This is a genomic window from Synechococcus sp. HK01-R, assembly GCF_014217855.1.
GTDB lineage: Bacteria > Cyanobacteriota > Cyanobacteriia > PCC-6307 > Cyanobiaceae > Synechococcus_C.
Genome location: NZ_CP059059.1, coordinates 1,936,161 through 1,991,537 on the forward strand (window position 1 = coordinate 1,936,161; position 55,377 = coordinate 1,991,537).

Genomic DNA, 55,377 nt, shown 5'->3' on the forward strand with positions numbered 1-55,377 from the left:
TCAGGCGCGAGGAGCACCGCTTGTTGCCCTGGGCCGTCGCTCTCGCTGCTCAGCAGTGGCGCGCTCAGGGATAGAAGGGAGCCAGAGGTAATCCTGTGGTTGGAGGGAAGCCAGCCATCAAGTTCAAACACTGGACGCCTTGGCCAGCCTGCCCCTTGATCAGATTGTCGATGGCGCCCATCAGAACAATCCGACCCGTTCGGTGATCCACCTGGACTGAGAGCAGAGCCCGGTTGGTGTGCTTGACCCACTTGGTGGCTGGATAAGTGCCGACGGGGAGCACCCTGACCAACGGGTGATGTCGATAAAAGGCCTCCAACACCGTGGTGCAGTCATCTGCGGTGAGACCTGGGTCGCGAAGACGCCCGTACACAGTGGCCAGCAGTCCACGAACCATTGGCACAAGGTGTGGCGTGAACTGAAGCTGAATTTCGCTACCGGCCGCTTGCGTCGCCAACTGTTCAATCTCTGAGGTGTGTCGATGACCGATCACCCCATAGGGACAAATGGATTCGGACGCTTCGGCTAGGAGGAGATGTTCCTTGGCCGCTCGTCCTCCACCGGATGTTCCTGTTTTGGCGTCGATGATCAAGCCTTCGGTTTCGATCAGTCCCTGCTTCAGAAACGGCAGTAACGGAAGCAGGCTTGCCGTGGGAAAACAGCCAGGAGCAGCCACAAGGCGGGCGTCAGCGATGGCAGGCCCATTCCATTCAGGGAGGCCATACACCGCTTCTTCGCAGAGCTGATGGTCCTGACGCTGGCGTTGGGATGCTTCGTGGACATAGACCTGCGACCACTGGTCCAGAGAGCGGTATCGGTAATCGGCAGAGAGATCAACGACCCTGACACCACGCTTCAAAAGGGCTGGCACCAGATCACTTGCCAACCCGTTGGGGAGACTCAGCAAGGCGAAGTCAGCACGGTCGGCGATGCGATCAGGATCGGGCGCCTCAATTTCAGGGTCATCCTGAAGGGGGAGAAAGGGGCAGACCTCACTCCAACGCTTTCCAGCGCTCCGTTCACCCCCCAGCAAGGAGACCTTCAGACCTGGGTGGCCTTCAAGCAATCGAAGAGTTTGTAGGCCGCCATACCCGGAGGCACCGATCACAGCGACCGTGGCTGACGTCATGCCAGGCCGTCCCGGAGGAATGTTGTCCATCAACCGCTCTCTCTTCGGCAGTCAGTCTTCGCCAGATCGTACCGGTGTCGATAATGAGTGGAGATTTATGTCACAGGCCCGCTGAGCACCTCACACGCAACTGAAGACCTGTCATCCATCCGATTTGACAGCATTCCCGATGCACTGGCGGCGATTCGCAACGGAGAGTGTGTTGTCGTCGTCGACGACGAACGCCGGGAGAACGAAGGTGACTTGATCTGTGCGGCCCAGTTCGCCTCCCCCGATCAGATCAACTTCATGGCGACCCACGCCCGGGGTCTGATTTGTCTCTCCATGGAAGGCGAGCGCCTTGACGCTCTCGACCTGCCCCTGATGGTTGATCGCAATACCGATGCCAACCAGACCGCCTTCACAGTGAGTATTGATGCTGGTCCTGAGCATGGAGTCTCAACCGGCATCTCCGCAGAAGACCGCTCACGCACCATCCAGGTGGCCTTACGAGCGGATGCCCGCCCTGCCGATCTGCGCCGACCAGGGCACATCTTTCCCCTGCGTGCCCGTCAAGGAGGCGTGCTCAAACGAGCGGGCCATACCGAAGCAGCTGTGGATCTGGCCAAGCTCTCAGGCCTGAATCCGGCCGGTGTGATCTGCGAGATCCAGAACCCCGATGGCTCGATGGCGCGGCTTCCGGAATTGCGTGCCTACGCCACCCAGTGGAATCTGCGATTGATCAGTATCGCCGACCTCATCCGCTATCGACTGGACAACGAGCGTTTCGTGGTTCGCCAGGCCCATGCCGTCATGCCCAGCTTGTTTGGGTCCTTTCAGGCGATTGGGTATCAAAACCAACTCGATGGCAGTGAGCATGTGGCGGTCATCAAGGGTGATCCCGAGCACCTCAAGGAACCAGTCCTCGTCAGGATGCATTCCGAGTGCCTGACCGGTGACGCCTTTGGCTCGCTCCGTTGTGATTGCCGCCCCCAACTAGAAGCTGCCTTGCGAAGCATCGAAGCCGAGGGCGAGGGCGTCGTGGTCTATCTGCGACAGGAAGGCCGAGGCATTGGCCTGATCAACAAACTCAAGGCCTACAGCCTGCAGGATGGTGGCCTCGACACGGTTGAAGCCAATGAGAAACTCGGCTTTCCTGCCGACTTACGCAACTACGGAGTTGGTGCGCAAATTCTCAGCGATCTAGGGATCCACAGACTTCGTCTGCTCACCAACAACCCCCGCAAAATTGCTGGACTCGGTGGTTATGGACTTGAGGTTGTTGACCGAGTGCCTCTGGTGATCAGCCCCGGTGATCACAATGCTGAGTACCTGGCGGTCAAGCGAGACAAGCTTGGCCACTGGATCAGTGATATCGCCACGGTGGTCAGCTGGGATGGGGATTCCGATGGGGCTTCGCTGATTGATGTGAAAGCCGATGCGGATGCCCTGGCCCAGCGCCTTGGCTTTGCGCTTCTGCCTGTGAGCGCTCCGAGGCTCCTCGCGCTCTGGGAGCGTCCGCAGTTGGCCTGGCGACTCGCCGAGCTCTCCGAGGGTGATCCCCCAGATCAATCGCAGCGTGCAGCCCGTCTCAAGGAGTTGCTTTCGGGCCTGGCCCTCTGGACACACACCCGACGCATCGGGCTCTACAGCACTGGACGGGCCGAGCAACTGGATCACCCGCCCCAACGGCTCGATCGCAGAGAAGGCTCTTTAGTGGAGCTTCGCCAAGGAAAGGTGTTGGAGCAGCTCGAGCAGGGTGAACCCTTGCTGCTCCAGTGGACCTAACTCAGGCGATCTGTAATCAGGCCTCCTGAACCGTCACTTTTTCAATGCGGGATCCGTTGCGGAGGGCCAGAACGACCTCCAGATCACCTGTTTGACCGAAAACAGTGTGAACACCATCCAGATGGGGCTGAGCTTCATGGACGATGAAGAACTGGCTTCCCCCGGTGTTGCGGCCGGCATGAGCCATCGACAGGGCACCAGCTACATGCTTGCGGCTGTTGATTTCACAGTTGATCGTGTAGCCGGGCCCCCCGGTACCGGGCATGCCCTTGGCTCCTTCCCGTGAATTAGGGCATCCGCCCTGGGCCATGAATCCATCGATCACGCGATGGAAGGCCAAACCGTCATAAAAGCCATCGTTGGCCAGCTTGACGAAATTGGCCACCGTGTTTGGGGCGTCCGCATCGAACAACTCCAGCCTGATCTGGCCGGCGTCCGTCTCCATCAGAACAGTCGTCAAGGGGCTGATCGCAAAGTTGAATCGTACGCAGGCGATGATGGGGACCGGCTTGGTCATCAATCAGACATGAGCGCTTCAGCACTCCCAGCTCCCTTTGAGAACGCCCGGGTGGGGGTGATCGGAGGCAGTGGTCTCTATGCCATCGATGGCCTCTCTGAGGTCAAGGAAGTTCAGATCGATACACCGTTTGGTACCCCCTCCGATCAGTTTCGCCTGGGTCGGCTTCATGGCGTGGATGTGGTGTTTCTTGCGCGGCATGGTCGCCAGCACCACCTGTTGCCCAGTGAAGTGCCCTATCGCGCCAATGTTTGGGCGCTGCGCTCCTTGGGGGTGCGTTGGCTCGTTTCCGTCTCAGCTGTTGGTTCCCTAAGGGAGCACCTCCGCCCTCGCGACATGGTGGTGCCCTCTCAATTCATCGATCGCACGATGCAACGTCCCCAATCCTTCTTTGGCGATGGCTGCGTGGCCCATGTGAGTCTTGCTGAACCCTTCTGCCAGCGACTGAGTGAATGTCTGGCCAGGGCAGCGGAGGCGCAGATGCCTGCGGGGCACCATTTGCATCGTGGTGGCACCTATCTCTGCATGGAGGGGCCTGCATTTTCAACCCGAGCTGAAAGTGAGCTTTACAGGAGCTGGGGATGTGATGTCATCGGGATGACCAACCACACGGAAGCTCGCCTTGCTCGCGAGGCCGAGATCGCCTATGCGTCACTGAGCATGGTCACCGATTTTGATTGCTGGCACAACGATCACGATGCCGTTTCTGTGGAAATGGTGGTTGGCAACCTTCGTGCCAACGCCATGGCGACAGGACCCATCCTTCAACAGCTGATGGAGTCGCTGCGCGAGTCCTTCCCCGAATCAGTTGCCCATACGGCACTCAAGGATGCGTTGATGACTGCACCGCAGGCTGTCCCTCAAGAAACGCGTCGGAAACTGGATCTGTTGACGGCTCCTTACTGGGGCTCCCTCGGTGAAAATTAACCCAGGGAGCCACGTATTAAAGGCTGACCCCGCATCGATCGAGCGCTGCACGAAGTTGATGGTGATGAGCCTCCAAGCAGTTGCCTGCCTCCTCTGTCGATAGACCGGAGGCCGCCATCAGCAGCGCCAGCTTCACGGAGCCACCACTCTGCTGCAGAAGCTCTTCTGCTTCAGTTCTGGTAACGCCAGCAAGATCTCGGAGCATCCTGAGGGCACGGTCCACCAACTTGCTGTTGGTGGCGGCTACATCCACCATCCTGTTCCCGTAGACCTTTCCCAACTTCACCATCACACCGGTCGACAGGATGTTGAGGGCCATCTTCGTGGCCGTACCCGCTTTCAATCGGGTGGAGCCCGTCAACAATTCCGGCCCAGTCAGCAGACGGATGTCGATGGCACAGGGCATCGGGGCTTGATCGCTGGGGACGCACGCGATGGCGATGGTGAGCGCTCCAAGCAATTGTGCCCAGTCGAGTGCACCCAGCACATAGGGGGTGGTTCCGCCTGCGGCAATGCCGACGAGACAGTCAGCGGCCTTAAAATTCCTTGATTGAAGGTCGTCAATCCCTGCCTGCCGGAGATCCTCCAGCCCTTCAGAGCTGCGCAACAGTGCAGGTGATCCACCAGCCAGAACTCCTTGAACCAGTTCCGGGGGGCTGCAGAAGGTAGGGGGACACTCCGCGGCATCCAAGACCCCAAGCCTGCCCGAGGTTCCCGCTCCGATATAGAAGAGCCGCCCCCCCTCTTGCAGCCGCAAGGCGATTTGATCAACAGCGTCTGTGAGTGACTGGCTTGCCGCAGCAACGGCTTCCTGAGGGCGTCGATCCTCATTCACAAACAGCTCAACAAGCTCAGCAGTGCTGAGTCGATCGAGATCAGTGCTTCTTGGATTCGCCTGTTCCGTCATGAGATGACCGCGATCCTCTGAAGGGGTGATCGAGTCTCGACGGGACGTGGATTCAGTCATGACGGCTCATAACAAGTTCTCGAGGCGACGACGAAACTCCTCGAGTTCGTCGGTCTGTTCGACCGGTGGGCTGCTTTGGCCTCCTGGTTCATCCTCCCAACCGCTGACATCCCTGTTTGCCGAGGGTGGGGCAAGCAAAAGCCGTTCTTCGTCTGTCGTGGGCACAAACCCACGTTCAACGAGACGGGCCTCATAACCAGCCTGACGGCAGAAGATCTCGATTTCTTCGCGATCGATCGCCTCAATGTTCGGCACAGGAAAGTCTTGGGCCTCAAGAAGCCCGGCGTAGCGCTCGGCATCATCGCGATTCTCAAACATGAGCACCACGGTTGACCCGGCGAGCTCAAGCGAATGAATCCCCTCACTGTCTCCCCCGGCGTCGTAGAGGAGCACGTGCACAAGCATGGTCTGAAGTCGAGCTTCGGCAGTCTCTCACTGCCATGGGGCCAACAGTCAGTCCTCGGGGTCTAGAGCCAGTTCCTGCAGCCGCCGATAAAGCGCTCTCTCCGCCTCGCTGAGGCTGGAGGGAATCACGACAACGATCTCCACAAGTTGATCGCCGCGCCGTTCATTCAGACTGAGTCCACGCCCCCGCAATCGCAGCAATCGCCCACTGGACGAGCCTGGGGGAACTTGCAGGGTCACCGGACCACTGAGGGTGGGAATGTCAACGGCGCAGCCAAGGGCTGCATCGGCGGGCAGCAGTTCCAGTCGGTAGAGAACCCGCAGACCATCCACCCGCAAACCTTCCTCTGTCTGCACACGAAGTTGCAGGAAATGATCGGCACCGCCGCCAGCCACCCCTGCCAGCCGCAGTCGCCAGCCATCACCCGCTAAGGGTGGGGTCTGCACCTCGACAACGGTTCCATCTGAGAGTTCGAGCTCAACAGCTGTTCCTTGCAAGGCCTGATCGGGCGTGAGATCGACCGTGGTTTCGAGATCTTCAGTCGCCTGAACAGGAGGCGGTGGTGGGGGCTCAGCAGTTGCTGGCCATGACCCTCGAGCGTGTTCACTGGCGTCATCCTGCGCATCCCTTGGCCTTCGCTCCCTGGCCGGTTCTGGGACTCCAAGCACCACAGCCAGGTAGTCCTGAAAATCTGGGAACCCTTCTGCGAAAGGGTCATCTGAGAGCGTTGAAGGTTGCTGACCTGATTCCCAGGACCTGCGTTTCGAGGGGTCACTGAGAACCGCGTAGGCCTCGTTGACCAGCTTGAAACGTTCCTCGGCTTTGGGGTCATTGCCGTTGAGATCGGGATGCCAACGCCGTGCTTCACGGCGGAAGGCACGCTTGAGCGAATCGCCATCGCTGCCAGGGGGCAGTCCCAGCAACGACCAGTAATCGGTATCAGCGGTACGGGTCATCGTCCCAGGGATCCAAACCTTGACGACCTGATCCATAGCGATCGCCGGGACGCCTGCGTGGAGAAGCCCACGGGTCATCATCCCAATCGTCATCAGCGAATAATTCGTCCTTCAGGGAACCAAGGGTGTTGCGAATTCCTTGAAGCGGACTGGCGTCCTGGCGCCGTTCAGCTGCAAGCCGTCGGTTCAGTCCGAACAGCGCCTCCTGAAGTGCGCTCACACTGAGTTCAAGCTCCTGCAGATCCTCCTGCTCGAGGGTGTCCTGGACATCGCGCATGGCCATCTCAACAGCACGCTGTTGGCGTTCTGCTCCGTAGGGGCCAAGCTCCAGTGCTGCATCGCGCAGACGTCGTTCAGCCTGCGCCACCAGGGTCATGGCCCGGTTACGGCGTTCGATCGCCGCGCGGCGTCGACGGTCCTCATCAGCGCGCTCTTCGGCTTCGGCGAGCAGAGCCTTCAGCTCATCCTCATTCAAGGCAGAACCACCCTGAATCGTGACCGATTGCTTACGCCCCGTTGTGCGATCGGTGGCACTCACCTGGAGAATGCCATTGGCATCGATGTCAAAAGCAACCTGAATCTGAGGGACGCCACGTGGTGCCGGTGGGATTCCAGACAGTCGGAACCTCCCTAGTGATTTGTTATCGGCAGCCATCTGCCGCTCCCCTTGCCAGACGTGGATTTCAACCGAGGATTGATTGGCTTCTGATGTGCTGAAGACATCGGACTGGCGAACCGGGATTGGGGTATTCCGTGGGATCAACACCTTAATCAAGCCACCCACCGTCTCAAGTCCAAGAGACAGAGGTGTGACGTCATTCAGCAGAAGGTCACGTAACTCACCGGTGAGGATTCCGGCCTGAACAGCCGCACCGATGGCCACAACCTCGTCGGGATTAACCGATTGGCAAGGGTCATGAGGAATCAGGGTTCTGACCAGCTGCTGCACCATCGGCATGCGGGTACTCCCTCCCACAAGAACGACGTCATCAATATCCTCCGCAGACCATCCTGAATCCCTCAGAGCACCTTGGACAGGTGTCAACAGGCGATCCAAAAGATCCGGGCAAAGGCCTTCAAAGGTTGCGCGCTCGAGATTGGTTTCGATGTGAAGAGGACCATCTGCACCCGTGGCGATAAAGGGAAGAGAGATCGGGGTTGTGGTGACTCCGGAAAGCTCCTGTTTGGCTTTTTCCGCAGCTTCAGTCAATCGCTGAAGGGCTTGACGGTCCCTGCGCAGATCGATGCCATGAGCGCTCTGGAACTCCTCTGCAAGCCAGTCGACGATGCGTTGATCAAAGTCGTTTCCTCCCAGCTGCGTGTCGCCGTTGGTGGCCTTCACATCAAAGACACCATTCGCCACACGCAGCAGTGAGACATCAAATGTGCCTCCACCGAGGTCAAAGACCAGGACCCTCCTGACAGCGCTGCGATCGAACCCATAAGCCAAGGCCGCTGCAGTCGGCTCATTGAGAATGCGCTCGACCTGCAAGCCTGCAAGGCGTCCTGCATCGCGGGTGGCTTGCCTCTGGGCATCGTTGAAATAGGCCGGAACAGTGATCACCGCTGCTTCGATCGCCTCACCCAGGTAGGTCGAGGCGTCATCCACGAGCTTGCGGAGGATGTTGGCCACCAACTCCTCAGGGGCGTACTCGCGTTCCGTCAGCGGACAGGCAATGCGCACGTTCCCCTGCTCATTCGCCCGAACCGTGTAAGGGACCGTCAGGCTGGAATCATCGAGCTCATCCCAGGCGCGACCGACAAATCGCTTCAGGTTTGAAAACGTGTTGCGGGGATTCAGGACCAACTGACGGCGGGCCGACTGGCCAACAAGCAGCTCTGCATCCTTCGTAAATCCCACGACCGAAGGGGTGGTCCTGGTGCCCTCGGCGTTGGCAATCACCTGAGGGCGGCCGGCCTCGAGCACGGCCACGACGGAATTGGTGGTCCCTAGGTCAATCCCGACGATCCGGCCCATATCCACCTGTTGGTCGAGCCCACGCTACCGACTGCAACCCCCCTGCCCAAGCAGGGATGGACGGGATGTTGCCCGCCCTTTAAAGCGACCTTAGTGATCAAGCCCCCTCTGCACCGTTACGTTTCAGTTGTTTGTTGCAGCAGGGAATGACCTCTGACCCAAGGGAGCAATACCTCCTGAGGCGTCGTCCAGCTTCTGAGAAGCTTGTTGACGTCAGTTTCAAGAACCTGGCCATCGCCCTTGCCTCGATGGTGGCCATCGTTCTGTTCGCCATCCTCATCGTGGTCTTCTGGGGGTCCCTCGAGTCGATGGGCCGCTACGGCTGGAAGTTCCTGGTCACATCGGACTGGAACCCAGTGGATGATCAGTACGGTGCCTTCACCGCCATCTACGGAACGATCGTTACATCGCTGCTGTCCCTGGCGATTGCTGTTCCCCTTGGTGTCGGTACGGCCATCTTCATCACCGAAAACATCATTCCGCTGAGGATCCGCGAGGTCATCGGCGTCATGGTGGAGTTGCTGGCAGCCATCCCTTCCGTGGTGCTGGGTCTCTGGGCGATCTTCGTGTTGGAGCCTTTTCTTCGCCCATTCCTCACCTGGTTGAACACCGCGTTTGGCTGGATTCCGATTTTCAGCTCACCTCCGATGGGCCCCGGTATGGCCCCAGCCATTCTCATTCTTGTGGTGATGATTCTTCCAATCATCACGGCCATTGCCAGAGATTCTCTCAATCAGGTGCCGACAAAGCTTCGACAGGCGGCCTACGGAGTTGGCACAACACGATGGGGAGCCATATTCAACGTGATGCTGCCCGCAGCCGTGTCTGGAATTGTTGGCGGAGTGATGTTGGCCTTAGGTCGTGCCATGGGAGAAACCATGGCCGTCACCATGATCATCGGCAATTCCAATAACTTCAGTTGGTCGCTGCTTGCACCTGGAAACACCATTGCTGCCATGCTTGCCAACCAATTCGGCGAAGCCGATGGCAGTCAGGTGTCTTCCTTGATGTATGCCGCCTTCGTGTTGATCATTCTGACCCTTGCGGTCAACATCTTCGCCCAGTGGTTGGTGAAGCGTCTCAGCCTTAAGTACTGATTCCCACCATGACCCTATCCACTCCTACTCGTGCAGTCCCCGACCTGAGCTATCGGCCTGGACTGCGCCGCAATATCCAAAGTCGCTTCCTCACGCTTCTCGCGGGGCTTTTCGCTGGTATTGCCGTCCTGCCTCTTGTGCTGGTGCTCGGCTATGTGTTGATCAAAGGCGGCGGAAAATTGAGTTTCGCCCTATTTACAGAGCTCCCGCCTCCTCCTGGCCTTGAAGGCGGTGGTATCGCCAACGCAATCATCGGAACGATCATCGTGTCGATCATCGCTGGGCTGATCGCCATCCCTGTCGGCGTGGGCGGTGGCATCTTCCTTGCCGAATATTCCAAAGGTGGTTCCTTTGCTCAGTTCATTCGATTCGGTACCAACGTCTTATCCGGAGTTCCCTCAATCATTGCCGGTGTTTTCATTTATGGTGTGATCGTCTCTACCAGGATTCTGTTTGGCAATTCCTACAGTGCTCTCGCTGGTGGCCTTGCACTCTCAATCCTGATGCTGCCAACAGTCATTAAAACCACCGACGAAGGTCTGAAACTTGTTTCAGATGATCTTCGACGGGGAGCACTAGGAGTCGGCGCCTCCAAATTCGTCACGGTGGTGCGGATCACTCTTCCGACGGCGTTCACTCCAATCGCAACGGGAGTGGTTCTATCCATCGCCCGTGCAGCCGGTGAAACAGCACCTCTGATTTTCACGGCGCTGTTCTCGCCGTTTTGGCCTGAAGGGATTTTCAATCCGATTGCAAGCTTGTCAGTTCTGATCTACAACTTTGCGATCATGCCCTACGAAGCTCAAAACGAGTTGGCCTGGGCAGCATCATTCGTGCTCGTTGTGTTCATCCTTGCGATGAATCTGTTGGCACGCTGGCTTGGGCGCTTCGCTTCAAAGTGAGCGTTTAGAAAGCCTGTTCCTTTTCAATCCTGACACCTCCTTAACTCTTGAGTCATGACACTCTCCACTCCTACCAACAGTCAACAGGTGTCAGATGATACCTGTATTTCTCTTCAAAACGTAACGATCAGCTACGGGAGCTATGAAGCTGTCCGCAATGTCTATTGCGAGATACCCCGCGGCAAAGTAACTGCGTTTATTGGCCCTTCAGGCTGCGGCAAGTCAACCGTTCTGCGAGCCTTGAATCGCATGAACGATCTCATTGAGGGTTGTTCTCTGAAAGGCCGCGTTGTCTTTGATGGAGCTGACCTCTATGACCCCTCCGTGGATCCCGTTGAGGTCCGACGACGGATCGGTATGGTGTTCCAGCAACCAAATCCTTTCCCGAAGAGTATTTACGAAAACATCGCTTTCGGTGCTCGCATCAACGGCTACACCGGCGACATGGACGAACTTGTTGAGCGTTCCCTTCGTCAAGCAGCTGTCTGGGACGAATGCAAAGACAAATTAAATGAAAGTGGTTACTCCCTCTCTGGTGGTCAGCAGCAAAGGCTGTGTATTGCTCGCACCATTGCCATTCAGCCTGAAGTCATTTTGATGGATGAACCCTGCTCGGCACTCGATCCCATCTCTACCTTGAAGATCGAAGAGACGATGCACGAGCTCAAGAAAAGCTTCACCATCGTGATTGTCACGCACAACATGCAGCAGGCCGTACGAGTCAGCGACATGACGGCCTTCTACAACGCTGAAGCTCAGGAAGGTGGTTCAGGGAAAGTGGGCTATTTGGTGGAATTCAACGAAACCGAGAAAATCTTCAACGCACCTACCCAGCAGGCCACTCAGGACTATGTGTCGGGCCGGTTCGGCTGACCCACCGGGTGGATTGGGTGTCATTCAGACTGGACCCCGGGTTCCCCGGGGTTTTTTTGTACAAAAAAACCGGCCCGAGGGCCGGTTTTTGAAGCGGAGAGGGAGGGATTCGAACCCTCGATAGAGTTGCCCCTATACAGCATTTCCAGTGCTGCGCCTTCGACCACTCGGCCACCTCTCCAGCGGCTAGGTGGGGCAAGTGAGAATGTAGCAGGGCGTTCAGTCGACACCGGCGATGCAACGGAAACACAGGATCACAATCCACTGGCGACAAGAGCAGCGCACAATCAGTCATGACGTGCCTGAGGGGGAGTACATCCTCCAGAGCTTCGAGGCCCAGGGGGATCCACTGCCGTTCTCCTGCCGCAATGGTTGTTGCACGTCCTGCGCAGTCCGTGTCATCAGCGGTTCACTGGATCAACGGGAGGCCATGGGACTGTCTCGTGAGCTTCGTCGTAGCGGCTACGGATTACTTTGCGTGGCCAGGGCCACAGCCGATCTGGAAGCAGAGACCCAGGATGAAGATGAGGTCTATGAACTGCAGTTCGGAAGGCACTTTGGCCAAGGACGCGTACGACCAGGACTGCCCCTCGACGAGGATTGATGATGGACACCACCAACCCTGCAGCCGTATTGGACGAGGCTGGGCTCAACCATGAAGCGATAGAGGAGCTCCACCGTCTTGCTCGCCGGGCAGCCGACGCTGGTGGGACCGTTCTTCAGTCGCACTACGGAAACCTTTCCGATATTCGTTGCAAGGGGAGAGTCGGTGACCTAGTCACCGCCGCGGATCTCGAAGCAGAAGAGGTGGTGATCAGACTTCTGAGGTCTGAAACCCCACAGGTAGGAGTTCTCGCTGAGGAATCAGGAAGCCGTGGACCACAAGAGGGGCTGCAATGGGTCATTGACCCCTTGGATGGCACCACCAATTTCGCGCACGGCTATCCACTGTTTGCGACCTCAGTGGGCCTTTGCTGGAAGGGAACGCCCCTGCTCGGCGCAATCTCTATTCCCTACCTCCACCAGACCTACCACTGTTGTCCAGGGCTGGGAGCTTTCTGCAATGACAAGCCGATTGCTGTGAGCCGTTGCGAGAGTCTTGAGGATTCCCTGCTCGTTACAGGCTTCGCCTACGACCGCCACAACCGCCTAGACAACAACTACGCAGAGTTTTGTTGGCTAACCCATCGAACACGAGGGGTCAGGCGAGGTGGCGCCGCAGCAGTCGACCTGGCGTTCGTCGCTGCAGGTCTACTCGATGGGTACTGGGAGCGAGGACTCGCTCCCTGGGATCTTGCTGCGGGAGTGGCCTTGGTACGCCAAGCCGGTGGTCTGGTCAGCGGTTATCGGAGCGAACCATTTGACTTGCACTCCGGGAACGTGATTGCGACTGGCCAGTCCATCCACACTCTGCTCACCGATGAACTGAGCAAGGTCAGGCCGTTGGATGGGGCTGGTTATGGAGCTCCTGAAATCGGGTCCATGGGATCCTGATAGGGATGTCACTGCCCTTTGGATGGCCCTTCAACCTGCCACGGGTGCTCGCGATCTGAATCCACAGCAGGTGGAGCACAACCACTGGCTCCGTGAACGGCTCGCCAGCGTATATCGACTGTGGGGCTACGAGGAGGTTTCCCCCCCTCGCGTGGAACGCATTGACACCCTCAAGGCTGGAGGGGGAATCGCCAGCCAAGAGATCGTCCGCTTGGTCGCCGACGAGCCCTTGGGCTTGCGACCTGAAATGACCGCGTCTATTGCAAGGGCAGCAAGCACTCGCTTGTCTCAACGGACGCGTCCGCTCCGCCTCTGGGCCTCAGGCACTGTGTTTGAGAGTCGGCAGGCTGATGAGGGGCGCCAGTGCATTGAGGAAAAGCTGCATAGCGGCGTGGAATTGTTTGGTGCACCATCTCCCCATGGGGAACTCGAGCTGCTTTCACTCTTGATGGCCGCTACGGAGAGCCTTGGTTTGAAACCAAGGCATCAGGCACGGCTCTTAGTTGGCCATGCCGCCCTAATGGATCTGATTCTGTCCCCGTTTAAAGGCGAAGAACGGAACCAGGTGAAAACGGCTTTGACGGAACTGGATCGCCTTGAACTGGAACGGTTAGGTCTCGAACCACAGGCTCATGAGCGGCTGTTAAGACAGCTCGATCTCAGGGGAGAACCATCCATGGTCCTGGAGGAGGAGCGTCGATGCTTTGGTCCTCAACCTGTGCTCAAGGATCTGGAAAGGATGTTTAAACACCTGTCTCCTCTTGCGCAGAGGGGAGGGATTGATCTTCAGTTGGATCCCAGCTTCCAACCGCATTACGGGCTCTACGACGGCCTGGTCTTCCAGTTGGTCTGCCAGGGGCACTCCGCACCCGTCGTGATTGCAAGGGGTGGTCGTTACGACACCCTTGTGGCGCGCTTTGATTCCGCAAGGAAGAAAGCCAGTGGACTCGGCTTTAGCTTCTGTCTCGATGATGTCCGTGATCTACCCGGTGCTGCTCAAGCTGCTCGTCAATCATTGACACAGGTTCTGATCGCTTATTCAGACACGACAAGTCTCGAGGACGCTCTAGAAGTTCAGAGGGGCTTGCATCGGGAGGGCGTCACCGCTGAGGTCATGCTGGGGCCTCTAGTGAGCCGTGAGGCTGCTGAACAGGTCTGTCAGGAGCGTTGCTGCAGCGAACTCAGGTGGCTGACTCACTAGAATTCCGACTGCTCGTTCAAACGCATGGCTCATACGATCGTCACTGATGTCTGCGAGGGCATTGCAGATTGCGTTGACGCCTGCCCTGTCGCTTGTATACAACCCGGCAAGGGGCGCAACCGTAAAGGCACAGAGTTTTACTGGATTGATTTTGACACCTGCATTGATTGCGGGATCTGCCTTCAGGTGTGTCCAGTTGAGGGTGCGATTCTTGCCGAGGAACGAGCCGACCTCCAGAAGCGACCCTAGGACGTACGGAAACCTCGCCAACCACTGGCTTGAACCGCGTAACTCGCAAGTAATACCATAAGCAAGTTCGCTATTAAATGTGATGCTGGAACAAGGCCAGATCCAGATCCACACTGAAAATATATTTCCAATCATCAAAAAGGCTGTCTATTCCGGCCATGAAGTATTTCTCAGAGAACTCGTAAGCAATGCTGCCGATGCCATCAACAAGCGGAGGATGGCTTCGATGGCGGGTGATTGCAGCGAGGGCCCAGACGGACTGATAAAGCTGACAATCGACCGTGAGAAGAAAGCAGTTACTTTTAGCGATAATGGAATTGGCATGACTTCTGATGAAGTCAAGCGTTATATCAATCAGGTAGCCTTTTCAAGCGCCGAGGATTTTCTTGAAAAATACAAACAAGAACAAGATGCGATTATTGGACACTTTGGCTTGGGCTTCTATTCCAGCTTCATGGTTGCACGTGAAGTAGAACTGGTTACCAAGTCAGCACGACCTGATAGCCAAGCGGTTCGCTGGACCTGTGACGGTTCGCCCAGTTTCACGTTGTCAGAGGCGGAACGAAGCGAACCTGGAACCGACGTCATCCTCCACTTGCTTGAGGACGAGCTTGAGTATCTAGAACCAGCAAGACTTCGTACACTCATCCAGCAGTATTGCGATTTCATGCCAGTCGCAGTAGAACTGGAAGGAGAATCAATTAACAAGCAAAAGGCTCCATGGCGTCAGAGCCCTAGAGAACTTAATGACGAAGATTACATCGAGTTATATCGTTACCTTTACCCTTTCCAGGGCGACCCTTTGCTTTGGGTTCACCTCAACACCGATTACCCATACTCACTCCAAGGCATTCTCTATTTCCCCAAAATCAGTGGTCGAGCCGATTGGGAGAATGGAGAGATTAAGCTCTATTGCAACCAAGTGTTTGTCAGCGATTCGATCAAGGAAATTGTCCCTCGATACCTGCTACCACTTAGGGGTGTCATTGATTCTCCCGATATCCCATTAAATGTAAGTCGGAGTGCTCTTCAAACAGATCGGAGAGTTCGGTCCATTGGCAATTTCGTCGCCAAGAAGATTGCTGACCGACTGAAGGCACTGATGAAGGATGATCCCAGTAAGTATGCACAGGCATGGGATTCACTCGCACCCTTCATCAAAATCGGAGCTATGGAGGATGAAAAATTTGCGGACCAGGTTGAATCGATTGTCATCTTTGGTACAAGCCATCATCAAACCTCAGAGGGCAATGCCCCCGTCATGCAATCGGACTCCGGTCGAGAGCTCACGACACTGGAGGCTTATTGCTCTCGACAAAAAGAAGGAAGCGAATCAAAACGCATCCTTTATTGCAGTGATGAAATTGCCCAATCAGCTGCCCTTAATCTCTGGACAGAGCAAGGAGCTGAGGTGCTGTTTGCGGATAGCATCATCGACAGCCAATTCATCCCATGGCTTGAGGCAAGGCATCAAGAGTTGAAGTTCCAGCGAGTGGACTCAGAACTCGATGAGTCGCTCCGTGACGAATCAAAGGAACTTGCCGATCAAAATGGAGAAACACAAAGTGAGTCATTGAGAGCGTTAATGAAGGAGGCGCTGTCCAATGACAAAGTCACCATTCAAGTGCAGGGTCTCAGGGGTGGTCTGGATGCACCTGCCGCCCTGATTTTGCTCCCTGAGCAAATGCGCAGGCTGAACGACATCGGGGCGCTCATGGACCAACGCCTACCAGGGTTACCAGAGCACCACGTGCTTGTGGTCAATCGCAATCACCCCTTGGTGAAAGGCCTGCAAAAGCTGGAGGCGGGGGCTGTGCTGACCTCGTCCAGCGCGGAATCTCCAAGCAAGGTCCTTGCAAGGGATCTGGCCACATACCTCTACGACATGGCGAAGCTCAGCGTCGGAGGCCTCGATCCTCAGGACCTCCACGGTCTTCAGCGACGAAGCACGAAACTGTTGGCAGCACTGATGGAGAGGGGGGGCTGAGCCCCTGCTTTGCTAGAATCCTGGTTTGGTCCTAACGGACCGCAGATCAATAGAGGATTCGACCATGTCTCGGGTGTGCCAACTCACCGGAACACGCGCCAACAACGGCATGGCGGTGAGCCACTCTCACATCCGCACCAAGAAACTGCAGCAGGCCAATCTGCAGCAGCGTCGGCTTTGGTGGGCGGAGGGCAAGCGCTGGGTCAACCTGCGTATCACGACACGCGCTCTTAAAACGATTCAGAAGAAAGGTCTTGGCGCTTATGCCAAGTCACTTGGTATTGATCTCAGCAAGATCTGATTGCTCCTAGGGTCAAGCAGTCAGGTCCAGACCCAATGAACTTCAACCGTCGTCAGCTCCTCCGACTACTAGTTGTCGGTGGAGCTTTTTTTTGCCGTGGAAGGTCTGCTCAAGCCCTTGGTGGAACAATGCCTGCCATTGGCAGCGTTGCGCCAATGTTTGACCTGGAAGGAACCGACCGAACCAATCCTGATCAAAAACGTTGGTCTCTAAATGACTTTCAGGGACGCTGGCTCGTTCTCTACTTTTATCCAAGAGATTTCACATCAGGATGCACGATTGAGGCGCATGGCTTTCAAAGTCTCGTCAACGAATTTGATCAAGCGGGGGCCAGCATCGTTGCCATCAGTGCGGATAATTTGGAAGAGCATGAATCCTTCTGCACCAGTGAAGGTCTTGACTTTCCCTTGCTGTCAGATCCAGACGGAGCTGTGAGCCGACGCTATGGGTCATGGATGCCGCCATACTCGATGCGCCATACATTCCTCATCGACCCAGAAGGAGTGCTCTCGGAGAGCTGGACAGGTGTTCGCCCCGTCGGACACGCACGTGAGGTGCTCAGAACACTTCAGACCGCATGCCAACAAAATCGACGAGTTTGACAAGCAGAGCAAATTAGGGAAAGGTAGAAGAAGGCCTACATAGGCTGTCCTCTCAAGGGCAGCCTCGGAGATGGATTTTCATGGCGAGCAAAAAGGGCACAAGTTCATTCATCCTTCTGTATCACCGAACTCCCTTCGATGCGGTTGTTGATTCAGAAGGAAGAATTCAATGGGCTGACCAAAAAAGTCCTAATGGCATAATACCTACACTGAGAAATTTATTCTTGAGCAATCTCGACGGAACATGGATTGCCTGGAGAGAAGTAAATGAAGAAAATGATGATTCGGTCCAACGAACACTGATGTCAAATCCAGCACCATTTGTGCTCAAGAGAATCCCTCTAAATAGCAAACAAATCAATAGCTTTTATCACGTTACCTCAAAGGAATCTTTCTGGCCAATCCTTCATACGTTCCCCACTTACTTCGATGTCAATAATGCAGACTGGGGAATTTTTGAAACTGTGAATCAACGATTTGCCAATGCGGCCTGCGAAGAGGCGGCTGAAGGTGCAATTGTCTGGGTCCATGACTACAACCTTTGGCTCGCTCCTGGAATGATTCGAGAGCAGCGTCCAGATCTGAAGATTGCATTTTTTCATCATACTCCTTTTCCAAGCAATGACGTGTTCTCTATCTTGCCTTGGCGCGACCAAATTCTCAAAAGCCTTTTATGCTGCGATGTTGTCGGGTTTCATATACCGAGATATACAGAAAATTTTGCACGTGCAGCAAGCTGCCTCATTGGTGCCAAGAAAGGGCCAAAAGTACCTGTAGGTGCAAGATTTCTTGAATCAGGAACGGCTTTGAGCGAACCATCTGAAACGCAGGTGCTGGAATATAACGGTCGAACAATTAGATTATTATCTTCACCTGTAGGAACATCGCCAGACTTAATTCAGGAGCTTGTTCATGAAGAAGAGATCAAAAAATTATCTCAACAGATTGAAGAAGATACACGTAAGGGTAGAAAGCTAATTTTGTCAGCTAGCCGAGTTGACTACACAAAAGGGAATGAAGAACTCTTGCTATCATTCGAACGATTACTTGAGCGTCGGCCAGAACTTCATGGACGGGTCGTTTTGATGTTGGCGTGTGTTTCAGCAGCAAGCGGCATGAAAATCTATGAGGACACGCAGAGATCAATTGAAGAGATGGCAGGGAGGATCAATGGACGCTTTAGCCTGATCGATTGGGTGCCAGTAAGATTCTCTACAAGAAGAATACCTTATAGAGAGATGATTGCTTGGTTTACTCGGTCGGACATTTGCTGGATCACTCCATTACGAGATGGTCTTAATCTCGTAGCAAAAGAATATGCAGCTGCAAGAAAAGGGCAAGATGGCGTTCTTGTCCTCTCAGAGTTTACTGGGGCATCTGTAGTACTCGATGGTGCTGTGCTAACCAATCCTTACTCACATAGAAAAATGGATGAAGCCATTGATATTGCCCTTTCCATGCCACCAGAAGAGCAGATCTTGAGGATGGAAAAAATGACGTCTGCGGTGGAAAGTTTTACGGTTTCAGACTGGGCTGAGGAACAGCTCGGAGCCATGAGCTAGGTGAATCAATGAGGTTCATGCAACTTCGTCGCGCCACCACGACGCTGCTAATTGTCTTGCTCGTCGTCATGACATGGTTGGGTCTAAAGACTGCTCTTGCGAGCCAGACAGTGGATGTAAAGGTACTAATGCCGGCTCCATTCGCTGATGCGACGAAACCCCTGGTGGATCAGTTTAACCAAGAACATCATGGTCATGTTCGTCTTTCCGTGGTCAAAGGACCGCTTGAGACAGAGGCAATCTCCGACCTTGCTATCAGCAGTTTGTTGCTTGGAAATCCACCATTCGATGCTTTATTAATGGATGTGACATGGGTCCCCAAATATGCCAAGGCTGGATGGTTGCAGCCATTGGACCAGTGGTTTGAAAAAGCGGAGTTTGAGCAGCTGGCCAAAGGAGTTCAACCAGGGAATGAATTCGAAGGCCAAATCGTCCGCTGGCCATTTGTCGCAAGTATGGGGCTTCTCTACTGGAGAACAGACCTTATGGATGCACCACCACGGACCCCAGATGAGTTAGTCAAGATCAGTAAGCAATTACAATCAGACCAAAAGGTACCGTGGGGGTACGTTTGGCAAGGACGACAATATGAAGGATTGAGCTGTGTCTTTCTGGAAATGATTCATGGCTTTGGAGGGATTTGGTATGACCCATCCACAGGCACTATTGGACTGGATCAAAAACCAGGTCTTGCTGCTGCCAATTGGTTAACTAACCTGATCAAAGACGGCATTAGCCCACGAGCTGTCGCAAATTTTACTGAGGCAGAATCGTTGCAGAGTTTCAAAATGGGGGAATCAGCATTCATGAGGAACTGGCCGTACGCGTGGGCTGAATTACAAAAGGAAGATAGTTCCGTGAAGGGGAAGGTGGCGGTGACGACGATGGTCGCAACTAGTGAAGAAAATTCTGCAGCCACTCTAGGAAGCTGGGGATTGTCGATTTTGAATGGCACAAAGCATGCGGATGAAACAGCAACAGCCATTCGCTTTCTAACATCACAGTCAGCACAGCGGACCTTAGCCATGTCTCATGGATATACCCCCACATCCACCGAACTGTTTAATGATCCTGAGTTATTGACTATTAATCCAATACTCCCTGAATTATCAATTGCACTGAATCATGCAATTGCACGTCCAGAGACTCCCCTCTACGCACAGATAAGCGATGCTTTACAACGCAACCTGAACAGCGCCTTAACCGGTGAATCCCCCTCAAATCAAAGCATGCAGGAGACAGAAATATCTACCGAATATATCATTAAATCAGCAGGAGGGCGCAGATGATCTATCTTTTATTGCCAGCATTTATTCTCTTACTACTAGTTTATGGAGCCCCAATGCTCCATTATTTATGGATGAGTTTTCACGCCAACTCTGTTTTAACTGGCTTGATGCCTGAATTTAATGGTGGTGCTAATTGGGTACGTATCGTTTCAGATGGTCGTTTCTGGCAGGACGCAATACAAACAGGTCGGTTTGCCGTTGTCTCGGTCGGTGTTGAATTCATATTGGCGGTTGCAATTGCTATTTTGCTCGATCAGCGTTGGCGAGGTCGAGGCACTGTTCGTGCTGTGACGCTGATCCCCTGGGCGTTGCCTACGACTGTGATGGCACTTGGCTGGCGTTGGATCTTTAACTCACCGTATGGACCATTAAATCAGTTGACCGATCTTGTTGGTATTGAAACTCTGAATATCCTTTCCAATCCTTCGATTAGCTGGATCGCAACAGTTATTGGAGATGTTTGGAAAACAACTCCCTTCATGGCCTTGATCCTGTTAGCAGGTTTGCAATCTATTCCAAAGGATCTCTATGAAGCCTTTAAGTTAGAAGGAGGAGGCAATTGGTTGTGTTTACGCGACGTCACATTGCCGCTATTGCAGCCGTATATAGCAATTGCATTGATTTTTCGATTAGCGCAGGCATTTGGGGTTTTTGATCTTATTCAAGTGATGACTGGTGGTGGCCCCGCAAGCAGCACGGAGAGTCTTTCTTTATATGCCTATTTAAATGCCATGCGGTTCCTGGACTTTGGATACAGTGCCACACTTGTTGTGGCTAGTTTCGTCCTCCTTACCTTGGTTTGCGCCACTGTCTGGATCATCGCTGGCCGATGGCAACAGATCAATCAAAAATTCGGTAGATCATGAATCGACTCAGAAGTCTGTGGATCGCAATACTCTTAGCCTGGTCTCTTGGACCACTGGTATGGCAGCTTTACACATCGTTCAGTAGTGACCAAGCACTATTAGAGCCATTGACTAGTCTGGATAATCGATGGACATTGTCGCATTACCGATCTATTTTAAATAGTGAACCACCATTCTGGAAATACTTAGTAAACAGTCTGATTGTCTCAGTATTCAGCACACTACTCACACTAGTTTTGGCTTTTCCTGCAGCTTACGCCATCACTAGATTGGGAAAGAAAATAGCTCGTACCTTGTCAGCTGGACTTGTCCTTGCTGCACTCTTCCCATTTGTACTTTTATTTTTGGCGCTTCTTGAATTTGCGAGAACATTCAATCTTGGTAATCATCTGCTGGCCTTATGTTTGCCTTATGCAGCGCTATCACAACCATTGGCCATCCTGATTCTTGCCGCAGCAATACGTGATCTTCCCACTGAACTCGAAGACGCGGCAAGACTTGAAGGCTTTTCCTTGTGGCAGCGTGTACGTTGGATTCTTCTTCCAATTTTGGGCCCAGCAATTACAAGCACAGGCATTTTGGTGTTTCTCTTCTGTTGGAACGAATATCCAATTGCACTAACCTGGATAAGTGATTCAGAGCTCTTGACTTTACCTGTAGCGATTGCACGTATTGCCGGTTCATCCGTGTACTCAGTCCCCTATGGTGCCTATGCTGCAGCAACAGTACTTGCAGCCATACCTCTAATGATTCTTGTCATCATCTTTCAAAAATCAATTGTCAGTGGTCTGACTTCAGGTGCAGTAAAATCATGACCTTGACTTTAACTAACGTCAGCTTCAAGATTGGTGATCAAGACATCCTACGTGATTTAAGTTTTACTGTTAAGCCAGGGGAATGCCTAGCACTTGTAGGCCCCAGTGGTTGCGGCAAAAGTACAACACTACGGTTAATTGCTGGTCTAGACCGACCAACATCCGGTTCCATTTACCTAGGTCAAGATAATGTCACAGATATTGCTCCAGACAAGAGACGAGTTGGAATGGTATTTCAGAGTTATGCTCTTTACCCACACTTGTCAGTGGCAGGAAATCTGGAATTGGGATTACGGATCAGAGGGATTACAAAATCACTTCGTATTCGAAAGGTACAGGAGGTTTTGCAAAGGGTTCAACTGAGTGATCGAGCATCCTTACGTCCGACTCAACTCTCGGGGGGACAACGACAACGCGTTGCTTTGGCTCGCGCCCTTCTTCGTGATCCTAAGGTTTATCTACTCGATGAACCAATGAGTAATCTTGACGCACAGCTGCGCGAAGAACTACGACCTGAACTCAAGCATTTGATCTTGAAAGAGCAAAAACCAGTGGTTTATGTAACGCATGATCAACACGAAGCCATGGCTATGGCAGATCAAATCGCAGTTCTTAGAGATGGGCGGCTTGAGCAACTGGCATCCCCGACAATGCTTTATCAGAAACCTGAAAGTCTTTTTGTTGCTCGTTTTATTGGTCGACCACAAATCAATTTGATCCCCAAGGATGATGGCACAACGATCGGTATACGTCCGGAATGCCTTCGGCTTGATTCTGTTGGTATCCCCTGTCGGCTTATAGAAAGGGAATGGCTAGGTTCACATCAACTCTGGCTGCTCGACTCACAACATGGACATCTCCGCATCACACTTCCAGCTGACGCTGAGCCAAATGAGACACTTCATGTCAGCTGGAATACAAACGAGCAACATTGTTTCAATACTGATACGGGCAAACGCCGTAGCTAGTTTGAGCTTGACGATGGTTTCACCATGCAAGCACCAGTTAGCGAACCTCTGGTGATCTGCGGGATGGGTTCTCTGGGCCAGTTGTGCCTCGAGAGGCTCCGTCCATTTGATGTTGATCTGATCTGTGTTGATTGCAAGCACCCAGCCTGGAGATCAGAAGAGTTAAAGGCCCAATATGAGGATCAGCTAATCCTCGGGGATATGCGTCTGTCATCAACGCTCAAACGAGCACAGGTTGGCCGTGCTCGAAGCGTGCTTTTACTGAGTTCAGACAGCACGATCAATCTCGAGGCAGCTCTGCATGTCAGAATTCTGAACACAAAGGCAATCATCGTTGTCCGATCTTCGAGCCAACAGGAATCACTCAATGACCTACTTGAAGCCAGAATTCCAAATCTGAGAGTTGTCGATCCACTCTTGCTCAGTGCAAGTGCAATTGCCCAGTCACTGAGACCTGAGCAAGTTCCAGCTACATTTACTGTTTTCAAGCAACGAATCACACTTCAGCATCATGATACACCTGTCGATTTTTCTTCGAAGTACTTATCACGAGTATTAAAGCTGGGTATCAGTACGGATGAAGATCTAAATGATCAACTAGTGCTCACTCTTAACCATCAAACAAATGTCTATGGCCGAGGTAAAGCTACGAGATCGATGAGACAGGTTATCCGAAGATTATCTGTCATTATTCTCGACTTTGGCCGATATTTAAACCATAGGGTCAAGAATATTCAATCATGGGACCTGCTTATCATAACCGCTCTAATACTTCTCATTTCTGGAATACCTTATTTTTCCAATGGCCATAGCATTCAATCTGGATTTTTGATCACCCTGGCACTGTTAAAAGGAGAGTTTGTCGATCCAGTCAATGTGTTGATTGAGCATTCTGGCCAAGGCATTACTTCCTTGTCACCATTTGCACTCATTCTTGCTGTAACCTATGCGAACCTAGGCACAATTCTAACTGCTGCAATTGTCGCCCTTATTCTCGATCAATTGCTCAGTAGAAGGCTGGGTCTCAGTCCGCGCCGTCGACTCAGCACTGGTTCGAGAAGTGTGATCTTGCTTGATGGAGGATCGCTTGCAGACTTGGTGAGTTCACAGCTTACAGCTGTGGGAATCGAGGTGCTAAGACTTTCCAGCCAGGATGATAGTCCAAATCTATCGACTAGCCAACTTCAACGATGGACTCGACATACACAATTTGTTGGTGCAGGATTGCTCTCAACAGATCTTCTGAAGAATTTACGTCTAGCCCTTGAATGGCAAATGGTTTTCACCTCAAGCAGAGTTGCAATTATTACGAAGGATCTTGATGCTGGAGAGAGCCTTGAAGACCTACTGGGAGGTATCAGCTTTATTTCTACACTTGATCTTGCGGCTGACGCGTTTGTTGCAACTGCCTTTGGTGAACAAGTTGAGGAGGTGAGACGAATTAATGGACGCACAGTTTTGCTCGTAAGGTATCGTATTGACGAGCATGACACATTAGTTGGTTCAACCATTTCGCGTATTCAAGAGGGTTTTGGCGTTACAGCTCTCGCATTACGTCGAAGCCATGATCGGCATGCCAAGATCTTTCCCTCACTTGAGTCAAGGCTCATTCAGGATTCAGAGCTTTTCGTTTTGGCTGATTTGCAGGGGCTGCGTCGCATTGAACTTAATCAATGCGATCCACCTCGCTGGCGACTGAAGTATCAGGTTCAGTGTCGATCTGCTCAAAGTTTCGATACGCAACAGGTCTTGGCACGACATCTGGGAATGGCACCAGGTCAATTCGCCGCATCAATGGATGGACTCTGGCATTACACCCCCACGATTGATCGAGACTTAGCGAAGCAACTTCAACATGAACTTCAGCGAATGGCTGTGCGCACTGAGCTCATCGAGACAAAGGGTTGACCCTGTGTTGCTCGCAACATCAGATCGAACCTCAATCGACTGAAATGGAATCAAGCATGGATGACCACCTTGATCTGGATACTCTGGAATTCGCGGTCTGATGTCCTGCTCTGCATCATGCTGCAGACAACCTTCCTTCTTGGAGGTGTTCTTATCCGATCCGTCAGTGCATCCGATGGATTGCCAACCAATGCTGCCCCCACTCTCCACACCCAGACTCATGATCGTTGATTGATCTCATGACTGAACAAACATCAAGAAGTAGTGGCTATCTCGACAGTATCCCTGAACCGATTCCCCTTAGTGAACGACCAGGTGAGTGGCCAACTCAGTTATTTGTCCATGGTGGTCGGGCTCCAGTGAGCTGCCGAGTTTTGTTGATTGAACAGGAAACAACCCAATGGATTAACGTTAATGATAGAGGTGTCCTACAGCAGCTTAAAGTGCTGAACGAACCCCTATGGATTCAGATACGTGGATTGGCAGATCCAGAATTAATCAAATCCTACCTTGATGTTCTAGATATTGAACCAGAATTTTGGCCATTGTTGCTAACAGCGCCGCAACAAGCACGTATTGATTCATTTCCCTCCGCTGTTCTAGGAGTCCTCCATCAGTTCTCTTTGGCATCCAACCCCTCACATCTTATTAGTGAGCAGTTCACGATTCTTTTAGCCCACGGTTTTCTGATTACAATTCAGGAGAATCCTTTGCTTGAATTCCGTGAACTTGAGCATTGGATTCACTCTCTCAAGTCAACAGAAGATTATCTTGATCTTGATAATTTATTCCATTATTTAATCGACGAGATTCTGGACACGCATTTGCCGATGCTTGAAAGCGTACGATCTTATCTTGATGAATTGGAGGAAGCCGCATTATTGAGACCAAAGCCCTCGGTTCTTAAGCGTGCATTCACACTGAGACGAAATCTTCGCAAGGCAAGAAGACAGTTGTGGCCCTTAAGAGATCATTTAATCTATCTTCTACGTAAAAGTCATCGACTACTTGGACCTGTTGCTCGACAAGGCCTCCATGACATGGCTGACCATGTCAATATTTTACTAGAGATCGGCGATCGAATTCTCCATCAGGCCGACGCCGTTAATGATGCTTACATGGCAAGCACTGGCAATCGCATGAATCAAATCATGAAGACACTGACAATTGTCAGCACAATATTCGCTCCATTAACGTTCATCGCTGGAATCTATGGGATGAATTTTGAAAATATGCCAGAATTGAAATGGTCTTTTGGATATGCATACTCTCTTATTTTGATGAGTGGTATAGCTGCTTTCCAGGCTTATTTCCTTTGGCGCCGGGGATGGTTCCAAGACTGGACAGGCGGCCCTGACAGTCGATCTGATCGATAACGTCTACTTAACCCCAGGCCTTCGTGGCGAGGCCAGAATAAGGTTGACACACATGGCAGTAATGGCCATCAACTCGAGAACCATCCCGCTCACTCTGCTCAGCGGCTGCTCGTTCGCTCTTTGTCTCTCTGCCTGGCCTTCCTCCGCGTCAGAGGTCATCGCGATTAAAGGGTCTAGCACCGTGTATCCAATTACGGCCCGTGCAATTAAACAATTTCAGCAAACTTCTCAGGGTCGCTCCGTTCAGTTTTCTCTGAAGGAAACAGGCTCATCAGCTGGATTTCGTGAGTTCTGTTATGGCAAGATCCCAGTAGCTAATGCATCTCGACCAATCTCCAAAAAAGAGATTAGTGCCTGCACCTCAAACAATATTCGGTTTATCGAGCTACCGATTGCTTTCGATGCAATTACTATAGCTGTGAATAAAAACAATAATTGGGTCACCTCAATCACCACGAAAGAGCTGCAACGCCTTTGGAATAGGAAGGCATCTGGATCTGTGACCCGCTGGAATCAAGTTAATCACGACTTTCCTGACCGACCCATCAAGCTCTGTGGACCAGGCAAGGATTCCGGCACCTATGATATTTTCAATAAGGCCATTAATGGTTCATTAAAAAACTCCCGTTCGGACTACACCGCTAGCGAGAACGATAATGTGTTAGTGGATTGCGTTATCAATAATCAGAATGCGCTTGCTTATTTTGGTTTTGGCTACTTTAAGAAAAACAGTTCAAAGCTGAGGGCATTGAAGGTCGTAAGCCCCAACGGTAATCCCGTGGCCCCTTCAATTGCAAATGTACAAAAGGAGCTTTACCAACCTCTGTCGCGCCCTCTCTTTTTGTACGTTAACGATCGAATGCTCAACAATGACAAGAGTCTTAGAAACTTTGTAGCCTTTTATCTTCGCCGTGCTGAATCATTAGTGAAGGAAGCGAATTACATCCCTCTGCCCTCGCGAACCTATCGTCTTGTCGAATCAAAGTTGTATCGTCACATTCTAGGGAGTTCTTTTTCTGGGACAATTCCCGTTGGCCTGACTATTGGTCAGGTGCTTGAGCAAAGCTTTGATCAACACAAGAAACCTGCTTATCGTTAAATTGTCCCAATGCCTTTTTTATGCAATTGGCTCCTATCACAATTGGTGAGTTTAGTCACTCTTTAATTCAAGTACAATTGCATCGCATTGTTTCTCTTCAAGTTAATGTTATCGAAGATCGAGATGTCGAGCCATTGCACCAGCTCCGCGTCAGCTTGCGGCGACTTCGTTGTGTGCTCTTGCAATTTGAGCCGTTTCTTGACCTACCGAATGGTGTTACAGAACGAAGAGTTTCCCGCCTATGTTCATCACTAGGACTCACCAGAGATCTTGATGTTCTACAGGAACTTGTTTCCGGTTCATTTTCAACGATGCTTGGTGGTAAAACTGATGAAGAGCTTGATGCTCTGAAGAAGGCTATTGGTCGTGAGCGTAAACGAGCAGCCACCGATATGAAACAGTTTTTACGAAGTTCTACCTATCTTAAGTTTATCTCACGTCTTCAAGGCTGGACTCGCAAACCCAAATTCCACCATTCTGCATCCCAGCCAATTGACGACTGGGTCGATGAATTGATTACCCCTTATCTATCTGCTCTGTGGTTGCATCCTGGCTGGCATCTTGATCCGATCAGCCACTCGATCGAACTCCATTCATTGCGAAGCAAGATTAGACGTACTCGCTATATGCTTGAGAACATCAAAACTCGCTGTAGATCTGACCTTGATATTCATCTTCGTCAATTCAGAAGACTGCAAGAACTTCTTGGAGATCTTCATGATCTCCATGTTTTTGATCATTTGATCAATGAATCAAGAATTAGAATCTCTGAGAAGCAAAAGAATCACGTGCTTCACGCCAGCCATCAACAACAAAAGCAGATTGTCACTCTTTGGGATGTCCATAGTCGGCGTCTTTTAAGATTATCGACGCGACGCGTACTCAGTCGACGCATTTCAACTCATCCAACAAAATATCTGCATGTACGCGTGACCTCGACTGAATAGTCAGGATTTTCGATGGATCTGCTGGATGGTCAAATTGTTCTGACCAGGCCAGTAAACATTGATCAACAGTCAGTTGATTCCCGAGATCAAGGCAGGATGCCATCACCATTGATGCCGCTGCCTTGACTTTGGGGTCATAGCTCAGGGCTGAACAGGGTGCTCCAGCCAATTGTGCCAAAATCAGAGCATGTAGACGCATCGGAATCACTAACCTCGCCCTTGAAAAAATATTCAACGCCTGATCGATTGTTTGGCATGTTGAAAAAGTTGAAGCTTCTTTCAGTCGCTTCGTGAAGGCATCCAGCGTCTGAAGTTCATCTGGAAGCAGACGATCTTGATCGGCATGAAATGCCAACCAATGAATCGTCACACCTGTCCGACTTTGCAGTCGACTCAACGCTGTGATTAAGACAATCCATCCTTCATCGTCGAGGCGTTCAGTCGGCCTCCAACAAACGACAACATCCCCTCCCCCGATCCATTGCCGCCCTGGATGGCACCAAACAGGATCTGGACCCCAGACCATTGGAACCGATCGTTGCCAACGACAAGCCTGTTGATAGGACACCAGATCTCGCCAGCTGATTGCTGTGGTCAAAGGCAAAACCATTTGAACCAGCCATCGGCTAACGACTCGGTTCAGGGGGCCTAATCCTTGGCCCCAAAGCAGCACTTTTGTGTTGCACACGCGGCTGATCACGATCAGCGTCAGGTAGTAGAGGAGGCTACGGAAGCTCGTGCTGTCCTGGAGGAGGCTTCCTCCCCCGAGGATCAACACATCACTCGTCGCAACCGCTTTGAGAACGGAGCGAAGGGAACGACGTTGAACCGTCTTGCTACTCGGCACCAGTTCTGATACGAGCCTTTGGTCGTAGGCCGTGATCAGCAGACGACAGCTTGTAGGAATCTGACCCACAAGAACCTGAAGTAAGGCGTCATCGCCGAGATTGTGCTCCCCGTAGTAGCCGCATAGCAGAACCCGCCTTGCGCCTTTGCCGGCTGTCGCCATGGCGGATGTTCGGAACCCAGCCATTATCGGCTCTCGAAAGGTTCTAGGTTGAGTTTGTGTCGCCCTCCTTATGCACGCTCTCTCCCTCGGAACCTGGTGGATCCACTGGACCTCGGTTCTGGAGTGGATCCTGGCGATTGTCTTGCTCCATCGCCTTGCTCGTCTTGAGACGGCACCGCGCCTGAATGGCCTTGCGCTCGCCATGACTCCTGCGTTGGTGAGTGCAATGGCGGCCTGTAGCTGGCATCTCACCGACAACAGCGAGCTCTTTCGTCCACTGGTGCTGCTTCAGGCCCTCTTCACCCTGGTAGGCAATTGCTGCATGGCTTTAGCAGCCTGGAATCTGCAAAGAACGACCCGTGCCTGACTCCCTGTTGCATTTGACGACTCTGGATCCGGCTCCTCTCTTTGCTGCGTCCCTGATTCCTTATCTGGTCTTCCTGTGGTTCGTGGGTCGAACGCCCCTGATTCCGAAACTCAGCAGGCTCGGCTTTCAGCTCACCATTCTTTTTGTGCTGATCACCATCCTTGCCGCACTCTGGGCTTTGATTCGGTTCGATTCAGAACTGGTGCAGATTGACTGGCTGCACGGTGGTGCCGAGGCCTTTCTGACCTTGAGCAATGGACTGATCCTGGCCGGCCTCCTCCAACGCCATGATCAACTCAAGGGAACTCCCAGCGGTGAATAACTCTTACGAGGTTGAGACGGATCCCCTCGAAAAGCGGAGGATGAAGCGTCGCATCACGATCTGCATGATCACTTCGCTTCTGGCCATTGCTCCCGCCACGGTTTCCTGGACGCCGAAGGTGGCCCTCGTGATGGTGGTGTGCAATGTCATCGCCATTGGCATCGGCAAGGCCACCATCAAATACCCGAGTGAGGGTGCCAAACTCCCCAACCCCGCGTTCTTCGGCGGTATGGGTCACGCTGCTCTTCTGGCAACCACAAGCCTTGGGCACATCATTGGCATCGGCGCGATTCAGGGGCTTGCCGCCCGTGGCGTGCTCTGAACAGCTGTCACCATTTCTGAAATTTCGCAGACCGGTCAAGAAAGACCGGTCTTTTTTTTACCCCTGCACAAGCGCCGTCGGTGTCCGGTCAAGGGGTGACGAAGAAGCGAGATTTGGGAAATGCCCGGTAATGCGATCGGCCATCTGCTGTGGAGTGAGCCCAAGAGCTTCAAAACTCTGTTGTGGTGTGGCGTGATCAACAAGGCAATCCGGAATCCCGAGTCTGTAGAGGGGAATCAAAATTCCACTGTCGTTGAGCGATTCCAGTACGGCAGCACCAAAACCGCCTGCCAGTGCCCCCTCCTCCATGGTGACGACACGCCCAATCCGCTGCGCCAGTGGATGGATGAGTTGCTCATCCAGAGGGCGAAGGAAGCGTGCATTGATGACGGTGGCCTCAGTTCCTCTCGTTGCCAGAAGATCTGCCGTCGCCATTGCCCTGCTCACCATTGAGCCGTAGGCCACGATCAAGAGGTCATCACCCTGACGCAATACCTCACCACAACCGATGGCGAGGGGCTCCCAGCCCTCTTCCATCAAGGGCACACCTTCACCCGGGCCCCGTGGGATCCGTATGGCGGTTGGTCCGTCATGGTGCAAACAGGTGACGAGCATGCGTTGAAGCTCCGCCTCATCACAGGGGGCCATCACTGTGAAGTTGGGAATGGCCCGGAAGTAACTGATGTCGTATTGACCCTGATGGGTTGGCCCATCAGCACCGACGATGCCAGCGCGATCGAGCACAAACGTGACGGGGAGCTTCTGAATGCCCACATCGTGAATGAGCTGGTCGTAGGCCCTTTGAAGGAACGTGCTGTAGATCGCCACCACCGGCCTGAGTCCTTCGCAGGCCATGCCGGCAGCGAGGGTGACGGCATGCTGTTCAGCGATGCCGACGTCGATGTACTGCTCAGGAATCGCCTTCTGAAGGAGATCCAAACCTGTACCGGTGGCCATCGCAGCCGTGATTCCAACGACCCGACCGTTCTGCTCACAGAGTTTGACGAGGGTCTGACCGAAAACCTTGCTGTAGCTGGGAGGCTTGGGTGTTTTGCTGGGACGTGCCTTCCCAGTGGAGAGATCAAAAGCGGACTGTGCGTGATAGCCGACCTGGTCGGCCTCCGCATAGGGATAGCCCTTGCCCTTTGTCGTGATCACATGGACCAGGACAGGACCACCAACACGGTGTGCCGCCTGGAATGTGCGCGTCATCTCGGCCAAGTCATGGCCATCAATGGGCCCCATGTAAGTGAAGCCGAGCTCCTCAAAAACAGCCCCAACCTTCGGCACGGCCAGTCGCCGCATACTGCCTTTCAGGCGATTCAGCTCGGCCGGCAATTCTCCGCCCATGAAGGGGAGATGTTTCATGCTCTCCTCAACGGAACCCGAGAGGAATTGCATGGGCGGGCTCAGGCGCATGCGGTTGAGGTAACTGGAGAGAGCCCCAACCGGTGGTGAAATCGACATGTCGTTGTCATTCAGCACCACCAACAAGGGGGTCTGCGGAAGATGTCCGGCATGGTTGATCGCTTCAAGGGCCATGCCCCCTGTCAGCGCTCCATCGCCAATCACCGCAACGCATTTGAAGTTTTCTCCGCGACGATCCCTCGCGATTGCCATGCCGAGGGCAGCAGAGATCGAGGTGCTGGCGTGTCCAGCACCAAAGTGGTCGAAGTTGCTTTCGCAACGTTTCAGGTAACCGGCCACTCCACCCTGCTGACGAAGGGTATGGAAGTCGGCGTAGCGACCCGTAATCAATTTGTGGGGATAGGCCTGATGGCCTACATCCCAGACCACCCGATCGTGATCAAGGTCGAGGGTTTGGTACAGGGCCAGGGTGAGCTCCACAACCCCAAGACCCGGGCCAAGGTGACCACCGCTGTTGGATACAACTTCAAGATGCCGCTCTCGAATCTGCCTTGCCACATCCTCAAGCTCAGCCGTGGACAGGCCATGCAGCTGATTCGGATGGGTCAATTGGCTCAGTTGCATGCCCGTCCCGCGGCCGATTGATGCAATCTACGGTTCCTCTTGCGGATGCGGCGGTTGCGAGACTGGAGGAATGGATCACTATCTCCCCCGCATCCTGCGAGCCCGTGTCTATGACGTGGCCCGAGAAACCCCTCTGGAACCAGCAGCCAATCTGAGCCAGAGACTGGGGAACAGCATCTGGCTGAAGCGAGAGGACCTCCAACCTGTCTTTTCGTTCAAGTTGCGGGGTGCTTACAACCGCATGGTCCAGCTTGATCAGGACGAGCTGGAGCGGGGTGTCATTGCCTCAAGCGCTGGCAACCATGCCCAGGGCGTGGCCCTTAGCGCCCAAACCCTGAGCTGCAGAGCGGTCATCGTGATGCCGGTGACCACTCCAGATGTGAAGGTGCAAGCCGTCCGACAGCGCGGTGCGGAGGTCGTGCTGCACGGCGAGACCTATGACGAGGCCTATGCCGAAGCCCTGAGACGCAGTGAGGCCGAAGGGCTCTGCTTCATCCATCCATTTGATGACCCTGACGTGATTGCTGGTCAGGGCACGATTGGGATGGAAATCCTCCGGCAGCTGACCTCGCCCCCCGATGTGATCTACGTCGCCGTTGGAGGTGGTGGCCTCATCGCGGGAATCGCGGCCTATGTCAAGAGTCTTTGGCCAGGGGTGGAGATCATTGGCGTCGAACCCCATGACGCGGCTGCGATGACGCTGTCCCTGGAGTCTGGAGAACGGATCCGTCTTCCTCAAGTGGGGCTGTTTGCCGATGGTGTCGCTGTGAGGGAAGTCGGAGAGCACACGTTTGCAATCGCGCAGCAATGCGTCGACGCCATGGTGACCGTCAGCACGGATGAAATCTGTGCGGCGATCAAGGACGTCTTTGAGGACACGCGATCCATCCTTGAGCCGGCAGGAGCCCTGGCCATCGCAGGAATGAAATCCGATGTCGCTCGACGGGGTCTCAAGGATCGGCGTCTTGTCGCGGTGGCTTGTGGGGCGAACATGAATTTCGACCGATTGCGCTTCGTTGCCGAACGCGCCGAACTCGGTGAAGAGAGGGAGGCCATGCTGGCCGTTCAAATTCCCGAGCAAGCCGGCAGTCTCCGCAATCTCTGCGAATTGCTCGCATCACGAAGCCTCACGGAGTTCAGCTACCGGATGGGAGATGGGTCGCAGGCTCAGATCTTCATGGGCGTTCAGGTCCGTGACCAGGCTGATCGCGACGATCTGATCAACCACCTGCTGCGTCACGGGTACGGATGTCAAGACCTCAGTGACGATGAACTGGCGAAGGTCCATCTGCGTCACATGGTTGGCGGACGATTGCCCGTTAAAGCTCTTCAGGAATCAGGTCGGAATTGCAGCGAGTTGCTCTACCGCTTTGAGTTTCCAGAGCGCCCAGGCGCTCTGATGCGCTTTGTCAGCGCCTTGCATCCCGAGTGGACGATCAGCATCTTTCACTACAGAAATCACGGGGCTGACGTTGGCCGGATCGTTGTCGGCGTGCTGGTTCCAGAGAACGATCGAGACGATTGGAACCATTTCCTTCGGGATCTTGGATATCCAAGCTGGGAAGAAACCGGAAACCCTGCTTACCGCCTGTTCCTCGGGCCCCGGCAAGACCCTGGCTGATCAGATTTGAGGGGGTACCTTGGGCTGTGGTCCAAAGGGGTGCCCGGATGGCCGATCTGCTTGAGATCTCTCTCCCCGCCAAGCTTGAGGCCATCCTCTACCTGAAGGGGCGGCCGGTCGGCCTCGCGGAGCTGGCCAAGCATGCAGAAGCAACAGAACGTCAGGTGCAGGAAGCGATGCTCACACTGATCGCTGCCTACGCCCAGCGGGATACAGCGCTTGAAATCACGAGCCATGGCGGCCGATACGGCCTGCAACTCAGGACGGGACTCGGAGAACTCGTGCGCGACATGTTGCCTGTTGACCTCTCCACCGCGACTCTGAGAACGCTTGCCACCATTGCGCTCAAAAAGCGCATCCTCCAGTCGGAACTCGTCGAGCTGCGAGGCTCAGGCGCCTACGACCACATCAAGGAACTGCTTCAGCAGAACTTTGTTGAGCGACAACGTCACAGCGAAGGACGTTCGTATTGGTTAAGCCTGACCGAAAAATTCCACCGCACGTTCTCCGTGCTGCCCACCACAGGCCCAATCGCCGCCGAGACCGACGAGGCTGCATAGAGTCTGTGCAGACCGGCTTTCCTCGATGGCTTACGACATCATTTCCAGCCTCCTGCAGATTCTTGCCCAAACACTGCAAATCTATTCGTTGGTGTTGATCGTGAGGGTGTTGCTGAGCTGGTTCCCAAATTTGGACTGGGGCAATCCCGTGCTGAGCACGGTCAGCTCCATCACCGATCCTTATCTGAATGCCTTCCGCGGCTTGATCCCACCCCTGGGAGGACTGGATCTCTCCGCGATCATCGCCTTCATCGCCCTGAGCCTCATGGAACAGCTGCTCACTTCGGCAAGCTTCGCGTTTGCAGGTGCCGTCAGCTTTTAACGTCGGTCGCCACTGCCTCCGAGCATTCCGCGCTCGGCTCGGCTGGAGAGCTTCTCAAGGTTCGCGGCAGCCACTGATTCAAGGCTGAGGTCCAGCTCCGAGGCCAGCTGTGCGACATACCAGAGCACATCTCCGAGCTCAAGCTTGAGATCCTCTCGAATTTGCTCGTCAAAGCAGCCATCGGAATCTCTCAGCACCTTCTTGACCTTGTCGGCGACTTCTCCGGCTTCTCCTGCAAGTCCCAAGGTCGGATAGATCGGATTTTGACCGACATCCGGATAGCGGGCGGTTGTTCTCGCGGCCTGCTGATAGCCATTCAGATCCATGGTCAAAGTGCCGGAGATGAGTCCTCTGAATCCCTGTTGTAGGGGGGAGGTCAAGTCTGGAGGGTAGATTCCGCGATGTTTCCGGCCCCCTTTGATGGCCCAGATCGATCTGAATCGCCGTACCAAGATCGTGGCCACCATCGGGCCCGCCACCGAGTCGCCTGAGCGGATCCGTGAGCTGATTCAGGCTGGCGCAACCACCTTCCGCCTGAATTTCTCCCACGGAGACCACAGCGAGCATGCTGTGCGGATTGCCACCATCCGTCAGGTGGCCAGTGAATTGGGACTGCACATCGGCATCCTTCAGGATCTGCAGGGGCCCAAAATTCGATTGGGTCGCTTTGCCGACGGTCCGATCACCCTGGCCAAGGGAGCCAGCTTCGCCCTGACCTCGCGCTCTGTGAGCTGTGATCAGTCGATCGCGACCGTCACCTACGACAAGCTTGCTGAGGAAGTCACCAGCGGCAGTCGCATTCTTCTCGACGACGGGCGTGTCGAGATGAAGGTTGAGCGCGTGGACCTCGACAATCAAACCCTGCACTGTCAGGTGACCGTTGGGGGAGTTCTCTCCAACAACAAAGGGGTGAACTTTCCAGATGTTCAGTTGTCAGTTCGGGCTCTGACCGACAAAGACCGCACCGACTTGGCATTCGGACTCCAGCAGGGGGTCGACTGGGTGGCCCTCAGCTTCGTGCGTAATCCCTCCGACATGCTGGAGATTCGCGAACTGATCCGCCAGCACGGTCACAGCACCCCTGTTGTGGCGAAGATCGAAAAGTTTGAAGCGATCGATCAGATCGATTCAATCTTGCCCCTCTGTGATGGGGTCATGGTGGCCAGGGGAGACCTTGGGGTTGAGATGCCCGCGGAAGAGGTCCCACTACTCCAAAAAGAGCTGATCCAGAAGGCCAACAGCCTTGGAATCCCAATCATCACGGCCACCCAGATGCTGGACTCCATGGCAGCCAGTCCAAGGCCCACTCGCGCGGAGGTGAGCGATGTGGCCAACGCCATCCTTGATGGCACCGATGCGGTCATGCTCTCCAATGAAACCGCCGTCGGTGACTATCCGGTAGAAGCTGTTGAAACGATGGCAACGATCGCGAGGCGGATCGAAAGGGACTACCCCCAGCGTCGGATCGAAAGCCATCTGCCCAGCACCATTCCGAATGCGATTAGCAGCGCAGTGAGCACCATCGCCAGCCAGCTCAATGCAGCGGCAATCCTGCCCCTCACCAAGAGTGGCGCGACAGCTCACAACGTCAGCAAATTCAGGCCTGCAGCGCCAATTCTTGCCATCACCAGTGAAGTGACGGTGGCTCGGAAGCTGCAACTTGTCTGGGGGGTGACTCCACTGTTGATCGCGCAGCAAAACAGCACCTCTGGAACCTTCACCACCGCGATGGGCGCAGCACAGGACCTTGGACTCCTGAAGGAGGGAGACCTGGTGGTTCAGACCGCTGGAACCCTCGCAGGCGTTGCTGGATCCACCGATCTCGTCAAGGTCGGCATCGTGAGTGCCGTGCTCGGTCGCGGCACAGGGATGGGGCAGGGGACGGTCAGTGGCAGGGTCAGGCTCGTCCAGTGTCCTGGTGACGCCTGCAAAATCGAGAAAGGCGAGATCCTTGTGGTGCGTGACACCAGTGCCGACGATCTGGATGCCATCCGCGAGGCTGCTGCAGTGATCACCGAGGAACCGGTTGAAACGGCGCATGCGGCAGTGATCGCCCAACGTCTTGGCACTCCCCTGATCGCCGGCGTTGCCAATGCGACACGCCACTTACTCGAGGGCGAAGTGGTGACACTTCAGATCCGCGACGGATTGGTGCACCGCGGCACTAGCGTCAACACAGCAATCTGAGGCACAGATGGCCCCCAAGCTGCCCATCGGTGAAACGGTGGGCATGGCCCTCAATACGCTGAGGGCCAATCGGCTGCGCAGCCTTCTGACGATGCTCGGCATCATCATTGGCAATGCGTCTGTGATCAGCTTGGTGGGCGTGGGCCGCGGTGCCCAGAACCTGGCTGAAGACCAACTGAGCAACCTTGGTGCGAACGTGCTGTTCGTCGTGCCTGGCAACAACGACACACGCCGTCAGGGAGTTGCCTTCCCACGCACCCTCGTCCTTGAAGATGCCGAGGCCATTGCCAGCCAAGTGCCCAGCGTCTTGCGGGTGGCCCCCCAGATCACCAGCAGTGAGGTGATCCAAAGTGGGTCCCGTAGTGCCACCAGCTCCATCTCCGGGGTGACCCCCGAGTTTCTTGCAGTTCGCAGCTTTGAAGTGGCTCGCGGAAGGTTTCTCAGTGAGCAAGACGAGAAGGGGGCGCGCAGTGTCGCTGTGATCGGTCCTGATCTCAAGGACAAACTGTTCCCGACCGGGCAGGCAATCGGTCGCAGCCTCCGCATTCGCAACCAGAGCTTTGAAGTCATCGGCGTGATGGCCCCCAAAGGCGCTGTGTTTGGCACCAATCAAGACGAAAACGCTTACATCCCCCTCACGACGATGGTGAGTCGCCTGACGGGAAGGGATCCCACCTACGGCGTCAGCCTCAGCTTCATCAGCGTGGAGGCTCGGGATGAAGCGAGCACCGGCCCTGCGAAATTCCAGATCACCAACCTGCTGCGTCAGAGGCATCGCATCCTGCGGGAGGACGACTTCGCGGTGCGTTCTCAGAAGGATGCGCTCACAATCGTGAGCACCATCACCGGGGGCCTCACGTTGATGTTGGGTGCCATTGGGGGGGTGTCCCTGCTGGTGGGTGGCATCGGCATCATGAACATCATGTTGGTCTCCGTCAGTGAGCGCACTGAGGAAATCGGGCTACGGAAAGCCCTTGGAGCCCGAAGTTCCGATGTGTTGGTGCAGTTTCTGGTGGAGTCCCTCGTTCTGGCCAGCCTTGGCGGTCTCATCGGTACGGCAGTCGGCCTCGGGAGCGTTGCTGCAGTTGCAGCGATCACCCCACTTCCGGCGAGCATTGGCGCAGGCACGGTGCTGCTAACGGTGTCACTCTCCGGATCAATCGGACTGTTTTTTGGAGTGGTTCCAGCCCGACGTGCGGCACGTTTAGACCCAATCGTGGCCTTACGCAGCCTCTGAATCCAGCACTCAAGCAACCAGGACTCTTAAAGTCTCCTGACTGAGATTCTTTTTATGAATCAGCGTTGGCGCCAGCTTGCTCTCTGGGTTCTCCCCGTCGTTGTCGCCCTTGTGCTGGCGTGGCAGGTGATCGGCACTGGCGGTCTCCAGGCGCTGCGTCCCGGTGGTCCGACTGAAGCACCTCGCAATGCGGCTGTCGCTCGCATGAGCTATGGCCGTTTCCTCGATTATGTGGAATCAGGGCGAGTGACGGCGGTCGACATCTACGACGGTGGACGCAATGCGGTGGTTGAAGCCGTGGACCCGGATCTGGACAATCGCGTTCAACGCCTGCGAGTGGACCTTCCCGGTTTGGCTCCAGAGCTCATCAACACGCTGAAGCAGGAAGGCATCAGCTTCGACATTCACCCCCCCCGCTCAGCGCCCCCAGCCCTTGGGATTCTTGGCAATCTCCTGTTCCCATTGCTTCTGATCGGGTCTCTCATCTTTTTGGCTCGCCGATCCAACGGCATGCCCGGCGGCCCAGGTCAGGCAATGCAGTTCGGCAAGACGAAGGCCCGTTTCGCGATGGAGGCTGAGACGGGTGTGAAATTCGACGATGTGGCCGGCGTTGCCGAGGCCAAGCAAGACCTTCAGGAGGTGGTCACCTTCCTGAAACAACCCGAGCGCTTCACCTCCGTTGGAGCACAAATCCCCAAAGGCGTCTTGCTCGTCGGCCCACCGGGTACCGGCAAGACCCTTTTGGCGAAGGCCATCGCTGGCGAAGCCGGAGTTCCGTTCTTCTCCCTCTCCGGCTCGGAATTCGTCGAAATGTTTGTGGGTGTCGGCGCCAGCCGAGTGCGTGATCTCTTCAAACGTGCCAAGGAAAACAGCCCCTGTTTGATCTTTATCGATGAAATCGATGCGGTGGGTCGTCAGCGTGGAGCTGGTATTGGTGGAGGAAACGATGAGCGGGAGCAGACCCTCAACCAGTTGCTGACCGAGATGGACGGCTTCGAGGGCAACAGCGGCATCATCATCATCGCCGCTACAAACCGTCCTGACGTCCTCGATTCCGCCTTGATGCGCCCCGGCCGCTTTGACCGTCAGGTCACTGTGGATGCCCCAGATATCAAGGGTCGCCTTTCAATCCTTGAGGTTCATTCTCGTAACAAGAAACTCGACAGCGATCTCTCGCTCGACAGCATTGCCCGTCGCACCCCTGGTTTCACGGGTGCTGACCTGGCCAATCTCCTCAACGAAGCGGCGATCCTCACAGCCCGCAGACGCAAGGACGCCATCGGCCTGGCCGAAATCGATGATGCCGTCGATCGGATCATCGCTGGCATGGAGGGTCAGCCCCTCACCGATGGACGAAGCAAGCGTCTGATTGCATACCACGAAGTGGGCCATGCTCTCGTGGGAACACTGATCAAAGATCACGACCCTGTTCAGAAGGTGACCTTGATCCCCCGTGGGCAAGCGCAAGGCCTGACCTGGTTCTCTCCTGACGAGGAACAGATGCTGGTGTCGAGGGCGCAGCTGAAGGCAAGGATCATGGGCGCTTTGGGTGGCCGTGCCGCCGAGGATGTGGTCTTCGGCCATGAAGAAGTCACGACCGGTGCCGGTGGTGACATTCAACAGGTGGCTTCCATGGCCCGGCAGATGGTGACCCGCTTTGGCATGAGTGATCTCGGCCCCATGTCGCTTGAGGGCGGCAGCCAGGAGGTGTTCCTCGGCCGCGATCTCATGACCCGCAGTGATGTCTCTGATGCGATCTCCAAACAGATCGACGAGCAAGTGCGTGCCATGGTGAAACGTCTTTACGAGGAGACCGTCAGCTTGGTGAGCTCCCATCGATCCCTGATGGATCAACTGGTCGAACGTCTGATCGAACTCGAGACCATGGACGGAGATGAGTTCCGCACTTTGGTAGCAGAGACAACCACCATCCCCGAGAAGGAGCGCTTTTCACCGGTTCTTAACCCCTGAGGCTCGCCCGAATCCTCTTTCGCCACTAGCTTGAAGGAGATGATCAGTTGATTGGATGAACGACGAGGGAATACGCTCTCCCCTGGAGAGTCACTCAAGCTTTCGTGGTGACAATTGGTCACCGGAGCGCCTTGTCTTCCATCAGAATCTTGAGCAATTTGCCGAACGGGTTGGTTTGATCGTTGGTCTTCAGGCCAACGGCAAGATCGACCAAGAAACTGCCTTTGATGAGATCAAGGGGCTTTGGGGCGAACTAAAAGAGAGCAAAAAGGGGCTGATCAGATAATCAGCCCCCTTTGAATGTTCAGACAGGATGAACCGGTCGGCGATCAATCACTGAATCAATGAGACCGTAGGTAACGGCTTCTTGGGGCGACATAAAGAAATCCCTGTCGGTGTCAACCTGAATCTTGTCCAGGGGTTGTCCGCTGCGTTCGGAGAGTTCCCGATTGAGTTTGTCTTTGAGGAAGAGAATCTCATCCGCCTGGATTCTGATGTCACTGGCCTGACCACGGGCACCGCCGAGAGGCTGGTGAATCATGATGCGGGAATGCTGCAGACTGCTGCGTTTGCCCTTCGTGCCAGCGCAGAGAAGAAACGCACCCATGCTGGCGGCCAGACCAACGCAGACGGTGTGCACGTCCGGTTTGATGTGCTGCATCGTGTCAAAGATGCCAAGCCCGTCATAGACGGAACCACCAGGGGAATTGATATAGAGATAAATGTCCTTTTCTGGGTCCTCAGCTTCTAGAAACAGAAGCTGGGCCACGATTCGATTGGCCGACTCACTGGTCACTGCTTCACCGAGAAAGATGATTCGCTCACGCAGCAATCGAGAGTAAATATCAAAAGCCCTTTCACCCCGGCCCGACTCTTCAATCACGATCGGGATCATGCTGCTCATCCTTCAAGTGCACCGATCCTAACGGCGGCTTCAGCAACGCTATGGTCGTGCCACATCATTTGTGCCGAGCATTGGCCGAGCATCTGACGATCGCTGACAGCAAGCGGGCGTTCCACGCTGCATTCCCCCATGTGATCCCTCCCCTCTATCGGCGCACTGCCGATGAGCTGCTGGTGGAGCTGCATCTGCTCAGCCACCAAAAGCATTTTCAGGTCGATGCCTTCTTCGCAGTCGGCCTGCGCCAGGTGTTCGAGGCGTTCACCAGGGGATACCGCCCAGACGGTCAACTTGCTGACCTGTTCAAGGCCCTTTGCTCAAGCACCGGTTTTGATGCCGAAGCGATCCAACGCCTCGCATCCGAAAGTCAAGCGGCTGTCGCAGGTCACTCTCTGGAGGATGTCCGCGGTTGGTTAGAAACCAAGGGAGAAGGGGCACCAGCACCGCTCGCTGAAGGGCTGCGTCGTGCATCAGGAAGCAGCTTTCACTACTCGCGACTCATGGCCGTGGGTGTGTTCAGCCTTCTGAGTGCGGCCCAGGGTGAATCATCAGCTGACCCCGAGCTGCTTCGAAAGCTGGCTCACGAGGTCAGTGGTGCGATTGGACTGTCGCAAGAGAGGGTGGACAAGGACCTCAGCCTCTACACCAGCAATCTCGAAAGGATGGCCCAGGCTGTAGAGCTGATGGAAGAAACGCTGCTGGCCGAGCGCCGTAAACGCGAGCGTCAGGAGCGGGATAAGGCCAGCAAGGAGCCCAAAGACTGAGGCAGACCCTTCCTCCAGGGCAGTGCCAAGGACTTCAAGGCTGCCCCCCAAGCTGTAGTTCGCCTTGGCACTCAAACCAATCAGCGTCAGCAAGATCACTGCTGAATGGCCGCAGCCGCGTCACCAAGCTGCTGGCCAGCGTGAGCGCGGGGGGCCAACGGCCAGCCAGGAGCTGCTTGCTTCTGAGTAGTGATGGTCGTGCTTGAACAACCAGTGAGACGGCTTTGTCGTCGGCCATGACGAGGGGTACCGGCGCAAGCGCTGGTTGGGTGGCCACACCAAGACTGAATTGTCCTTGCTTGTTCAACCAGCGCCAGCCACCGACGACAGCCCCGTCTCGTAACGGATCACGGAACAGCATCCCGGGCCCCGAAAGGGTTGATGCGTTGAGCCCTCGATCCAGCAGGCGTGTTCGGATGGCTGCCAAGCTCTCGCCCCAGCGGGCTTGACCTCCCGCAAGGCGGGTCTGGATCAAGAGCGCCGCTTGAAATGGGCCCCCTCCAAGCGAGCGCAATTGGAGCTCAAAGGGTTGTGTCGCCAGAATCCTGCGCAGATCTGACTTGAGCTTGAAGTCTGCTTCCAGTGGTTCCTGGATGATCTTGCGGGAGAGGAGAGCACCCAGCAGATCACCCAACGCGCGACCACGGATGGTCAGCAGCTCATTCGAGGCGATTGGATCTGGGCCCTCCGTTGCGGGCAATGGCTGGGCCACGCCTGCGGGTGCCGCTTCCAATGGCCGTCGGCCAACCATTCCCTGCCAGGACAGTTTGGATCCGTTCAACTCAAGATTGAGACAGCCATAGCGAGCCACCTGAAGCAAAGGGGCCAATGGTCCACTCAGCGATGCCAGACCATCAGGAGACCAGGCAACACCAGGATCCGTGGCTAAACGATCCAGGCACATCGCAGCCAAACCTCCGGGTACCGCCCGGGCTGGCGACGACTGGAGCCGTTGCTGAATCTGTTGGCGATGCAGCGGGTCAGCACCCGCGAGCAAAAGCCCCTCCAAGCTGGTGAGTGTGAGCCCCTCACGCTCATTCGTTGGCAACAAGCGAGCTGGAACAACGAGATAGGGCTGACCATCTGCTGCCCAGACCTGCCACCAAAGCCCCGAACCCTGCTTTTTCCAGAGCGATTCAGAGCGACGTAAACCAAACCTCTGGGCCCAGATGGAGGGCACTGGCCTTGAGGGATTCCCACGAAATGCCTGGACCAACTGCATGGATGCCAACAATCTGGCCATGCCACGACGCTGGGACAGGGGTTGATCAGCACTGGTGCCGGAGAGCAGGATTCCGGCACCTCCGGCAAAGCAGAGCAACATCAATGCTCCACCGGTGATGGGATGACGACCGAGGAGGTCCCTCAGCTTTTGCCAGACGCGGTTCGCCGCCTTCGTCGGTCGCGCCATTCGATTGTGGAGAGATAGATGACTGACCCTGTGACGAAGACCAGCAGGAGAGCAGCCGTAAGGGCTAAAGCCTGGCCTAGCCCTGGATTGCTCACAACTTCAGACACCTCAGAAGTTGATGGAGCCGTCGCCGTTGCGGCCCCAGACAACCATGGCAATGGAGAAACTGAACATCGCGGCCAGGGAAGCCCAGGCGAAGGTGAACAGCATCGGGATCAGGCGAGTGCACTGAGTTTAACTAGCCTGCTGACCGATCCTGTCCACGACGTGCAAGTTGTCTCATGAACGTCACATCGCCTGAAACGACCAGCATCCTGGACCGATTGAGCAGGGAAGCGCCCTACCCAAACGCCAGGGTGATTGTGCTCGACGATGACGTGAACACCTTTCAGCACGTTGTGGACTGCCTTTGCCGAATCATTCCTGGGATGGGAAGTGATCGAGCCTGGACGCTGGCTCACCGCATCGACAGCAATGGATCTGCCGAAGTGTGGAGTGGCCCCTTGGAGCAGGCTGAGCTCTATCACCAACAGCTAACCGCAGAAGGATTGACGATGGCGCCAATCGAAAGACTCTGAGGTGTTTGTGATGTCACCAGCATTCAAAAAGGGTTTCAAGATTTTCATCATCGTCTTGATGTTTATCTTGGCGGTCGTTCTTCTCCAGCGCTATGGGCTTGAGCCGCTACAGGCTGCTGTTAAAGAGATGGGCTTCTGGGCTCCATTGGGGCTCTTTCTTTTGCGTGGCATAAGCATCATTCTCCCAGCTTTACCAAGTTCTATTTATTCGCTCCTAGCCGGTTCACTGCTTGGCTTTAAAACTGGCTATCTAACCATTGTATTGTCAGATCTTGTTTTCTGTAGTGCAGCATTCTTCATGGCCCGCCGCTGGGGGAGGGGACCAGTGAGCCATCTTGTTGGCCACAAGGCAATGCAAAAAATCGATGGCTTTAGCAAGAACCAGCTAGAGGGGAATTTCTTCCTAATGACAGGCTTACTGATGACGGGTCTTTTTGATTTTCTCAGTTACGCCATTGGAATCAGCCGCACCCATTGGCTGATCTTCGCTCCAGCTCTTGTCATCAGCGTGTTGGTGAGTGACTCAATCCTGGTTGCCGTCGGTGCAGGCGTGACCCAAGGGGCTGGTCTGATGCTGTTTCTTGCCCTGTTAGCCATGTTTGCTCTTGCCGTGCTCACAGGACTGCTCAAAAAGCGTTCGGCGACGTCTGGCCATCCTTAGGCACAGGATGGACCGCGCGAGAGGCGAGAGTGTCAGCTGCATCAATCAGCCTTGAAATTTCAACAGCCTTGAAATTTCAACAGCCTTGAAATTTCAACAGCCTTGTCAGGCCGCGGGTTGTCGAGTGGAGCGCGTCAACCTCAACAACACTGTGGTCCGCAGCCGTGACGTTTCAGCGTCAAGGACGTAGCGCATGACCCGTCCCGGTGAGAAGGCAAGCCCTCGAACCTCAAGCCGGTGAAGCTCGGTCGTCAGCACACGCACTTCCGCACCGAAACGCTTGCCCAGCGGTCCGGTCACCTGATCACGAAGAGCATCCACTGACTTGAGCATCAGGCAGAAACGGTTGTCTTCCTTTGTCGTAGCTAATCTCGCTAATTTCGACCAGTCGCTGAGCCGCAGCCCCGTTGGGACGTCTGGTTATCACCCACAGCACCTACGTGGAGGGCTTGATTCCCTGGCTTCAGGCGCTGGCCTCAGACCCTGAGATCCAGACCATCACGCCAGCCGTGATCAGTCGTGTGCGAGGACGCTCTCCAGAGCTGCAGCTCAGGCTCTCCACCGCCATGCGCGGTGGGCACAAACTGGTGGCGCGCCGGGGAAGCAGCGCCCAGGAGGTGTTCATCGTCACCGGGCTGAGTCGTGACGAGCTGAGCCGACGCATCGCCAACAGCAGGCCGACCTGACACTGGCGATCGACCGAGCAGCAAAGGGGTGGACCGCCATGCCGTGCGAGCCCCAGTGATCGACCTGGAAGAACCAGAAGGGGTTACAAAGTGGGGATTCGTTTCCGGCTCCAGGGCCGGTCTACGTCTCCTTCACGACAGTCACCCCAAGTCGATAGAGAGTCAGATCAGAGCACTAGAAAAGGCCGTCACCAACATCGCAGTCCACAATCAATTTAAGGGCAGCGGCCAGATCGAGCGGATGACCATGAGCCAATCAGCGGCCTCACGGGAGCGCTGGTCGACACCGTCAGACTCGAGGAGAACGGTCACGTGACCGAGCTTGCGCCCTGGACTCTCATCGTTTTTGCCATACCAATGAAGATGAGCACCTGAAAGCTGTTGCAACCGCTGCAAGCGCTCCTCAAGAGGTGCTGCCTGCTCCGCTTGAAGACCCAGCAGGTTGACCATGAGTGCCCCTGGACAAATCAGCTCAGGATCAGGGACAGGAAGATCGGCCGTGATGCAGAGCTGCTGGTCAAATTGACTGCTGCTGCAGGCCTCAATCGAGAAGTGACCAGAATTATGGGTACGGGGCGCAATCTCGTTGACCATCAGACCGGCCGGGCCATAGAAGAATTCCAGGGCCATCACGCCCACATAACTGAGCTTGGTGAGCAGGGAGGCCGCCATGTTGTAAGCGGTGGCTTCCACGAGCTGCTCAACGGAAGCGGGTGCCAGAACCCAGTCACAGACTTGATGGGATTGGTGGGTTTCCACCAAGGGAAGACTGCGCACACGACCGAAACGATCACGGCTCACGATGAGAGCGAGCTCCTGCTCGTAGTCGATCCAGCTCTCCAGTAACCAACCGGCAGGATCCACAGACCGCAGTAAGTGCGCCAGTGCATCGATGGAGTCAAGAACCCTGGTTCCCTTGCCGTCGTATCCACCACGGGCAGCCTTAGCCATCACAGGAAACGTCCATCCCTTCGGCAGAGATGGGGCACCTGGATCAATCGAGCGAAGCGGTACCCAAGCGGGTCCGGGAATCGACAACGTATCCAGCAATTCCCTTTGCTCAATTTTGTCGACAAGCGGAGCAAGGCTGGCGAGGGAAGGACGGAAACTCACCCCCTGGCGTTCGAGCGGTTGGAGTGCATCCAAGGCAATCCACTCGTTTTCAAAGGTGACCGCAATGCATCCCTCCACCAATCCACGGGTGGCGTCCGGATCGAGAGCATCCGCTTGCACCAGCCGACTGGCACCAGCAGCAGCGGGATCCTGGACCGATGCGGTTTGTACAGCAACCGTCACTGACCGCTTTGCAGCAGCCTCCACCAGCATCTGAGCCAGTTGACCACCACCGATCACCCCGATGGAGGCCCCGGATCCACCGCCGTTGCTGCTGTTCATCGGTGGCATTGCGGGCTCCTCAGAAGGATGCCATCCCAGCTGTCGACCTGCCGCAGAAACGATGATCAGATCAAGCCACGATCACCCGCAGCCAGCCAGCGGATGGCTGTAAGCAGCATGACAAGCAGGAAGAGAGCGAGGCCAACGGTGCAGGCGTAGCTGATTTCCAGTTCCGCGAAGGCTTGGTCATAGACGTAGTACACCAGAGTCTTGGTGGATTCCGCCGGCCCGCCCTGGGTCATGAGAAACACCTCCTCAAACACCTTCGTTGCTGCGATCGCAGAAATCACAGAGACCAGAGTCACGTAGGGCCTCAGAAGCGGCAGGGTGATGTCGACATGTCGTCGCCAGCCCTCACTCCCATCGAGGGCCGCCGCCTCGTAGAGCTCCGCTGGAATGCCTTGAAGTCCTGCCAGAAAGATGACCATGTAATAACCAAGGCCCTTCCAGAGGGTGACCAGCATCACGGAAGGGAGCGCCAGCAAGGGGTTCGTCAGGAACCCGATCGGTTCGAAACCAGCACCGGCCAGTGCAGACAACCAGCCGTTGATCAGACCGTTCTCGGCATAGAGCCATCGAAAGGCAATGGCGGCCACAACAATCGACACCAGGACCGGGGTGTAGAAGGCAGCCCGCAGCCAGTGCATGCCTGGGAGACTGCGATTCACCAGCACCGCCAAGCCAAGCGATCCGATCACCACCGGCGGCACAATCCCGACGAGATACAGCAGCGTGGTACCCAGAACCCGATAAAACATGGGATCGACACTGAGCCTTCTCAGATTCGCGAATCCGACGAAGCGCAGCGGTTCACTCACATCCAGGCCCGTCTGCGTGAAGCTCATGACGAGAGCCATCAGGGCTGGCACCAACACCGAAAGTGCCAGCAAACCAAGGGCTGGAAGTAAAAAACCCCAGGCTGCAACAGAGTCGCGAGCACGGGCGCGATCGGGTCCGATCACCATCAAGCCTGCTGAAGCTTGTGCGGAGCGTAGGCGGATTCCTCCAGCTGAACGGCAGAGTGGGCAGTGAACAGGCGCAGAACCTTTTGATCGCGGTGGACAGTTCGGCTCGCATTCCGGTCGCGTTGGAACGCAACCCCTATGAGGTTTTGATCGAGCGCCACGGCCTCAACAGGCTTGGCGACGAACTGCTTCGCTCTGGGGTGAAGACCGGCCGAAAGATCCTCATTGTGAGCAACCGCGATGTGGCTGGTCCCTATGGGGAGCAGTGCATCGATGCTCTGAGATCAGCGGGCTTTGACCCATCGCTTTTGGTCATCGAAGCCGGTGAGGAGCGCAAGAACCTGGCCACCATTCAGCAGATCTATGACGAAGCCTTTCGTCTCCGGCTCGAGCGAAGCTCGCTGTTCGTAGCCCTCGGTGGTGGAGTTGTGGGTGACATGACTGGATTCGCTGCCGCCACCTGGCTGCGGGGTCTAGCGGTCGTTCAGGTTCCGACCACCTTGCTGGCGATGGTGGACGCGGCGATTGGGGGCAAAACCGGAGTCAATCACCCGGGTGGAAAAAATCTGATCGGAGCGTTTCACCAGCCAAAGCTCGTGCTGATCGATCCCTCCACCCTGGCCAGCCTTCCAGAACGGGAATTCCGCGCTGGCATGGCCGAAGTGATCAAGTACGGCGTGATCGGAGATGCGGATCTTTTTGCGCAACTCGAGCAGGGGGGGAAACTGAGCAGCGTCGAGGAAATGGATCCATCCCTGCTGCAGACAACACTCGAGCGATCAGCCCAGGCCAAGGCCAGGGTGGTTGCTGCCGACGAACGGGAGGGGGGTCTGCGCGCCATCCTCAACTACGGACACACGTTTGGTCATGTGGTCGAAAACCTGACGGGCTACGGGACCTGGCTTCATGGTGAAGCCGTGGCCATCGGCATGGTTGCCGCTGGTGAACTGGCTGTTCAACGCAATCTCTGGAGCCGCGAAGACTGTGATCGGCAACGACGTCTGATCGCGCAGGCGGGCCTACCCAACGCATGGCCAACCCTGAATCCGACAGCCGTCCTTGACACCCTCACAGGCGACAAAAAAGTTCAGGACGGAAAGGTTCGGTTTGTGCTTCCTAAGGCCCTCGGCTCGGTGACCATCGTCAACGATGTTGAGCAGAGAGAAATTCTGGATTGCCTGTCCTCGCTCACTGAGGAAGCGGCTCCCTGAGGAAGCGGCTGTTGAACGTTGCTCCCCGGTCGGGCCCCTGGGAAGAGCGTTCAAACGCGATCCAACGGAACTCCCCCAACCCAGCAGGATCCACCAGTCTGAGCAGGGCTTCTCGACGCTGCAGAGCCTGGGCAAGTAGCGATGAGGGCATGTGCTGAAGAGCCTGGAGCCGTTGCGCTAACCCCAGAGAGAGCAAGGCCTCGCCCTGTCGGCAAGCCCCATGACTGAGCCATCCCTCCTCCTCCGCCATGGCGATCAGGGGCTCAAGGCAGAGGTGCGCTGTCAGATCACTCTGCCCCGCATCACGCAACAACTCCTGATGACACTGCTGCTGGCCATAGGCCAGCAAGGTTCCATCCCGGCGTGAAGGGCTGTAATAACGCTTCGCTTCCAGTGCGTAATCCACCACCAACAAGACCCCTGACTCCAGTGCCGTGGCCACCTGATGCAACCAAGGCCTTACCCCTGGATGCCATTCACTACACCAGCCCTCGGAGGTTCCATCTGGAGGAATCTGCAGGCCACAACGTGATGTCGCCCACGCCAAGTCATCGACAAGTTGCTGATCGAGCGGGAGTGAAACCCAGGCAATCTCAGGCTCCAGGTTCATGGTCTGAGGTGATGACCGCTCAGGGAGCAAAACCACCCCAAGCTTCTTCAGCGTTCCTTGTTCAAAAACCAAGCGCTCAACGGCGAACGCATCGAGCAGTTCGTGGGCAATCACGACCCCGACCACCGGTGATGCCATCAGATCCTCAAGTCGGCTCCAACGCACAGGGATGGCATCAGTCACAGCAGCAAGGCGTTCCCGCTGTCGTTGCTGCATGCCGGGATTGCTCTCCACGAGAACAAACTCGAGCTGATCACGACACTCAGGACAATGCTCCAGAAGAAATGAAAGAAGGTCATGGGCAAGGTGGCCCTCCCCTGGTCCCATCTCCACAAGGCTGAGCCGATTGGAAGGGTGATGGCCCCTCAGTTGCTCAAGCCAATCCAGCACCTGAAGGCCCAGTAACTCTGCAAAGTCGGATCCAAGAGAGGGGGAGGTCGCAAAGTCCCCATGAGGACCAATCCTTAGAGCACCGCTGCCATAGGCGCCATGCACAGGGTGGTGCAGGGCGAGGTCCATAAAACGGCAAAAACTGATGCAGCCGCCCTCTTGTGCAATCGCCCGGGCCAACCAGGGCGGGCACGGCACACCGGAACGATCCATTCGAGAGAATGCTGCAACTGCATCATGGCCATGGGAGCACAACGCGGAATCAAAACCCTCCTGGCCGTTGCGTTCGCGCTGCTGCTGACATTCGGAGCCCGACCAGCACTGGCCAGCGACAACCCTGAGCTTCTGCCCGACCATGCCACCCCGGTGATCGACCTAGCCCGGGCATTCAGTGAGCGCCAGAAGGGTGACCTGGAGGAATCGCTCGACGCCTTTGAAACACGCAGTGGCTGGAAGCTGAGGGTGCTGACCCAGTACGAGCGCACCCCAGGTCTGGCCGTCAAGGAGTTCTGGGGGCTCGATGAACGCAGCTTGCTGCTGGTAGCCGATCCCCGCGGCGGCAACCTTCTCAATTTCAACGTGGGGGATGCCTTCTTTGCCCTCATGCCACGCACCTGGTGGGTGGAGCTGCAAACCCGCTACGGCAACCAGTATTACGTGCGTGACCACGGAGAGGATGGAGCGATCCTGGCCGCCATCGATGCCGTGGAGGTCTGCCTCGACAGGGGTGGATGCCAGGTGGTTCCAGGATTGCCTCAAGAACAGTGGCTCTGGACCCTCTCGACGGCCATTCTCGGAGGCCTGATCGCTGGTTTCGCTGCCTACCCCAGAAAACATGGGGAGGTGATCTCCTGGTCGTGGCTCCTCCTACTGTCACCTCTCTGGGTGATGTTGTTCGGGGTGTTTGGAATCGCCCCAGTGGTCACCCGCACGAGCGAGATCCTTCCTCTGCTTCGCAATGGGCTGGGCTTTGTCGGAGCCGCAGTCTTGGCCTATCTGATTGCAGGGGCCACGGTTGGCAAGGATCGCCAAGGGGCTGAGGAATCGTGACGCGGCAACAGCTGAGCAGTCTGTCGAGACGTCAGAAACCACAGAGGATGGTTGGGCCAGTGCAGACAGGCCGCTTGGGGCCTGAATCCTGTTCAGTCTGGGGCTTGGACTGACTGCTGAGCAATTCGCGACGCTGATCCCGCACCTGGCGGAGTTGAGCCAAGGTGACGCGGTAAAACCTCTGAAGTTGCGAAAAACGCTTCACAGGCTGACCGTAGTAGCTCGACCCACGCAAGGTCGGGAACGAGGCCCATTCCGGTGCAAGCAGAGCGGCGAGCTGTGGTGTCATCACACCAGCGTCGGTCAGGGGAAGAGCCTTACGCCGTTGAATCAGGAAGAGGGCGCCTTGATCCTGGGCTTCAGGGCCGAAACCCTGCACACCAATACTGCGCTTCACCAAGTCCCAGGTGAAAGGCATGAACTGATAAGCACCTGCTGCGGCACTCGCGTAGCGGGAGGAATAAATGACCCGATTGGGATGGCGATCGAGAGAGGCCATCAGGCCACCGCCAAACATCACGCGATAGCCGAGGTCACGACCGCCCTTCCAGGTGCCCTCCGCAAAACGAATGGTGTTGAGCAAGGCCCTGCGTTCCGGTGTGATCACGTAAGGAAGAGCAGAGGGTCCGGACTCCTCAGGGAGCGTGACGGACAAGGACCGAGCCGAGGGTTCGATCGAGGGGAGGGCGACAGTGGATGCCCGGGCTGGACTGAAAGAAACCCCAATGGGCACACTTGCAACGACCGCTGCAACGACACGACAGGCGGACGAAACAAGGGAGGCCATAAAAAGCGTTCGGAGGTCAAAAATGCAACAGCGAACACGCAGCAAATCAGAAGCGGATGAAATGCAGCGCTGTATCAGATGAAACGAATCACCGAAGCAGAGTGAAGAAAATCGGAAAAAATTCTTCAGACAGCGGAACTTTGTCGAAACAACTGACCCCGCCCAGGCGATCAAGTGCCAGTCACAATATTGTCTACACAGTAAATTTTCGAATCAATCGCCAAGATAATGATTCAAATCCCTGGCCAGGATTGAAGACTCAGCAGATAGGAAAAGCCAAAAAAGTTTGGATCAGCAATCCTGATGGTTACCCCCCACAGCAATCAAGGATCGCCTGCGCCGCAACTGCTGCACCATCGTTGGCAAGGGGACCGTCCTTGGCCGGATGCAGTGGTTGGTCCAATTGCCAATCACCCGTTTCCAGCTGGTGGCGACTCAGAATCCGATGCCGACCATGACGTTGAAGGCCGTCCATCAAAGCTGTGGCCTCAGCAAAACCGCTGCGCCTCACCACATGCAGACCCACATCACTCGAAAGGGCCTCGCAGAAACTGCTGTAGCCGGGTTTGCCCAGATGCCGCTCACAGTGGGGAAGAAGATCCAGGGGGCGAACACCCTCCGGTAAGAGCAACACATTCGAGCAAGCAGCAAGCCGTTCCCGTTCAGAGGCAAGCGCCGGCTCGCTGAGCACAAATCGATGGGATGACCAGCCGCGAAGCAAGCGGTCATCAAGGGCAAAGCCCAAACCACCGAAGCCGACGAAGACACGAGGCCTCGCATCGGTGGACAAAGCCTGCTCGAAGGACCTCGGGAGGGGCCTCGGTTGGCTCGCTGTCAGCCCGATGGAGATTTCTCGCAACCCCCAAGGCATCGCCAGCGAAAACGGACAACGCAAAAGCAAATCACCCCTGGAGTAGGCCTCTGCTGCAGCCTGCGCGTAATCGCTGAAAGCGCCGTCGAGAGGGGCATAAATCTCATCCCATCCGAAATTCGCCATCCAGACCAGCGGAACCCTGAGGCGTTCCGCGAGGGAAGCTGCCGCTGGTGGCACATCCCCGACAATCAGTACCGGCGAAGACTGAGCTGCGAGCCAAGCCGCTTCAGCGGCAATCTGATCAGGTAGTTCCTCGTGGAGATCAGCAAGAGCGGCCAGTGTCGCCTCGGGATCCGTTCCGAGGGCATCGGACTGCACCATGCCCACATCCCATCGACAGCGTCGCAACTCCACTGGCAGGCCTCGAAAGACAAGGCCCAGAAACCTGGGATCCACTGCCGTACTGACCACCAGCCTTGATCCAGGAGAAAGACGGTGCAGCTCCGCAAGTACGGACGCGTGACGAGCAGCATGACCAAATCCATGGCTGCTCAGGCAGGAGTAGATCAGCACCCAACCACCTCAGGAGCATTGCGGTGCCAAAGGGTCTCTTCGAACACCAGGGTGCCGTCGTCTTCATACCAACGGTGGCTGGCATGGCAGAGCTCACATCCGCTGAACTCCACCCAGGACCAATGGGTGAGTGAACGGCCATCAGCATCAACGCCCCGCCGCGGGACACAGGCCGCATTGAGATAGGCCGTACCAAGCCGATCCTGAAGGAAGGTGCAACGTTCACCCTGGCCTCCTTTAAGGCGATGGTGCATATGACCAAACACCACGAGGGGGACCTCGCGTCTCTGTCGGATCCGGTCAAGAGCCAGAGCCAAGTCTTGATCTCCCCAGTCGATCGCAGGGCGCTTCCAGTCCCGGCCACAGGGACTGGCCGCATCGGACCCCAGGCCCGAGGGACCCGCGTGGGCGAGAACCACGAGGGGACGATCCTGAGGAGCCTGCTCGGAGGCCTGCACGATTAATTGAGCAGAGTCTTCTAGCTCGATCGGACCGTAGGTGGCGGCCATGGCGCGGGAGAGGTGAAATCCACCCCCGGCGCTACCTGGCCGCGCACCAAGCACTGATAGGGCTGGTGCCGACCAATTGCGCAAACTCCAGGCGCAGTGACGATCCCCCAGCACCTTGACCTGGCGCTGAAACAACTCGCCGGTGGCATCTTTGCCCCGATCGTGATTACCAAGAATTACCGCAGTAGGGATTGGCAGAGCGGCAATCGCTTTGACCAAACGCAGATCCCCATCACTGAGGTCCCCCACAAACAGAACGGCATCCGGCTGAAGCTGGTCTAGAAGTCGGGCGTCAAGATCGTTCCACTGGCCATGCAGATCTCCGGCAATGGCCAGACGCAGCCTGCGAGGACCAGACGTCTGCACGGGCTGCGATGCAGGCTCTAGCGATGGAGACGCTTGCAATGCAGAGAGTGGTGATGCCTAGGCTGTTGCCATCCTGCCTCAGATGGTCCTGATGACCGCTGTCACTGCCAACTCGAAGGCCCCAACAGCGGTACCGGTTGACCTTGCTGCTGCGATCCAGGATCTGAAGCGGAAACGCAATGCCGTCATCCTGGCGCACTACTACCAGGAACCTGAGATTCAGGACATCGCCGACTTCATTGGTGATTCCCTCGAGCTTTCACGTAAAGCCGCTGGCACCAATGCTGATGTGATCGTCTTCTGCGGCGTCCATTTCATGGCGGAAACCGCGAAGATCCTCAGCCCCCAGAAAACTGTTCTCCTGCCAGATCTGGACGCCGGCTGCTCCCTTGCAGATGACTGTCCGGCCGATGCATTTGCTGACTTCCGCGCCCGCCATCCCGACCACATTGTGGTCAGCTACATCAATTGCACCGCGGCTGTCAAAGCACAAAGCGACCTGATTTGCACAAGCAGCAATGCCGTCGATCTCGTCAGGCAGCTTCCTGCCGATCGACCGATTCTCTTTGCGCCTGATCGCAATCTCGGTCGCTGGGTGCAGAAACAGAGCGGCAGGGAACTCACGCTCTGGCCAGGGCGCTGCATCGTGCACGAAACCTTCAGCGAAGAAGCGGTGCTCAGGCTTCAAATTGAACACCCAGCTGCCGAGGTGATCGCCCATCCTGAATGCCTCGAACCGCTGTTGGATCTTGCTGATTTCATCGGTTCCACCAGCAAACTGCTCCATCACGCAGAGAGCAGCAGCGCCGAAAGCTTCATCGTTCTCACTGAACCGGGCATCCTCCACCAGATGCAACAACGCATTCCTGGGAAAACCTTCCTAGCTGTGCCAGGTCTGGATGGCTGCAGCTGCAATGCCTGCCCTTACATGCGACTGAACACCCTGGAAAAGCTCTGGCGCTGCCTGTCCGTCGGTGCCCCAGAAATCGAAATGGATGAGGATCTTCGGCTGCGTGCCCTGCAGCCGATTCAACGGATGCTGGAGATGAGCCTCTGATTGAACGCACTCCTGAAGGGCTCTACTGCCACGCGGCAGAAGCCTGGATCGATCCGATTCGACCTGTACGCCGGGCTCTGATTACCCACGCCCATGCCGACCATGCCAGGGCTGGGTGCGGTGAGTATTTCGCCGTCAACGCCAGTGAAGCGATCCTGCGCGAACGGCTTGGGAGTGGAATCAGGCTGAACACAGTCAGTTACAGGGAACAACGGCGTATCGGGACAGTTCTGGTGTCGTTTCACAGCGCAGGACACGTGCTTGGAAGTGCCCAGATCCGTCTTGAGCATGAGGGATGTGTCTGGGTGGTAAGCGGTGATTACAAACGCTGCACAGACCCCAGCTGCGAGCCCTTTGAATCCGTGCCCTGCGATGTCTTGATCACTGAGGCAACGTTTGGTCTTCCGATCTACAGGTGGCGAAGTGGCGAGCAGGTGGCGCATGAGATCCGCGCCTGGTGGATGGGGGAACGATTGAGACCTTCACTCCTGTTCTGCTACGCCTTTGGAAAAGCCCAACGGGTGCTGGCGGAACTGAAAGCCATTGGTGTCGACGA

The 55,377-nt window shown here is 55.4% G+C and carries 59 protein-coding genes, 1 tRNA gene and 1 other RNA gene (2 of these 61 running past the window's edge); 40 read left to right on the forward strand and 21 right to left on the reverse strand.

What is annotated here, in order from left to right:
- Positions 1 to 74, forward strand: the 3' portion of a protein-coding gene (gene purN / locus H0O21_RS10250) for a phosphoribosylglycinamide formyltransferase (RefSeq protein WP_255440986.1). 490 nt of this gene lie to the left of the window's left edge; 74 of the gene's 564 nt are visible here — the last part of the coding sequence; its start codon lies off the left edge, out of view; the stop codon is at positions 72 to 74.
- Here the strand turns inward: purN and argC are convergent.
- Positions 65 to 1,129 (reverse strand): N-acetyl-gamma-glutamyl-phosphate reductase, encoded by a 1,065-nt coding sequence (argC, locus tag H0O21_RS10255; protein WP_185189610.1) that lies wholly within the window; start codon positions 1,127 to 1,129, stop codon positions 65 to 67. The two genes, purN and argC, sit on opposite strands and share 10 nt — an antisense overlap.
- Before the next feature lie 147 nt (positions 1,130 to 1,276).
- Between argC and ribBA the strand changes: the two genes are divergently transcribed.
- On the forward strand, positions 1,277 to 2,896 hold the full coding sequence (ribBA, locus tag H0O21_RS10260; RefSeq protein ID WP_185190990.1) for a bifunctional 3,4-dihydroxy-2-butanone-4-phosphate synthase/GTP cyclohydrolase II: 1,620 nt from the start codon (positions 1,277 to 1,279) through the stop codon (positions 2,894 to 2,896).
- Positions 2,897 to 2,912: 16 nt separating this feature from the next.
- On the opposite strand, the gene H0O21_RS10265 is transcribed toward ribBA, so the two are convergent.
- Positions 2,913 to 3,341: a peptidylprolyl isomerase gene (locus H0O21_RS10265; protein WP_185190991.1), complete on the reverse strand. Its 429-nt coding sequence runs from the start codon at positions 3,339 to 3,341 to the stop codon at positions 2,913 to 2,915.
- Positions 3,342 to 3,422: 81 nt separating this feature from the next.
- On the opposite strand from H0O21_RS10265, the gene mtnP reads away from it, so the two are divergent.
- The gene (mtnP, locus tag H0O21_RS10270; RefSeq protein ID WP_185189611.1) at positions 3,423 to 4,340 is read left to right on the forward strand and encodes an S-methyl-5'-thioadenosine phosphorylase; all 918 of its coding nucleotides are present in this window, start codon (positions 3,423 to 3,425) and stop codon (positions 4,338 to 4,340) included.
- Between the two features lie 16 nt (positions 4,341 to 4,356).
- Here mtnP and murQ read toward each other — a convergent pair whose 3' ends face one another.
- Genes murQ through dnaK form a run of 4 tightly spaced genes read right to left on the reverse strand, consistent with a single transcriptional unit; the run spans position 4,357 to position 8,647 of the window.
- On the reverse strand, positions 4,357 to 5,307 hold the full coding sequence (murQ, locus tag H0O21_RS10275; RefSeq protein WP_255440987.1) for an N-acetylmuramic acid 6-phosphate etherase: 951 nt from the start codon (positions 5,305 to 5,307) through the stop codon (positions 4,357 to 4,359).
- 6 nt (positions 5,308 to 5,313) lie between these two features.
- Positions 5,314 to 5,712, reverse strand: a complete 399-nt coding sequence (locus H0O21_RS10280; protein WP_185189612.1) for a DUF3110 domain-containing protein — start codon at positions 5,710 to 5,712, stop codon at positions 5,314 to 5,316.
- Between the two features lie 48 nt (positions 5,713 to 5,760).
- On the reverse strand, positions 5,761 to 6,669 hold the full coding sequence (locus H0O21_RS10285; RefSeq protein WP_131455301.1) for a DnaJ C-terminal domain-containing protein: 909 nt from the start codon (positions 6,667 to 6,669) through the stop codon (positions 5,761 to 5,763).
- Positions 6,653 to 8,647 (reverse strand): molecular chaperone DnaK, encoded by a 1,995-nt coding sequence (gene dnaK / locus H0O21_RS10290; RefSeq protein ID WP_185189613.1) that lies wholly within the window; start codon positions 8,645 to 8,647, stop codon positions 6,653 to 6,655. The genes H0O21_RS10285 and dnaK overlap by 17 nt, the downstream gene beginning before the upstream one ends.
- A gap of 146 nt (positions 8,648 to 8,793) precedes the next feature.
- On the opposite strand from dnaK, the gene pstC reads away from it, so the two are divergent.
- The 3 genes from pstC to pstB are packed head-to-tail and all read left to right on the forward strand — an operon-like array spanning position 8,794 to position 11,519.
- Positions 8,794 to 9,744, forward strand: coding sequence for a phosphate ABC transporter permease subunit PstC (gene pstC, locus H0O21_RS10295; RefSeq protein WP_131455303.1), 951 nt, complete (start codon positions 8,794 to 8,796; stop codon positions 9,742 to 9,744).
- Between the two features lie 8 nt (positions 9,745 to 9,752).
- Positions 9,753 to 10,646: a phosphate ABC transporter permease PstA gene (pstA, locus tag H0O21_RS10300; protein WP_131455304.1), complete on the forward strand. Its 894-nt coding sequence runs from the start codon at positions 9,753 to 9,755 to the stop codon at positions 10,644 to 10,646.
- Between the two features lie 54 nt (positions 10,647 to 10,700).
- Positions 10,701 to 11,519, forward strand: coding sequence for a phosphate ABC transporter ATP-binding protein PstB (gene pstB / locus H0O21_RS10305; protein WP_185189614.1), 819 nt, complete (start codon positions 10,701 to 10,703; stop codon positions 11,517 to 11,519).
- Between the two features lie 94 nt (positions 11,520 to 11,613).
- On the opposite strand, the gene H0O21_RS10310 is transcribed toward pstB, so the two are convergent.
- Positions 11,614 to 11,700 (reverse strand) — tRNA-Ser (locus tag H0O21_RS10310).
- 54 nt (positions 11,701 to 11,754) lie between these two features.
- Between H0O21_RS10310 and H0O21_RS10315 the strand changes: the two genes are divergently transcribed.
- The 16 genes from H0O21_RS10315 (at position 11,755) to H0O21_RS10390 (ending at position 28,183) form a co-directional block, all read left to right on the forward strand.
- Positions 11,755 to 12,123, forward strand: coding sequence for a 2Fe-2S iron-sulfur cluster-binding protein (locus H0O21_RS10315; RefSeq protein ID WP_185189615.1), 369 nt, complete (start codon positions 11,755 to 11,757; stop codon positions 12,121 to 12,123).
- 2 nt (positions 12,124 to 12,125) lie between these two features.
- On the forward strand, positions 12,126 to 13,013 hold the full coding sequence (locus tag H0O21_RS10320; protein WP_185190993.1) for an inositol monophosphatase family protein: 888 nt from the start codon (positions 12,126 to 12,128) through the stop codon (positions 13,011 to 13,013).
- A gap of 22 nt (positions 13,014 to 13,035) precedes the next feature.
- Positions 13,036 to 14,214: an ATP phosphoribosyltransferase regulatory subunit gene (locus H0O21_RS10325; RefSeq protein WP_185189616.1), complete on the forward strand. Its 1,179-nt coding sequence runs from the start codon at positions 13,036 to 13,038 to the stop codon at positions 14,212 to 14,214.
- A 24-nt stretch (positions 14,215 to 14,238) separates the two neighbouring features.
- Positions 14,239 to 14,463, forward strand: a complete 225-nt coding sequence (locus H0O21_RS10330) for a ferredoxin family protein (RefSeq protein ID WP_131455309.1) — start codon at positions 14,239 to 14,241, stop codon at positions 14,461 to 14,463.
- 82 nt (positions 14,464 to 14,545) lie between these two features.
- Positions 14,546 to 16,450 carry a molecular chaperone HtpG gene (gene htpG / locus H0O21_RS10335; RefSeq protein WP_185189617.1) on the forward strand — a complete coding sequence of 635 codons (1,905 nt, stop codon included), beginning with the start codon at positions 14,546 to 14,548 and terminating at the stop codon, positions 16,448 to 16,450.
- 64 nt (positions 16,451 to 16,514) lie between these two features.
- Positions 16,515 to 16,751 carry a 50S ribosomal protein L28 gene (gene rpmB / locus H0O21_RS10340; RefSeq protein ID WP_131455311.1) on the forward strand — a complete coding sequence of 79 codons (237 nt, stop codon included), beginning with the start codon at positions 16,515 to 16,517 and terminating at the stop codon, positions 16,749 to 16,751.
- 35 nt (positions 16,752 to 16,786) lie between these two features.
- Positions 16,787 to 17,353, forward strand: a complete 567-nt coding sequence (locus H0O21_RS10345) for a peroxiredoxin (protein WP_185189618.1) — start codon at positions 16,787 to 16,789, stop codon at positions 17,351 to 17,353.
- A gap of 80 nt (positions 17,354 to 17,433) precedes the next feature.
- Positions 17,434 to 18,915 (forward strand): glucosylglycerol-phosphate synthase, encoded by a 1,482-nt coding sequence (gene ggpS / locus H0O21_RS10350; protein WP_185189619.1) that lies wholly within the window; start codon positions 17,434 to 17,436, stop codon positions 18,913 to 18,915.
- 17 nt (positions 18,916 to 18,932) lie between these two features.
- Positions 18,933 to 20,204: an ABC transporter substrate-binding protein gene (locus H0O21_RS10355; protein ID WP_185189620.1), complete on the forward strand. Its 1,272-nt coding sequence runs from the start codon at positions 18,933 to 18,935 to the stop codon at positions 20,202 to 20,204.
- Entirely contained in the window at positions 20,201 to 21,070 is an 870-nt protein-coding gene (locus H0O21_RS10360; protein WP_185189621.1) for a carbohydrate ABC transporter permease, read from the forward strand. Before H0O21_RS10355 ends, H0O21_RS10360 begins: the two co-directional genes overlap by 4 nt.
- A complete protein-coding gene (locus H0O21_RS10365; RefSeq protein WP_185189622.1) occupies positions 21,067 to 21,885 on the forward strand; it encodes a carbohydrate ABC transporter permease in 819 nt (272 codons plus the stop codon). Before H0O21_RS10360 ends, H0O21_RS10365 begins: the two co-directional genes overlap by 4 nt.
- Positions 21,882 to 22,853, forward strand: coding sequence for an ABC transporter ATP-binding protein (locus H0O21_RS10370; RefSeq protein ID WP_185189623.1), 972 nt, complete (start codon positions 21,882 to 21,884; stop codon positions 22,851 to 22,853). Before H0O21_RS10365 ends, H0O21_RS10370 begins: the two co-directional genes overlap by 4 nt.
- Positions 22,854 to 22,877: 24 nt before the next feature.
- Positions 22,878 to 24,761 (forward strand): NAD-binding protein, encoded by a 1,884-nt coding sequence (locus H0O21_RS10375; RefSeq protein WP_185189624.1) that lies wholly within the window; start codon positions 22,878 to 22,880, stop codon positions 24,759 to 24,761.
- A gap of 239 nt (positions 24,762 to 25,000) precedes the next feature.
- On the forward strand, positions 25,001 to 26,137 hold the full coding sequence (corA, locus tag H0O21_RS10380) for a magnesium/cobalt transporter CorA (RefSeq protein ID WP_185189625.1): 1,137 nt from the start codon (positions 25,001 to 25,003) through the stop codon (positions 26,135 to 26,137).
- Positions 26,138 to 26,198: 61 nt separating this feature from the next.
- On the forward strand, positions 26,199 to 27,236 hold the full coding sequence (locus tag H0O21_RS10385; protein ID WP_255440988.1) for a PstS family phosphate ABC transporter substrate-binding protein: 1,038 nt from the start codon (positions 26,199 to 26,201) through the stop codon (positions 27,234 to 27,236).
- A gap of 20 nt (positions 27,237 to 27,256) precedes the next feature.
- Entirely contained in the window at positions 27,257 to 28,183 is a 927-nt protein-coding gene (locus H0O21_RS10390) for a CHAD domain-containing protein (protein ID WP_185189627.1), read from the forward strand.
- Here the strand turns inward: H0O21_RS10390 and csaB are convergent.
- Positions 28,119 to 29,192: a polysaccharide pyruvyl transferase CsaB gene (gene csaB / locus H0O21_RS10395; protein WP_185189628.1), complete on the reverse strand. Its 1,074-nt coding sequence runs from the start codon at positions 29,190 to 29,192 to the stop codon at positions 28,119 to 28,121. The two genes, H0O21_RS10390 and csaB, sit on opposite strands and share 65 nt — an antisense overlap.
- A 70-nt stretch (positions 29,193 to 29,262) precedes the next feature.
- Here csaB and H0O21_RS10400 point away from each other — a divergent pair, with 70 nt between their 5' ends.
- The 3 genes from H0O21_RS10400 to psaK all read left to right on the forward strand — a co-directional run bounded on the left by H0O21_RS10400 (position 29,263) and on the right by psaK (position 30,203).
- The gene (locus H0O21_RS10400) at positions 29,263 to 29,559 is read left to right on the forward strand and encodes a DUF2499 domain-containing protein (protein ID WP_131455321.1); all 297 of its coding nucleotides are present in this window, start codon (positions 29,263 to 29,265) and stop codon (positions 29,557 to 29,559) included.
- Positions 29,552 to 29,881 carry a DUF3593 domain-containing protein gene (locus H0O21_RS10405; protein ID WP_255440989.1) on the forward strand — a complete coding sequence of 110 codons (330 nt, stop codon included), beginning with the start codon at positions 29,552 to 29,554 and terminating at the stop codon, positions 29,879 to 29,881. The genes H0O21_RS10400 and H0O21_RS10405 overlap by 8 nt, the downstream gene beginning before the upstream one ends.
- Positions 29,882 to 29,945: 64 nt before the next feature.
- Positions 29,946 to 30,203 carry a photosystem I reaction center subunit PsaK gene (psaK, locus tag H0O21_RS10410; RefSeq protein ID WP_131455322.1) on the forward strand — a complete coding sequence of 86 codons (258 nt, stop codon included), beginning with the start codon at positions 29,946 to 29,948 and terminating at the stop codon, positions 30,201 to 30,203.
- 57 nt (positions 30,204 to 30,260) lie between these two features.
- On the opposite strand, the gene dxs is transcribed toward psaK, so the two are convergent.
- Positions 30,261 to 32,195 (reverse strand): 1-deoxy-D-xylulose-5-phosphate synthase, encoded by a 1,935-nt coding sequence (dxs, locus tag H0O21_RS10415; RefSeq protein ID WP_185189629.1) that lies wholly within the window; start codon positions 32,193 to 32,195, stop codon positions 30,261 to 30,263.
- A gap of 70 nt (positions 32,196 to 32,265) precedes the next feature.
- On the opposite strand from dxs, the gene ilvA reads away from it, so the two are divergent.
- Genes ilvA through H0O21_RS10430 form a run of 3 tightly spaced genes read left to right on the forward strand, consistent with a single transcriptional unit; the run spans position 32,266 to position 34,698 of the window.
- A complete protein-coding gene (ilvA, locus tag H0O21_RS10420) occupies positions 32,266 to 33,816 on the forward strand; it encodes a threonine ammonia-lyase, biosynthetic (protein WP_185189630.1) in 1,551 nt (516 codons plus the stop codon).
- A 47-nt stretch (positions 33,817 to 33,863) separates the two neighbouring features.
- Entirely contained in the window at positions 33,864 to 34,376 is a 513-nt protein-coding gene (gene scpB / locus H0O21_RS10425; protein ID WP_131593588.1) for an SMC-Scp complex subunit ScpB, read from the forward strand.
- Positions 34,377 to 34,401: 25 nt separating this feature from the next.
- Positions 34,402 to 34,698, forward strand: coding sequence for a YggT family protein (locus tag H0O21_RS10430; protein WP_131455326.1), 297 nt, complete (start codon positions 34,402 to 34,404; stop codon positions 34,696 to 34,698).
- Here the strand turns inward: H0O21_RS10430 and H0O21_RS10435 are convergent.
- Complete coding sequence (locus H0O21_RS10435; protein WP_131455575.1) at positions 34,695 to 35,024, reverse strand: nucleoside triphosphate pyrophosphohydrolase family protein; 330 nt, start codon at positions 35,022 to 35,024, stop codon at positions 34,695 to 34,697. The genes H0O21_RS10430 and H0O21_RS10435 overlap by 4 nt on opposite strands.
- 94 nt (positions 35,025 to 35,118) lie before the next feature.
- On the opposite strand from H0O21_RS10435, the gene pyk reads away from it, so the two are divergent.
- From pyk to H0O21_RS10455, 4 genes are read left to right on the forward strand one after another with little or no spacing between them, the layout of a single operon-like run.
- Positions 35,119 to 36,885, forward strand: a complete 1,767-nt coding sequence (gene pyk, locus H0O21_RS10440) for a pyruvate kinase (protein ID WP_185189631.1) — start codon at positions 35,119 to 35,121, stop codon at positions 36,883 to 36,885.
- 7 nt (positions 36,886 to 36,892) lie between these two features.
- Positions 36,893 to 38,122, forward strand: coding sequence for an ABC transporter permease (locus H0O21_RS10445; RefSeq protein WP_185189632.1), 1,230 nt, complete (start codon positions 36,893 to 36,895; stop codon positions 38,120 to 38,122).
- 54 nt (positions 38,123 to 38,176) lie between these two features.
- Positions 38,177 to 40,093, forward strand: coding sequence for an ATP-dependent zinc metalloprotease FtsH (ftsH, locus tag H0O21_RS10450; RefSeq protein ID WP_185189633.1), 1,917 nt, complete (start codon positions 38,177 to 38,179; stop codon positions 40,091 to 40,093).
- Positions 40,094 to 40,148: 55 nt separating this feature from the next.
- Entirely contained in the window at positions 40,149 to 40,379 is a 231-nt protein-coding gene (locus tag H0O21_RS10455) for a hypothetical protein (protein WP_131455330.1), read from the forward strand.
- An 18-nt stretch (positions 40,380 to 40,397) separates the two neighbouring features.
- Here H0O21_RS10455 and clpP read toward each other — a convergent pair whose 3' ends face one another.
- The gene (clpP, locus tag H0O21_RS10460) at positions 40,398 to 40,988 is read right to left on the reverse strand and encodes an ATP-dependent Clp endopeptidase proteolytic subunit ClpP (protein WP_131455576.1); all 591 of its coding nucleotides are present in this window, start codon (positions 40,986 to 40,988) and stop codon (positions 40,398 to 40,400) included.
- Between the two features lie 80 nt (positions 40,989 to 41,068).
- Here clpP and psb29 point away from each other — a divergent pair, with 80 nt between their 5' ends.
- On the forward strand, positions 41,069 to 41,758 hold the full coding sequence (psb29, locus tag H0O21_RS10465) for a photosystem II biogenesis protein Psp29 (protein ID WP_185189634.1): 690 nt from the start codon (positions 41,069 to 41,071) through the stop codon (positions 41,756 to 41,758).
- Between the two features lie 34 nt (positions 41,759 to 41,792).
- Here psb29 and H0O21_RS10470 read toward each other — a convergent pair whose 3' ends face one another.
- Positions 41,793 to 43,169 carry a hypothetical protein gene (locus tag H0O21_RS10470; protein WP_185189635.1) on the reverse strand — a complete coding sequence of 459 codons (1,377 nt, stop codon included), beginning with the start codon at positions 43,167 to 43,169 and terminating at the stop codon, positions 41,793 to 41,795.
- Positions 43,170 to 43,277: 108 nt separating this feature from the next.
- Entirely contained in the window at positions 43,278 to 43,379 is a 102-nt protein-coding gene (gene petN / locus H0O21_RS10475; protein WP_131455333.1) for a cytochrome b6-f complex subunit PetN, read from the reverse strand.
- 71 nt (positions 43,380 to 43,450) lie between these two features.
- Here petN and clpS point away from each other — a divergent pair, with 71 nt between their 5' ends.
- Positions 43,451 to 43,747 carry an ATP-dependent Clp protease adapter ClpS gene (gene clpS, locus H0O21_RS10480; RefSeq protein ID WP_185189636.1) on the forward strand — a complete coding sequence of 99 codons (297 nt, stop codon included), beginning with the start codon at positions 43,451 to 43,453 and terminating at the stop codon, positions 43,745 to 43,747.
- Positions 43,748 to 43,757: 10 nt separating this feature from the next.
- A complete protein-coding gene (locus H0O21_RS10485; protein WP_185189637.1) occupies positions 43,758 to 44,408 on the forward strand; it encodes a TVP38/TMEM64 family protein in 651 nt (216 codons plus the stop codon).
- Between the two features lie 105 nt (positions 44,409 to 44,513).
- Here the strand turns inward: H0O21_RS10485 and H0O21_RS10490 are convergent, their stop codons facing one another.
- Positions 44,514 to 44,741: a hypothetical protein gene (locus tag H0O21_RS10490; RefSeq protein WP_185189638.1), complete on the reverse strand. Its 228-nt coding sequence runs from the start codon at positions 44,739 to 44,741 to the stop codon at positions 44,514 to 44,516.
- A gap of 74 nt (positions 44,742 to 44,815) precedes the next feature.
- Between H0O21_RS10490 and H0O21_RS10495 the strand changes: the two genes are divergently transcribed.
- Positions 44,816 to 45,094 carry a DUF2103 domain-containing protein gene (locus H0O21_RS10495; protein WP_185189639.1) on the forward strand — a complete coding sequence of 93 codons (279 nt, stop codon included), beginning with the start codon at positions 44,816 to 44,818 and terminating at the stop codon, positions 45,092 to 45,094.
- A gap of 26 nt (positions 45,095 to 45,120) precedes the next feature.
- Here the strand turns inward: H0O21_RS10495 and ssrS are convergent.
- The 3 genes from ssrS to H0O21_RS10510 form a co-directional block, all read right to left on the reverse strand.
- Positions 45,121 to 45,303, reverse strand: a non-coding RNA gene (gene ssrS, locus H0O21_RS10500) — 6S RNA.
- 1 nt (position 45,304) lies between these two features.
- The gene (locus tag H0O21_RS10505) at positions 45,305 to 46,489 is read right to left on the reverse strand and encodes a 5-(carboxyamino)imidazole ribonucleotide synthase (RefSeq protein ID WP_185189640.1); all 1,185 of its coding nucleotides are present in this window, start codon (positions 46,487 to 46,489) and stop codon (positions 45,305 to 45,307) included.
- 65 nt (positions 46,490 to 46,554) lie between these two features.
- Positions 46,555 to 47,454: a carbohydrate ABC transporter permease gene (locus H0O21_RS10510; protein WP_131455337.1), complete on the reverse strand. Its 900-nt coding sequence runs from the start codon at positions 47,452 to 47,454 to the stop codon at positions 46,555 to 46,557.
- 83 nt (positions 47,455 to 47,537) lie between these two features.
- On the opposite strand from H0O21_RS10510, the gene aroB reads away from it, so the two are divergent.
- On the forward strand, positions 47,538 to 48,665 hold the full coding sequence (gene aroB, locus H0O21_RS10515; RefSeq protein ID WP_185190995.1) for a 3-dehydroquinate synthase: 1,128 nt from the start codon (positions 47,538 to 47,540) through the stop codon (positions 48,663 to 48,665).
- On the opposite strand, the gene H0O21_RS10520 is transcribed toward aroB, so the two are convergent.
- Positions 48,643 to 49,878: a class I SAM-dependent methyltransferase gene (locus H0O21_RS10520; RefSeq protein ID WP_185189641.1), complete on the reverse strand. Its 1,236-nt coding sequence runs from the start codon at positions 49,876 to 49,878 to the stop codon at positions 48,643 to 48,645. The genes aroB and H0O21_RS10520 overlap by 23 nt on opposite strands.
- Positions 49,879 to 49,908: 30 nt before the next feature.
- On the opposite strand from H0O21_RS10520, the gene H0O21_RS10525 reads away from it, so the two are divergent.
- Entirely contained in the window at positions 49,909 to 50,715 is an 807-nt protein-coding gene (locus tag H0O21_RS10525; protein WP_131455339.1) for a TPM domain-containing protein, read from the forward strand.
- A gap of 31 nt (positions 50,716 to 50,746) precedes the next feature.
- On the opposite strand, the gene H0O21_RS10530 is transcribed toward H0O21_RS10525, so the two are convergent.
- The 3 genes from H0O21_RS10530 to H0O21_RS10540 form a co-directional block, all read right to left on the reverse strand.
- A complete protein-coding gene (locus tag H0O21_RS10530) occupies positions 50,747 to 51,502 on the reverse strand; it encodes a glycoside hydrolase family 104 protein (protein WP_185189642.1) in 756 nt (251 codons plus the stop codon).
- A gap of 307 nt (positions 51,503 to 51,809) precedes the next feature.
- Positions 51,810 to 52,889 (reverse strand): hypothetical protein, encoded by a 1,080-nt coding sequence (locus H0O21_RS10535; RefSeq protein WP_185189643.1) that lies wholly within the window; start codon positions 52,887 to 52,889, stop codon positions 51,810 to 51,812.
- Positions 52,883 to 53,764: a TIGR04168 family protein gene (locus H0O21_RS10540; RefSeq protein WP_255440991.1), complete on the reverse strand. Its 882-nt coding sequence runs from the start codon at positions 53,762 to 53,764 to the stop codon at positions 52,883 to 52,885. Before H0O21_RS10540 ends, H0O21_RS10535 begins: the two co-directional genes overlap by 7 nt.
- 82 nt (positions 53,765 to 53,846) lie before the next feature.
- On the opposite strand from H0O21_RS10540, the gene nadA reads away from it, so the two are divergent.
- Both nadA and H0O21_RS10550 read left to right on the forward strand, forming a co-directional pair.
- Positions 53,847 to 54,821 carry a quinolinate synthase NadA gene (gene nadA / locus H0O21_RS10545; RefSeq protein WP_185189644.1) on the forward strand — a complete coding sequence of 325 codons (975 nt, stop codon included), beginning with the start codon at positions 53,847 to 53,849 and terminating at the stop codon, positions 54,819 to 54,821.
- A protein-coding gene (locus H0O21_RS10550) for a ligase-associated DNA damage response exonuclease (protein ID WP_185190997.1) crosses the window boundary here: on the forward strand, positions 54,818 to 55,377 show its 5' portion. 445 nt of this gene lie beyond the right edge of the window; only the first 560 of its 1,005 coding nucleotides appear in the window; its start codon is at positions 54,818 to 54,820; the stop codon falls past the right edge of the window. The genes nadA and H0O21_RS10550 overlap by 4 nt, the downstream gene beginning before the upstream one ends.

Bases quoted from the DNA above. Each gene is read 5' to 3' on its own strand.
- htpG (WP_185189617.1), top strand. From the start codon at position 14,546: ATGCTGGAACAAGGCCAGATCCAGATCCACACTGAAAATATATTTCCA.
- csaB (WP_185189628.1), bottom strand. From the start codon at position 29,192: ATGGCGACAGCCGGCAAAGGCGCAAGGCGGGTTCTGCTATGCGGCTAC.
- mtnP (WP_185189611.1), top strand. From the start codon at position 3,423: ATGAGCGCTTCAGCACTCCCAGCTCCCTTTGAGAACGCCCGGGTGGGG.
- petN (WP_131455333.1), bottom strand. From the start codon at position 43,379: ATGCTGTTCACCTTCGCCTGGGCTTCCCTGGCCGCGATGTTCAGTTTC.
- murQ (WP_255440987.1), bottom strand. From the start codon at position 5,307: ATGACTGAATCCACGTCCCGTCGAGACTCGATCACCCCTTCAGAGGAT.
- H0O21_RS10330 (WP_131455309.1), top strand. From the start codon at position 14,239: ATGGCTCATACGATCGTCACTGATGTCTGCGAGGGCATTGCAGATTGC.
- H0O21_RS10385 (WP_255440988.1), top strand. From the start codon at position 26,199: ATGGCCATCAACTCGAGAACCATCCCGCTCACTCTGCTCAGCGGCTGC.
- pstA (WP_131455304.1), top strand. From the start codon at position 9,753: ATGACCCTATCCACTCCTACTCGTGCAGTCCCCGACCTGAGCTATCGG.
- H0O21_RS10365 (WP_185189622.1), top strand. From the start codon at position 21,067: ATGAATCGACTCAGAAGTCTGTGGATCGCAATACTCTTAGCCTGGTCT.
- H0O21_RS10470 (WP_185189635.1), bottom strand. From the start codon at position 43,169: ATGGCGCGACCGACGAAGGCGGCGAACCGCGTCTGGCAAAAGCTGAGG.
- scpB (WP_131593588.1), top strand. From the start codon at position 33,864: ATGGCCGATCTGCTTGAGATCTCTCTCCCCGCCAAGCTTGAGGCCATC.
- H0O21_RS10400 (WP_131455321.1), top strand. From the start codon at position 29,263: ATGCACGCTCTCTCCCTCGGAACCTGGTGGATCCACTGGACCTCGGTT.
- dxs (WP_185189629.1), bottom strand. From the start codon at position 32,195: ATGCAACTGAGCCAATTGACCCATCCGAATCAGCTGCATGGCCTGTCC.
- H0O21_RS10525 (WP_131455339.1), top strand. From the start codon at position 49,909: ATGGGAGCACAACGCGGAATCAAAACCCTCCTGGCCGTTGCGTTCGCG.
- pstB (WP_185189614.1), top strand. From the start codon at position 10,701: ATGACACTCTCCACTCCTACCAACAGTCAACAGGTGTCAGATGATACC.
- H0O21_RS10280 (WP_185189612.1), bottom strand. From the start codon at position 5,712: ATGCTTGTGCACGTGCTCCTCTACGACGCCGGGGGAGACAGTGAGGGG.
- H0O21_RS10530 (WP_185189642.1), bottom strand. From the start codon at position 51,502: ATGGCCTCCCTTGTTTCGTCCGCCTGTCGTGTCGTTGCAGCGGTCGTT.
- ftsH (WP_185189633.1), top strand. From the start codon at position 38,177: ATGAATCAGCGTTGGCGCCAGCTTGCTCTCTGGGTTCTCCCCGTCGTT.
- H0O21_RS10285 (WP_131455301.1), bottom strand. From the start codon at position 6,669: ATGACCCGTACCGCTGATACCGATTACTGGTCGTTGCTGGGACTGCCC.
- rpmB (WP_131455311.1), top strand. From the start codon at position 16,515: ATGTCTCGGGTGTGCCAACTCACCGGAACACGCGCCAACAACGGCATG.
- clpS (WP_185189636.1), top strand. From the start codon at position 43,451: ATGAACGTCACATCGCCTGAAACGACCAGCATCCTGGACCGATTGAGC.
- H0O21_RS10355 (WP_185189620.1), top strand. From the start codon at position 18,933: ATGCAACTTCGTCGCGCCACCACGACGCTGCTAATTGTCTTGCTCGTC.
- H0O21_RS10445 (WP_185189632.1), top strand. From the start codon at position 36,893: ATGGCCCCCAAGCTGCCCATCGGTGAAACGGTGGGCATGGCCCTCAAT.
- argC (WP_185189610.1), bottom strand. From the start codon at position 1,129: ATGACGTCAGCCACGGTCGCTGTGATCGGTGCCTCCGGGTATGGCGGC.
- H0O21_RS10390 (WP_185189627.1), top strand. From the start codon at position 27,257: ATGCAATTGGCTCCTATCACAATTGGTGAGTTTAGTCACTCTTTAATT.
- H0O21_RS10320 (WP_185190993.1), top strand. From the start codon at position 12,126: ATGGACACCACCAACCCTGCAGCCGTATTGGACGAGGCTGGGCTCAAC.
- H0O21_RS10370 (WP_185189623.1), top strand. From the start codon at position 21,882: ATGACCTTGACTTTAACTAACGTCAGCTTCAAGATTGGTGATCAAGAC.
- H0O21_RS10325 (WP_185189616.1), top strand. From the start codon at position 13,036: ATGGCCCTTCAACCTGCCACGGGTGCTCGCGATCTGAATCCACAGCAG.
- H0O21_RS10485 (WP_185189637.1), top strand. From the start codon at position 43,758: ATGTCACCAGCATTCAAAAAGGGTTTCAAGATTTTCATCATCGTCTTG.
- H0O21_RS10265 (WP_185190991.1), bottom strand. From the start codon at position 3,341: ATGGAGACGGACGCCGGCCAGATCAGGCTGGAGTTGTTCGATGCGGAC.
- H0O21_RS10430 (WP_131455326.1), top strand. From the start codon at position 34,402: ATGGCTTACGACATCATTTCCAGCCTCCTGCAGATTCTTGCCCAAACA.
- H0O21_RS10345 (WP_185189618.1), top strand. From the start codon at position 16,787: ATGAACTTCAACCGTCGTCAGCTCCTCCGACTACTAGTTGTCGGTGGA.
- pyk (WP_185189631.1), top strand. From the start codon at position 35,119: ATGGCCCAGATCGATCTGAATCGCCGTACCAAGATCGTGGCCACCATC.
- H0O21_RS10520 (WP_185189641.1), bottom strand. From the start codon at position 49,878: ATGGATCGTTCCGGTGTGCCGTGCCCGCCCTGGTTGGCCCGGGCGATT.
- H0O21_RS10360 (WP_185189621.1), top strand. From the start codon at position 20,201: ATGATCTATCTTTTATTGCCAGCATTTATTCTCTTACTACTAGTTTAT.
- ilvA (WP_185189630.1), top strand. From the start codon at position 32,266: ATGGATCACTATCTCCCCCGCATCCTGCGAGCCCGTGTCTATGACGTG.
- H0O21_RS10375 (WP_185189624.1), top strand. From the start codon at position 22,878: ATGCAAGCACCAGTTAGCGAACCTCTGGTGATCTGCGGGATGGGTTCT.
- nadA (WP_185189644.1), top strand. From the start codon at position 53,847: ATGGTCCTGATGACCGCTGTCACTGCCAACTCGAAGGCCCCAACAGCG.
- H0O21_RS10505 (WP_185189640.1), bottom strand. From the start codon at position 46,489: ATGAACAGCAGCAACGGCGGTGGATCCGGGGCCTCCATCGGGGTGATC.
- H0O21_RS10435 (WP_131455575.1), bottom strand. From the start codon at position 35,024: ATGGATCTGAATGGCTATCAGCAGGCCGCGAGAACAACCGCCCGCTAT.
- dnaK (WP_185189613.1), bottom strand. From the start codon at position 8,647: ATGGGCCGGATCGTCGGGATTGACCTAGGGACCACCAATTCCGTCGTG.
- H0O21_RS10455 (WP_131455330.1), top strand. From the start codon at position 40,149: ATGAACGACGAGGGAATACGCTCTCCCCTGGAGAGTCACTCAAGCTTT.
- corA (WP_185189625.1), top strand. From the start codon at position 25,001: ATGACTGAACAAACATCAAGAAGTAGTGGCTATCTCGACAGTATCCCT.
- H0O21_RS10315 (WP_185189615.1), top strand. From the start codon at position 11,755: ATGCAACGGAAACACAGGATCACAATCCACTGGCGACAAGAGCAGCGC.
- H0O21_RS10490 (WP_185189638.1), bottom strand. From the start codon at position 44,741: ATGCTCAAGTCAGTGGATGCTCTTCGTGATCAGGTGACCGGACCGCTG.
- pstC (WP_131455303.1), top strand. From the start codon at position 8,794: ATGACCTCTGACCCAAGGGAGCAATACCTCCTGAGGCGTCGTCCAGCT.
- psaK (WP_131455322.1), top strand. From the start codon at position 29,946: ATGATCACTTCGCTTCTGGCCATTGCTCCCGCCACGGTTTCCTGGACG.
- ggpS (WP_185189619.1), top strand. From the start codon at position 17,434: ATGGCGAGCAAAAAGGGCACAAGTTCATTCATCCTTCTGTATCACCGA.
- clpP (WP_131455576.1), bottom strand. From the start codon at position 40,988: ATGATCCCGATCGTGATTGAAGAGTCGGGCCGGGGTGAAAGGGCTTTT.
- H0O21_RS10510 (WP_131455337.1), bottom strand. From the start codon at position 47,454: ATGGTGATCGGACCCGATCGCGCCCGTGCTCGCGACTCTGTTGCAGCC.